This window comes from Paenisporosarcina sp., assembly GCF_049671445.1.
In the GTDB taxonomy this organism is placed as follows: Bacteria; Bacillota; Bacilli; order Bacillales_A; family Planococcaceae; genus Paenisporosarcina.
The window spans coordinates 1-57671 of sequence record NZ_JBATUX010000098.1 but is presented as its reverse complement, the minus strand read 5'-3'; the positions used below and the strand labels follow the sequence as shown (position 1 = coordinate 57671).

Below are 57671 nucleotides of genomic sequence, written 5' to 3'. Positions count from 1 at the left end.
TGATGTCGCAGCAATATATTTAGTGGCGAACGAATGATTGCATACTATATATAGTTTTCCTTGTGGATATGTGTATAACTTCTGTGGATAGCGTGTTTGTAAATAAAGTGTAAAGGTGGATAACCTGTGAATATCGCAATAATTTCCGTTGGGAAGTTAAAAGAAAAATATTTAAAAATGGGCATTGAAGAATACACAAAAAGATTGGGGAGTTACGCAAAGATAGATTTGATTGAAGTGGCAGATGAAAAAGCACCAGAAAATTTAAGTGACGCTGACATGGAAATCGTCAAGAAAAAAGAAGGCGAACGCATTTTGGCTAAAATCGGTGTAGACACGTATGTCATCGCATTAGCTATCGAAGGAAAAATGAAATCGTCTGAACAACTGGCAGATGATTTACAGTCACTAATGACATATGGTCGCAGCAAAGTTGCGTTTGTCATTGGTGGGTCACTGGGTCTACATGAAGACGTAATGAAACGTTCGGATGAAAAGCTGTCATTCTCAAAAATGACATTGCCACACCAGTTGATGAAATTGGTATTGATAGAGCAAGTGTATCGTGCGTTTCGGATTATCAAAAATGAACCTTATCATAAGTAAATGAGTTTTTTTTATCATTGGGGAAAAGCTCATGTTTATAAGAGTAATATCTCAAGAAAAAACAATTTTTTTTATTAAAACACATTTCTTATATAGCCAAATACAAATCAGTTCAATGTAAAACGGAGTGCCAAAGAATTGGCGCTCCGTTTTTCCTGTTATATATTTACGTTTTAGTAAGGAGAGTGTGGAATGTTGTAATTTGGATATTGTGAGTATGGTATGGAACTATCTCTTTCGTTAATTGAATCAAAATAGACGATACCTTATTTAAGCATCGCAATTGTTAGTTAAATTATGATCATTGTGTAATATTTGGCACATTTCATAGCTATAAAATACTTACTTACCCTTATGGTGTCATATAAGTATTGATCTACATATGGTACACCAAGTAATTGCCAAGTGATTATAAAGGCGAAGTCCTTTTTTCTAATGGATGAAATCGAATTGTTACGAATCAAAAAGATATGAGTTATGGAACCGTAGCATACATTTATGGAGCCTAACTTTTTTCAACACATAACAATAATTTTATAGGGAGTGGTTTGGACTGGTATGCTCATTGTGGTAGGGCCAAATACAACAAGTAAATTTCGGTTTACGGGATTTAAGGTGAAGGTTTGATTTAAAACTCCCATTAAATTCCTCATCTGCACCTACTGAATAATCTTAACCGTACCATAAATAGAACTTAATTTTTTTCATTTAATCCCCTCCATTTTGGTGAATAATTAACGAAATTGATTTCTTTAGAAACTGGAGCTGAGGAGTTATGAAATGTCTTGAAAGAAATTTCTGTTAGCCTTACAAATTTTATGTTTCTAACGAATAGATATTACTTAATAAATACTAATAAACAGTACCTAGAATTCTTTTAGAACGTAGGAAAATGATGATTATAGGTATTATGTAAAGGAGCATGTTATGTATAATTATTACGCTAGGACGAATATGAATCCTCCGAATGTAGTTTCGTTTGCACGTGGAGATGTAACTGGGGATAGAGTACCTGATAATGTCTATTTAACTGGCATAATGACTCCAGCTAGTCCATTTATTCAAAGTATCACCCTGCTCGTTCAAGATGGAAGATCTGGCGAGTTAACAAGTGTCCCACTTCGTGAAAATGCAGGCTACAATCCTACTGTATTCTTGGGGGATTTTACTGGGAATGGAGTAGATGATATTTTCATAAGTATTGCTACAGGTGGTAGTGGTGGAATTATGTACCATTATATTTATTCCATTGTGGATAATACAGCACAATTATTATTTGATTTTAATGTATATAATGAGCAGTACCAATATGAGGTTACTTATCAAGATTATTACAAAGTGGAAGTTGTTAGCATGATAAATAATAAAAAGTACATTATAGACATCTCAACAAAAGGCATCGAGTATTTAAATGAAATATATGATGAAAATGGCAAACTGAAGAGTCCTATTACTGGATTTGTAAATCCTCTTAGTGGTTTATATCCTGTAGATTTTGATTCAAATAAACGGTATGAGCTATTGGCCTATCAGAAAATTGCTGGGAGATATAATGCTGATTCTTTAGGGTTTGTTTTGAATACTTTAGCATGGTTGGATAATAGGTTTGTTTTGCAAAATCAGTATGTTGCTATTTTGGGATATTAGGATATCAAGTTTATAAAAACCTCAGTTAGATACATCACGGGGAACCTTATCATAAGTAAGTGAGGTTTTATAGAAATAAAAAATAACAAGCCAAGAATATCAAGTAATATATAAAAATTTGCATATTTTTGGCTTGTGTAGATTCATGATTAAAAGAGAAAAAATTCCGTTACATAAACAGAGCTTTTCTAATTAAAAATTATAGGAAAAGTAAATGTAACGACAGCCGCCCAAATTCCGTAGACCGGCAAATACTTAGTAACGGCATCTTGGATAGTTGAAGGTCCGGTTTTGTTTTGTAGAAAACGCATATAGGAAAGCATAATCCAAATTAGATTGGCCCAAATAAGTATGTTTACGCCTAAAACAGCAAGCCTGTTGGGTGTAATCCCATAAGAAGAAAGTCTGAACAATATGGCTGACAAAGCCACACTGTCAATGATAAGAGCAAGAAAAATTAAGGCGAAATTTATATAATCAGAAATGTTCTTTTTCTCGTCTGAGCCGCTTTCGGTAATGGAAAATATGGTGACGACCAACACACCAAGGAGTATTCCGTTGAAGGCTATTAGGAAATTGCGGTCCAAGAATGGATTTTTTTCGAGCCAAATAACCGTTATAAGATAGACTAACAATGTTACCAGGACTAGTGGACTAAAAATTTTAGCTATATACGGTGCAATATTTTTAGCAAGTTTAAGATTTCTTGATACCAGGTATGCAGTCACGATAGCGATAGCAGCAGCACCAAATAAAACGATATTTCTAAAATAGAATTCTTCTATATCTAATCCGACAAAGCTAAATAACTGCATGGTAACTGCTGCTAGCAGCATTCCACTAATTGCCATGCTGGCGTAGAGTATGAAGAAATTCAAATTAAATTTAAGATAGGCTAATCTTGTGCTGCCTTTGCCATATTCATTTCCTGTAAATGCAAGACCAACCAATCCCCATAAGAAAATGGGAAGGTGTAAATAAGCAAGTATAATACTGTCTTTATAATTTAAAGGCAGCATATTAAGATAAAACCCAGAGATTAGGAACAACACTGCAAGGCAGTAAAGAACACTTTTTTTGGGCGGGTTTTTATATACAAAATAGGCTGCAATAAAGGGAAGTACCCCAAAAGCAAGGTTAATTGGGGCAATTGCCTGCAGTTCGACAAAATGAAATATAATCCTTGTGGTTATACCGGCCAGAATTGCTAAAATGCCCATGAATAAGAAATCTTTTTGAAGCAAGAAATCTTTTTCTGTATTTGCCGTCTCCTTGTAATGCAATCTTTCATACCAAACGGCAAGAACCGGTGAATCAGGGTTTTGTTCCAAAGCGTGAGAAAATGCCTTTTTAAAAGCTTTTGGGTCTTCTCTAAACAATCTTTCCAGCTCATTGTGATCTGCGATATTTTTAATAATCATATTGTTAATGTCCAAGGTTTTTCCCTCCTCTAATAATTGTCATATTAAGTCCTGCTTTTCTCCAAGAGGTTTATTAACCAAACTTTATTATTTTTATTATCTTTGACTGTTTCTTCACTTTTGACTTTCCATATTTCAATACAGTGTTTCTGGTTTCATGAAAAGCACCTCCCATATATATTGTTTATATGATGTTAACTGTTTATTTATTGATTAACAATAAATATTTATTTATTATCACTATATTTTTGTTGTTAAATTTTTATTTAGAGAAAATAAAAAGCCTATTGCAGCGATGCAAAGCTTTTCCGTGTCTCGAAGCTAGTGCCACAATGCAAAGACAGAAACAGTCGAACGTTTTCCACGAGCAATCTAGGAGTCTCCTCAGGCCAACAGGATGTTGGTCACTCAATCCAAAATTGACTATGTTCCTTTCTTCATCTTAAATATTGTTATAATCAAGAAGTGTCAAAAGCTAAAATGTAGCTTTTGATGCTCTTTTTTTGTAGACAACACCGATCATAACAGCCAGGGAGTTGAAATTAGAGATGAATAAGAAAGATATAGCAGAGATTCGCAAACACTTTAAGGTGGATGGTGATTTATTGAAAATCGCTGATATTTACAACGTATACATCCAGCAGGAAAGCAGTGAGATCTTTCATGAGGAGAGCCGCTCATTTTCCTTGTTGGACAGGGAGCAGCAAGAGCTGTTTCTTGCCAATTTTAAAAAGGTTTTAGGTGGGAAACTGGATGTGAAGCTGTTTGAGGTGAAGTTTCAGCGTCAGGCAGAAGAGCAAACGGACCATACGCAACGACTATTATATGAAGGACTTCAGACAGAAGATATAGGTGAATGGAAAGCGCATATGCAGCAGATCGCCTTGAAAATGGTTCAGGACAAACATTATGAAAAGGACATGGTCGTCACATTCATTCGCGGAAATTATAATAAAACGACGAAACGCAATCCCGATGAAACAGAAATAGACGTTCGGGATGAAGTATATACCACTCCTTTTATTCTTTGCAGCATGAATCAAACCGAATTGCCGAAGAGTTCACTGGTGTTTGATTTTGTCGAGAAGGAGTATAAGTCGAGCTTGGTGACAGACCCTGTCATTAAACTGGCCTCTCCAATTGGTGGATTTCTGTTCCCTAGCTTCACGGACAACGCCGCAGACATCCATCACATCCTATATGCAGCGAGCAAAGCGAATAAACCTGATTTCCAGTTTATCGAGAATGTTTTGAACGGCAATGAAATCATGACGGCCGAGGAAGACAAAGCGGTATTTGAAGAAATTGTAAAAGCAGTTATCGGGGATGAAGTAAATTCGAAAACCCTCGCTAATGTATATGATGAAATCAATAGTATGTTAGTAGTGGATGAAGAGTATGAGGACGAAGAAGAGAGTATGCCTACTCTGAATGCGAAAGAAGTTGAACGTGTGCTGAAGGCGAGCGGCATAAAAGATGTGAGTACGGAAAAAGTGGAGCGGGCCTTTCAACAGGTGGTTGATGACAGAACGTATGAAATGAAAGCAAGTCATATCATTCCGAGTTACGCGTCCAAGTCCATCAAGATCAGCACGAAAGTAGCGAATATTTCAATCAGCCCTCAAGACTTGAGGTATGTCAAAGAAGTCAATTACAATGGCAAACGCTTTCTGATGATCGAGGTGGAAGAAGACACGATGATTGAAGGATTTAAGTTGCTTCCAGAAGAGCTGTTGGAGTAAGAGAGAGATCTGTGGTCATCCTTCATCTATTTGACGCATTCATTAAAAAAGCTATTGAACATATTAGCCAAACAGAATTAGGTATGGTACGTTTTGTGACTAAATTTCATTTTGTCGACCATTTACTAAATGCTCATCATAATAGCATTACAAGCTACAAATGGAACAAGTATGGAATTTGTAAGTTATGTTTATCAAAATGATGAAGTGGATGATATAAGCCATATCTATACGGCTTTATGGAAAAGTACTTTCCGAATGCGAAGTTGGAGTATTTTACTTGAGTAATCAAAAATAGAGTAAGGATCCAGTGGAAACTGGGGCTTTACTCTTTTTGTTTCCTTTCTATTATCTTCTTTAAATTGTAGGAGGCAGCCACAAAAAAAATACGAAAAATAAGTCAAAAACGGCTGTGAAATTAACCATGATTGTTTGAGACCAGTCTTCATACGATAAATGTGTATTAAATAGCGGTTTTGGCAAAAGATAAGTACGAATCAATATGCGTCGTACCTATTCAGTGTTTGAAACAACTGATGTAAAGTAGCGGTTCAAAACTGCTGACGGTAATTACAGATTCAACTATTTTAATCGAAGGAGGAGTTCATGTATGAGTGTGCTCTCACGAATCGCGCTAACTCTAGTTATTATCGGTGCACTTAACTGGGGGTTGATTGGATTATTTCAATTTGATTTAGTTGCAACGTTATTTGGTGGTCAAGATGCATTTTTGTCTAGGGTGGTCTATGGTCTTGTAGGGATTGGTGGTCTGATATGTCTCGGTCTATTATTTAAGCCAAATGAAGAGGTCGACACGGTTACCGACCGACCTTCAAATTTCGCCAGTTCTAATTTAAGGACAGAATTCGGCGAGGAACCGGATTTTAAAAAAGAGCAGGACGTTAAATTGAAAAAGACGAACCGTAGTATGGATCATGTAGATTAATTGCAACAAGAAAACAGCCGCCAGTCTCTGGTGGCTGTTTACTAGTATTGAACGGTTTTTATAAAGTTTTGAGTGCAACTTTGTCAAACTGTATGCTTTGGTAAATTTGGGTACCACCACTTATAAACGAAATGACACCGAATGCCATTATTATTATTTCCTCAGTACCACTTACATAAAAATGCCCCTCACTTTGGAAGGAAAAGGGAACCTTATCATAAGTAGTGAGATGGAAAAATAACCACCTAAAACATTAAGTTGACATGTTTTAAGTGGTTATTCTAATAGATTCATTATTACCTTCGAATTCTTTTAAAATCATCAATATATTTATACAAAATCGCCTCTAATATATCGAAATCTAACGCTTAATAATCGTGCTCGGCGATATTTTTAAACCCAACCATATTCCCTTAAAAGTTCAATTGAATAAATGAAATCACTAAGGAGATATTTAAAGTCAGTTTGTTTTGAACTGATTTTATTTTAGAGTGCATTTAGGTTAATCTAGTAAGATAAAGATAATTTCTAAAGGATGATTACCGTGCATTCATTACTATCAAAAATCAGCTATAATCAAGAGCATAAAGCTACTGCATGCACTTAAGAATCATGTTGATTGTGCCTATTGTCAGAACTACATCTCGAATATTCCTGCGCTTCCTCATGAGTTAGTCACATTGATAGAAACAATAGAAATAGATGTAAAAAAACTAAGTGAAATTCTGTAATTAAATAAGATAGAAGCAGGGCATCTTACCTTGGCCCTTTATCACTTTATAGGAAGTTGTCCGGGACGTGCAGTAGAACCGCTAATCCACAAACGGAAAACTCCACGCTGTATCTTACAACGGAGGAAATGGATTTTGTACCTGAGACGTTTCCAGACGAGGTAGTACAAATAATGGTAGAGATTATGTTGCCAGGGGAGATTAAAGATAAGGAGTGAGATGATGAGAAATTCCGTTACTGATGAACAAAAGCTAGAACTATTCGCGACGTTGAAGCACCGATTCGAAAAACACATGGACCGCCATAAAGGCCTCTTATGGGACGAGGTAGAGAAGAAGCTACAACAGAACCCAAATGCAGTCTGGTCGCTATCGGAAATGGAGCGCACCGGTGGGGAACCGGACGTAGTGGCGTATGATGAGGACACAGATACGTATCATTTTTACGATTGCGTCAAAGAAAGTCCGAAAGAGCGCAGAAGTGTCTGTTACGACCGGGAAGCTCGAGAAGGACGCAAGAAATTTCCTCCAGAAAATTCAGCTCATGAAATGGCAATAGAGATGGGTATCGAGATTTTGGATGAGGAGCAATACCGTTATTTGCAGACCTTTGGAGAATTTGATCTCAAGACGTCGACCTGGATTGCGACTCCTGATCGAATCCGTAAACTTAACGGTGCGTTATTTTGCGACCGCCGCTACAATACGATTTTCACGTACCATAATGGAGCAGACTCCTACTATGGGGCAAGAGGGTTCAGAGGAGTTTTAAAAGTATAATTTCCCGCAAAAGAACAGTTTTAATTTGATTCGATTTAAACAAAGACAGCATCACCTGATAGTTCATCAGATGGTGCTGTTTGTAATTGAGAGTCGAAGGAATAGTTGAGAAGAAATATCCCAAGGACATTTCTATCTCCATATGTACAAATCAACGTCTTGAATCTTCATTTAGTCCCAGTTTCATAGAAAACTCAGCTAGCATCTGCTGATAACGTACATAATCCTCTTCACTAAACCCAAGAATTTCAACTATTTGCTCAGGAATATGTTGCGCTACGAATTCTAACGTAAGTGCCCTAGCAGTTAACTGAATCACAAGATGACGTTCATCATCTGGATTACGAAATGTTGCCAAGGGTAATTAGTTTATTAATGAGTGGTGTGAGCGTTCCTGAATCTAATTGTAGCCGACTCACAATTGCTTTCATCGGAATTTGATCCTGTTCCCACAAAATGAGCATCACTAAATAATGAGGATAGGTTAATTGAAGCGGTTCAAGAAGCAGCCGATAACACTTTGTAATCTCTTTTGAAATCGAATAAAACGGGAAGCAGAGCTGGTTAGATAAGTGTAATGCATTCATCGCGAGTACCTCCCCACAATTACAAGTATCGTGCATTTATGAATCGATTGAATTCGGAAGGATAAGACGTCTTTCCGTTCACTAGAATCAGCAATCCACCATATAAACCTGCAAAAGATATGGTAAGTTAGTGGTTTTTGCGTGTCCTCAGGACTTGTGGAAAGACTTCTCACTATTAACCTGCTTTTAAAAGACTTATAATTATTAGGTACTAGAAGATATGTTATTCTTTAAATAATTGTATTACACTATATATGGATATTATTGAAACAGAAAAGGTTTGTGACTGGGTCTCGCCTTAGCTTATTGTCAATTCTAAGCAAGAGCGCCTATATCCTTTCTGCAATTTTAGGGACTAAGGATGGTAAAAATGGACATTAGAGAAACTAAAACAGACGTCATCTTAATTGGTGCTGGAATTATGAGTGCGACATTGGGAACACTTTTGAAAGAATTAGTACCTGAATGGAACATCAAAGTGTTTGAGAAGCTCGACAGTGCAGGTGAGGAAAGCTCGAATGAGTGGAATAATGCAGGAACAGGGCATGCGGCACTGTGTGAGCTTAATTACACAACTGAAAAACCAGACGGATCGATAGATATTAGCAAAGCGATAAAAATTAATGAACAGTTTCGGCTGTCAACGCAGTTTTGGGCACATCTAGTAAAAAACGGGCTGATAAATAATCCGGAAGACTTTATCATGCCATTACCTCATATGAGTATGGTGCAAGGCGAACAAAATGTGGAGTTCTTAAAGAAACGTTTTGAATCGCTATCAAAAAATCCTCTATTCCAAGGGATGGAGTTTTCTGATGATCCAGCGAAACTGATGGAATGGATTCCGCTTATTATGCAAGACCGTCCAACAAATGAAGCGATAGCAGCAACGAAAATCGACTCTGGTACGGATGTCAATTTTGGTGCGTTAACACGCATGTTGTTTGACCACTTACAAAATAAAAACGTCAGTATCAAATATAATCAAAATGTTGATAATTTGTACCAAAATGGCGACGGCTCATGGGAGTTAAAAGTGCGTAATATCTTCAGTGGTATTGTGGAACGCCATCGTGCACAATTCGTCTTTATCGGAGGCGGAGGCGGAAGTGTACATTTACTTCAAAAATCTGGTATTCCTGAAGGGAAACAAATCGGCGGATTCCCAGTCAGCGGGATTTTCATGGTGTGTAATAATCCAACTGTTATTGCTCAAAATAATGCAAAAGTATACGGAAAAGCTAAAGTTGGTGCTCCACCAATGTCTGTTCCGCATCTTGATACTCGCTATATCGACAATAAGAGAGCGTTGTTATTTGGACCTTTTGCCGGCTTCTCACCGAAGTTCTTAAAAACAGGATCAAATATGGATTTAGTGACTTCTGTAAAACCGAATAACATCTTAACCATGTTGGCGGCAGGAGCAAAAGAGATGTCATTGACAAAATACCTGATTCAGCAAGTACTATTATCGAAAGAACAACGTATGGATGAATTACGAGAGTTTATCCCGAACGCTAAGAGCGAGGATTGGGATTTAGTAGTAGCTGGCCAACGTGTACAAGTCATCAAAGATACTCCTGAAGGCAAAGGAACTCTTCAATTTGGTACCGAAGTTGTTAGTGCCGCAGATGGCTCGATTGCTGCCTTACTAGGAGCTTCTCCAGGTGCTTCAACTGCTGTACACGTCATGCTTGAGGTACTTAACAAATGCTTCCCGCAACATATGGAAGAGTGGGAACCAAAAATTAAAAAAATGATTCCGTCTTATGGCGTGTCACTAATGGAAAATCCTGAGCTTCTGCAAGAAACTAATACTTCATCAAATGAAATTCTTGGTTTAAGCGAAAAAGAAACGATTAATATTGATTCTCTGAATTATTCTGACATAGATCCAGCGAGTTCAGCGGAAATTAATAAAGATGATGAGATAGACAAGACAAAGACTGAATAAAAGGTAAGCGGGACTGTCCTAAAAGTCATAATAATATATGACTAAGGACAGTTCCCTTTTTTTATTTGGCTCAGTTAAAGCAAAACAGTGAAGACTCCAGCGGGAACAGCGAAGTGCAGAAATCCACTCGGACATTAAGTCCGAGTTAGTTCGGCGCAAGCCCGCGGAAAGCGTAACTGTTTTGCGGAATATCAACAGCAACATTTAACATAGCCTTTTATTTAGTAGAGGTTGATTTACGTTCCAGCGCACTCCCTTAGAGATTCCGTTTCCACACTTATATAAAGAACATAATAAAAAAACGTTCACTAATGGTAGGATGTTTATAAACTGTGCTAATGAGAAAGTCTGGGTATAAGCAAGTAGAGAGGAAGTACATATGAAAATAAATCGATTAATTGCCAACAATATTAACCAATTAGATGCTGTTCTACCTGTAAATAAATCGCTAGGTATTGCAGGTTTGTCCGGTTCTGGTAAAACTACTTTTTCGCAAACCATTGGTGAAGAGTCTAAAAAGCGTCTCGTTTCTTTGTTGCCTAAAGCTGAATATCAGTACTTATTTTCTAATATTATGGAAACGAATTTTAGTGCCATCAAGATGGAAGACATGCCTTTAGTGCTTTTTCTCGGAAAAGCTTCGATTTCTTCTAATCCACGGTCGACTATTGGCACCCATACGGGCATTTTTAAAGAGATTCGTGTTCGTCTCGCTGAAAAATTTGATATATCTCCAGAAGTTTTTTCTTTTAATAATGCATTAGGATGGTGTCCAGATTGTAAAGGGCGAGGTACAACGAAAAACGTGGAATGTAAAAAGTGTAAGGGTCATCGCTATAATGAAGAGGTTGAGCAATACACAATTGAATTATTTGAAAAACCATATAGTATTTCTGATATTAACGACTTAAGCATTGAATCCATTTTGTCTTTAGCTGAAACATTACATATTAGTGAAGAAAAGCAACATATGCTCCAAAATATTATCGATATGAACATTGGTTATTTATCGATAAATCGAATTATGGGAACTTTATCAGGCGGAGAATTAACTCGGCTTTTTTTGGCGGAATTCATGGCTGCGAGTGAGAATACCGTTATTATTATTGATGAAATCTCCGTTGGTCTTGATCATGAAACACTATTAAAAATTTTAGATCAGATTAAACAACTAGGGTATAAGAATCAAATTTGGCTCATTGATCATTCTGACACGGTGCTTGATACAACTGATGAGCAATTGTTCTTTGGACCTGGAAGTGGTAAGTATGGCGGGAAAATCGTGGAAGAATCACCACGTCCAAAACCAATCATATGGGAACGAAATCAAGCAGTGCCAACAGAATACTATCAATTTAAAGAACTATACTGTCGTAATATTCAAATGCCAAAAATTAAGATTCCTAAAAATAGACTAGTCACTTTTACCGGTGAGTCTGGTTGCGGTAAGTCTACTCTTGTAAGTGAGTGTATGACCAAAGATTTTTTGAAACGATATCCAAAAGATAAATTAGTTATGGTTGGGCAAGATCGAAACCATTCGATAACCAGCCGGTCGACCGTTGCTACGTTTCTTGATATTAAAAAGAAACTGACTAAATATAGTGAGGAGATCGATGATATTTTTCAACGCTCGATTGAAGATATCATTGTTGAACTTCCAAACGAAGATATCGCTCATAAACGCTTGAGTTTGTTAATTAAACTTGGACTTGGTTATTTGACATTAGAAAGAAAAACACAAACCTTATCAACGGGTGAATTTCAATGTGTTCACTTAGTTTCTGAGTTGTTTTCGAACGCCAAAAATCCACATACGTTATTTATTTTTGACGAGCCTTCAAAAGGGCTGTCACAAAATATTTTAAACCAATTTATTGATAGTGTGAGGGTTATTCTAGAGGATGACTCTGTCTCTATCTTGATGATTGAACATAATGACTATATGTTGAAAAGCTCTGATTTCATCGTTGATTTTGGAAAAAGACAACTTGCACCTGTTCAACATCTTGATGTTGTCGGTCATGAAGATTATTATCGTCAAAAAAGTAGCGGAGATAAAGTTGCTTCCATGCACATTTCTTCAACACTAAAGCAACAAAAAGGTATTCACTACTTAGAAGAAAATCATCTGGACTATTTTAAAAAGGCAGAAAACATTTATAAAGGCGGCATATTAAAAAGTTTATCACCAATGGCACGTGTCATTTATGGTGAATACGAGTCTGACACCATCGCACCAGTTATCGCCATTGATCTCGAAAGACACTTGTATAGTCAATTTACATTTCTCTATGAAATTGGAGGGGTAATCAACCATATTGTGGCTGCTCATCCGATAAATAAAGATACAAGAAGCTTCGATTTCTATTATCAAGAAAATCATTGTCCATGCTGTTCTGGGCGTCGTGTCGTTGAAAAATTTGATATTGATGTTGTTATTCAAGACAAAACTGTGCCATTTTGGGATGGCTTGCTACACCCAGACGTAATGGAGGTACTAAAATATTATCAATATCCAAAATTACAATTCTTATTTGATGAGATAAAGAATGAACTTGGCCAAGATATTAGTAAAAGCTATACCGAGATGACAGAAGCAGAAAAGCAGACCTTTTTATATGGGTATTGGGAAAAGTCATTTTACGATAAAGCAGGCAAGGCTAGGAGAACATGGGAAGGCTTTAATTTAATCATTGGGCGTTATATGTTTATTTCGAAATCAATCATTAAAGATCATATGAAAGCATCAAAAATTATGATTAGCTGTCCAGTGTGTGAAGGTACCGTGCTAAAGCATCGTAAAAAACTCCTATTTGGTGACGCAGACATTCGTGAAATCATTCAGCAACCGATAGATCATGTAATAAAAGCAGTTGGTAAGCTAGAGGGTCTTGAAAAGCTAAAAGCGATTGTAGGCGGTGATATGGCGCTTACAGAAGATGTTTCCTTGCTTCCTAGGGAAACACAAGTAGCACTAAAAATACTTGAACTTGAACAAGCAAGCTTTGTGGACTATGAACTGGTATTACAAAATGTTTACCCATTCTGGGACAGTATTCAAGGCAAAATCGAAGCAATAAGCAGCAAAAATCAGATCACAATCTGTGATTTTGCAAATATTACCGAGACGAGAGAAACCATTATTGAAAAGTATTTTACCCATGGAAAATACAAAAAGCTAACTTATGTTTATGAAGCATTTGGTTACAAAAAAATTGTGACCCACATAAATAAAGTGAAAGCAAAGCATCCTTGTCCATTCTGTAAAGGGAAGAAAGTCATTTCTGAAGATGGTCTTCATGACGGCGTTCAAAAATTATCGGTACCTTGTGTGAGTTGCTATGCCAGTGGCATCAATGATGAAGGGCGTAATGAAATTGTCGAGTGCGTCGACGTACAAACTTGGTTAACTGGCAGAGTAGTCGATGTTGTTGATGAAAGCTTCCAGACGGAGTTCGTTGCAGAAATCCCTATTTTTAAGCGGATTCGTGAGTTGGATAAACGAGATATGATGTCCGTTTATCATTGCCTTGAGGATAATAATTAATTTCGAATGATGATTTTGTGCGGATGCGAATGTTTTAAAATGATACTTTTACATTCATTAGGTAAGGTGACCCGTCCCATAGTAAATGAGATCAGTCATTAAAATCTAAAGTTTATTAAAAAATAATAAAAGGAGAAGGCTTAGATCACTAAGCTTTCTCCTTTTTTAGGGAAATTGTATGGTTCCTTTTTATCCTTACTTAAAAAAAGAAACTTTTTTCAGCGCAATACAAACAGGAATTGCTACAAGGATTCCGACAACATTTTGAACGATGTTTCCAGGAATAGAGGCAACTGGTGCAATCCAGTTACTATATAAAATCCCTTCACAAAGGTAATAAACAGCTAACATGACAGGAACAGAAACGATCGCACCGAGTAGATTGAATGCAACACTATTACCATTTCGACCGTTCGACCAAGCAATTTTCCCAACTATATAACCTTGTAATCCGCGAGCCACAATGGTGAATGGCGCCCACAAGGTCCAACCAGAGACTAAGTCGAATAACCCCATCCCAACAGCACCAGCAATAGCTGCCTTTTTTGGACCAAATAAGAAGGCGGCGATGAAGAGCATAGCTGTTCCTAGATGAACTAAACCGCCATTCGCTGTAATCGGTAGTTTGATATTTAATAAGAGAGTAGCAACAAATACGAGTGCAATTAGCATGGATGTTAAAATTAAATTAAACGTTTGTTTACGTGAACTTGAATAACTTTGTGTTTGTGTTTTTTGCATAGTAAAAACCTTCCTCACTTTATGAATTCATTGATAACAGTAGCAAAGCACTGGCATATTTAAAAGTATCAGTTTAGTGCAATATGTAGGGGTCAGTTTGTATGTAGATAGAGAGAAGTCCAGATTCTAAAGTTCTTGAAGATTCCGAGCAACAAGATACTCGGGGATCTGAGTAAAATTTATAAAATGTAGTATTTACAAAAATAAATTGCTAAATCGATTATCGATAATAAAATGACTACAAGAGGGTAAAATCATGTTGAGCATTCTCATTTTTTTATTAAGTGAGTTTGGTTTTAAAGTGCTTTCATATATAGTTAAAATAGGAAATTATGCATAATGGAAAGTTGAGTAATAGGCTTGCCAGCAATCAGCTGAAAGATACAAAAATGAATGATTATTATTTAGTGGTTTTGGTAGTTATCGATAACATATTAACGAGAAGCGTGTATAAATATGCATGACAAAAGCTCCAGTGAATATTCACTGGAGCTTTTCTATTTCCTTCAAAAAACTTGAATGCAGTATATTTTTGCATCCCACCAGCCAAAAGCGATTCTTCCTGAAGTAACTACATCGGGTGATTCAGGGTTGGATAAAAACACAAGAAATAATCCACCTGGTGGGAAAATAAACTTTCCATTTTCAACGTCAACTAAGGTAGTTTCAGGCTCAGCTCTACGTTCAAAAGCCTTAATTCCTCCTGTTGGTTCATTTAAGAAGTTAGTGGCGTACTGTAGTTTTATTTTTGGCTGTGGAAGAGGAGATATTGCTGTATTTGATGGTGTGACAAATTCTGATTTAATTGGAGTCTCTGAAGGATTGGAATTAAATCAAAATTGGGCTAAAAAAGAGGAATTTGAAACATCTGTTATTGTCCATACATTGACATGAAGATTTACCCCGGAATTTGGGGGATTGTATAGTCGTGCCCACACGCTAGTCCCTCTACCAAAATTTAATTCATCTGCTTAGCCTACAAAATATTTCCCTTTTAAAGACTGATAAAGTTCTTGTGGAATTTCTACAGCCTGTATGAATCGGTTGCTTTTTGATTTGAATTCAATAAAATATCCTTCTTTCTGAAAAATTTATCTTGCCCATTATTAAATGTTGTTTAACGAAAATTTTTAGCTTCTATTACAATATGAATTAATAAAATGATTAATTCTTTAAGAGATCCTATAATAACTTGATATAAAGTGTCATAGCGAAACAGTTAATCAGTTTTAATCTACCAGTATGAATTGAATTTGTGTCTTATTCATACCTAATTTCTTCATAAAGTAATTACAATCAAACTGTCAACTGTCTTCTTCACTAATTCAACAATTCGAAATATATACAAATAAATAAGTTTTGAAGTTGATATAATTCAAATATTTATGAAGTTTACAATTATGTATACATGTAAACAATATGAAAACAAATTGTTTACAAAAGAGTATACATGTAAACAAACTCGTACACATGCTTTATTTTAGGTATGTGTACATTATTGTTTGCATGTATACGATAATAGGAAAAATGTATACTTTACGAATACAACTTTAGGTGGATTGACTCCTTTATTAACCTTCTGTAACCTTTTAATGGAATAGAAACATATAAATGAGAGGAATGGTATTATGAATACTTCTAGAATTTGTGCAATTGATGTAGGGAACGACTCGGTAAAGGCTTTATTTGGAAAGTCGGAATATGAATTATACATACCAAACGTAATAGCGCTTGCAACAGAAGATAGACCTGTAATAGGAATTGAAGATTTAAACGAGAAAGATCCAATTGAGGGAATTCATATTAAAGTTCACTCCCCTGCCTTGAAAGAGAATAATGTAATTTATCGTGTAGGTAGTTTAGCGACAAAAAGTGACAATGCAAGTGAATTAGATCCTGGTAGCAGTAAATCAGAGGAAGATCAGACATTAATCATGCTTTTTGCTAGTTTGGCATTAGACGCAGTGAGAGAAGAAAATTCGGAAATTTTCAAAAAAAATAACAATGTAATTGATGCTAACTATACATTAGGTACAGGATTGCCCCTTCGTGAAGTTAAAGAAGGAAAAGATGTTGGCTACCGCTCACAGTTATTAGGTTCAGTTCATCAAGTTGAATTCTTAGTTACTCCTAAATACCAGGGGTTAAAGGTGAATATTAAATTTGATGAAGTTAAGATTTATCCTGAGGGCTTTGCAGCTTATATTAACTTAGTAATGGACAGTGATTTAAACATTATTAATAGAGATTTAATTGACAAAAGTATCTTGATTCAAGATATCGGGGGATTATCAACTGATGTTGCTGTCATCAAAAATCGTAATGTAGACGATGACAAGGCACAAGGATTTAATCTGGGTGTATCGGAAGCTTTAGAGTCAATTCGAGAAGAAATTCGACTAAAACATGGTGTGGAATTAGATAGCCGCAGAGATGTTGTCGATATCATTACTAGAAAAAATGATCGAAATCACATTATGGTAAAAGGAAGCCGCACAAGCGTCCATGATATTACTGATCGAATCCTTTTAGACTTAGCTAAGAAAGAATATCGCCATTTACGTAATGTTTGGTCGAAGAATTCTCAAACAGAAATCTGCTATTTTGTTGGCGGCGGAGCAATCGTGTTAAAAGAATATATCAAAACGATCAATAATAGCTTAAACGGCTACAATATTGAATTCTTTGAAGATGAAAAAGAAAGTATTTGGATGATGGCAAATGCGTATCATAAATTGATCTCTGATTTTGTTAGAAAGAATACAAAAGAAACAAAAAATAAAGAAGTAACGAAACAAAAAGTAGAAAAATAGGGTGATCTCATGACTGGTATTCAGAGGGGGCAGGCGATTACATTTCGTCTGCCTGCTAACACTCCAGAACACATCGTAAAGCAAATGCAAAAGTTAAAAGAAACTGAGAGAAGAAACTTTTCAAGCAAAATGGCAGAGTTTATTTTGGAGGGGGTCAGTAACTCTCTATCCAAGGATAGAGAGTTGGTAACGATTCCTCTGCCGAAACAATTAAGCAAGGAACAGCGCAATTGGCTCAAACACGAGCATTCAGAAGCATTGTTGGGAAATATTGTCTATCAATTATTAACTGATCCTGTTCGTGCGATGTCTGTTCTTGCATCTCTTAATAGCAATGCTTTAGATATTGACCAAGCCCTGTATTTACAAGACCAATACTCTGGGAAAAATGAAGACGCCTTAAGTGCTAAGAATCATATTTCAACTGATTTGGATGTTCATCATGATGAATTTCTTCATGATGAACTGGAAGATGATTTGATGAATTTTGATTGGGATAAGGCTAAACAAGAGCACGCCGCTACTGAGGACGACTCCGAAGTGGATGTTGAGGAAGAGGACGTAGAGGATTTACTTGGAAGCTTCCTTTCGAAGATGAATAAGTAAGTACACGCAAACGGTCTTTTCTACTTACCTATCCCTAAATGATTCATTATTTCTTTAACCGTGAATTAAAATATGAAAGCCCATCAATGTTCAACATTGATGGGCTTTTTTGAATATATTTCGCTGATAATATCGATTGTTAATGGTCATTCACCTTTTTTCATGATAAAACTTAGATGTCTACCGCTTTGTTTGTCTTGGCGATAAGAAAAACCATCGGGGCTTATATACGTACAAGTTGGGTCAATAGTAATTTGCTCAGTCGGAATGCCAGCCAGCTCACATTGTTTTTTTACTGTTTGTTGATTGTCGATGTGGTACTTGTGGGTTTGGTCATTGTAATACATAAAATCATCCGCATAACCAAGCTCTTTGAATTTAACATACACATCTTCATCGACTTCGAATTTTTCCTGGCTTAGGGCTGCACCAATTTGGACCTGCAAATCATTAGGGTTGCATTGTTCCACTTGTTTTAAATGCTCAATGAGTTTCAAGGTAATCTCTTTTACTGTCCCTTGCCACCCCGAGTGAATGACACCTAAGAGGCCAGTTACTTCGTTGTGAAAAATTACAGGGACACAGTCTGCAGTGAAGCTACTTAATAATAGGTTCGACTCGTACGTGTACATCGCGTCTGTATCGATAATTGCATTATCTGTTCGATTTGCTCCACGACCTTTATCATCAAGTGTAACCTTATGAAAGTTCGAGCTATGTGTTTGATTGGCACAAACGAAATCATACAGTCCACAATTCAAGTAAGTGGCTAAATTTTTTCTGTTTTCCAACACATCATCAGTACTATTACAGGTATGGAGTGCCATATTGCTGTTTTCTGGTTCTTTATCATCCTTCATGGTCATACCTGCTATAAATTTTTCATTGTTTACGTATATGTTTGTTTTCATATTATCACCTGTTTATAATATATAGCAGTGAATCAGCAATGTATAGAATTACAAGAATCAGCGAAAGGAAAATATAAGTCCCATCAAAAAAACAGACTTCGTTTGCAAGAGTCTGTCTTTCTTCTTTTCAAAATAATTCAGGAGAATATTTTATTATATAATAAAGTACATAAAACCAACTAAAAAAACCATGTAAAATGGCCCAACCTATTGACTGATAAGCTGTGTACGAGATAACCATTGAAAGGCAAGTTCCAAAACCTATTCCTTTCTTTATGACTTCAGCAGTTTTATGTTCTTTCGTACGATCTATTTGTACTCCCCCCATACATTTTCTAAACACCACTATGTTATGACAAAATACTCGAAATTATGCTAAATGGATGGGGAATGAAGTCCCGATACAAAATGAAAATAGTGTTCTATCTTAAATAAATAAGATATATTTATAGATTAAATGATTTATATGTATTTTAATCTTGCTAGGTATCAATTGAGCGTCAATAATTCTTGTGAAATTGAACTTTGAATGAGACTGTTACGACAAGAATGTTGAAGAAATAATATTAACAAAAGGTGTGTACTCGTGAAGCAAAAACAATATTATTTAATAACATTGATTTCTATCGCCCTGATGGCAACGGGATTGTTTGTCGTTATTCCCCGTTATGATGGTCTAGAAGTAGGATTGATAATTCATTTTATATTAATTATTTTACTGTCATCAAGTTTGTTAATATACCCGAAGTATGAAAGATATCTTTTTAGAATCATCATTATTATTATAGGTGCAGCTTATTTTTATATGCTCTTCTTTTTATATCCTGAAACATGGTCGACGTTTATCTTTCTCTGCTTTATTCCTGGGTTTTCTATTTTGTTTTTCGATTCAAAGCTTTTTTATTTCTCTTTAGTGTTTAACGGCTTATTAATAACTTTAACGTTTAGTTATGTTGGGTTAATTAATCAAGGCAGTGATTATTCACATATCAAAATGGATTTAATCGGAAATATTATCAACTTTATCGGTAGCCAAGTTATTTTATATTTGATATTTCATCAATCTGCTAATCGAATCAAAAACCAGCAATTGTATTATGAGGAATTGCAGAAATCGGAGAGATTAAAAACAACGGGTCAATTGGCAGCCGCTGTCGCTCATGAGATCAGAAATCCACTGACAGTGGTAAAAGGATTTTTACAGTTCTATGAAAATGAAAATTCATTTAGCAAAGAAGACAAAAGTAATTTTTCTTTAATGGTTGATGAGTTAAATACAGCGGAACATGTCATATCACAGCTTTTAAATACATCGAAACCAGATTTAGATCAAAAAATGGAAACGTTAGATGTTCGAAAAGGACTTCAAAGTGTAACGGACTTACTAATGTCTTACGGTGTTGTTAATCAAAATAAAATAGACTTAAGTGTTCAAGGAAACTTATATATAACTATAAATATCATCGAATTTAAGCAATTATTTATCAACTTAGTGAAAAATGCAATTGAGGTTTCCAATAAAGGTGATTCTGTCGTTATCAGCGCTGAGCAAAAAAAGAAAGAAATCGAATTTAAAGTGATCGATACAGCTATTGGCATGTCAGAAGAAGAAATGAATTCCTTAGGTACACCATTTTACTCGTTGAAAAGTAAAGGGACTGGATTAGGACTCATGATTTGCTTTAACATTGTTGAAAAGTATAATGGCACAATTCAATTCCAAAGTATAGTGAATCAAGGAACAACAGTGATTGTCCGTTTTCCAGTTGCTGAAGATCCACTAACAGACAAAAAGGAGTAGGGCGTTTTATTATTAGCGAACACAGGACAAATTCTAATCTTCCAAAACAAAAACACACAAATTCATTATGAATTTGTGTGTTTTTTCATGGGATTATTTAAAAAATATCGTCTATTCAACTACGTGCAATATGATGTGTGCTTTTCCAACATATATTACATTTCGTCTTCCAGCTAACACTCCAGCACACATCATAAAGCAAATCCAAAAGTTAAAAGAAGCTGAAATAGAAACTTTTTCTAGCAAAATGACAGAGTTTACATCAATAATAAAAATAGTAATAGTAATAGTAATAGTAATAGTAATAGTAATAGTAATCTTTAAGCCTTAATGTAAATCTTCCTGCGATGCAGTATTATGGCAACAATGGTCCAGCAACCTAATAAGAATAGTGCATATATAATCTTAGGATGCGAAGACCAAGTTGAAAATATATCGACTAAGAATTGACGTAAAGATATTCTTCCATTTGCAGTCGGGACTTGGATTTGAATTGTAAGTTTTGATATAAGATCCTTACCAAAGTAAATAATTAAGCTATTCCTCCCAAAGGCTTCTATAATATACATTCCAGGGAAACTCGGAGGTTTTTCTCGTGCTTTTCGATCGATTAATGTATAAAATATTGCTAATATAAAAATGGTTATTGCAGCTGTAACCGCTGCAAAAGAAGGAGTCCAAATTCTTTTGCCGATAGGAGCAAAATTTATAAGAATAGGAACTAAACATGCTATACCAATAGCCAAGAACAATAGCGGCTTAGTAGCTTCTTTTTCTCGATTGGCCAGCAAGATACGACCAGCTGCAAAGCCTAGCATAACGTTAGCAATAGAACTGAACATTGTTAAAATACCTTCAGGGTCATAGCCTCTAGTTCCTTCTGCATATAAGTGATTTTCACCGTAAACCCAATAATCAAGTTGCCCCAGAGGGAAGCATTCAGGTGATAGCAGTCCACCAGGACAGGATGTACTAGAGACAGAAAGTAATAATCCATAACTAAAAAGCACTACCAGACTTACAGAAACAGCAAAAACCCACGTTCGGTTAATCCATATCAAAAAAACAACGATTAATCCAACAATGGCAAAAAGCTGAAGAACTCCAGTCAAGCGCCATGTACCTAAATCATAATCTAATCCAACGATTCCGTTATAGATTAAACCAACAACAAATAATACAATCGTTCTACGTAGGACTTTATTCCACTTTATTTTTTTCTGATATGCAATAGCTAACCCAACTCCAAATAATGTTAGGAATGCAGGAAAAATGGCGTCAATAATAGGGAATCCAAACCATTGAGCATGTCTCGCCCACTCATAGCCGCCGGGAGGAATATTACTTAAAAATACAGCAAATGCAACAAGTAAACCACGAGTGATATCTACAGAATAAATTCTGCCCTTATTATTAGTAGATAAATTTTTTGTCATATATTTTTCATTCCTTTTTATCCTCGTAAATTAGAATATTCTTTTCACAGTTTATTGGCCTATCAAATTCCGCTAATAATAGTACTTAAAGTTTACTAAACCTATTTAAGATGATCTTGAACAATAAAATCATATTTAAGGAAAAACTTTAAATCTTAAATATGATTCATTATAACTTACTTTCACTGTTATTCATTGTATTTATCTAATAGTCTTATAGTGTTGTCACATATATGAGCAGAGATATTGATGCTCCTTGATTAAAATATCCAGCAAAAGACTTAAAATTTCGTTAATAGTTTAAGCAATAATTAATAATAGATAATGAAAACGCTACATACCAGTACCTGCTTTAAGCTTCAAAGAATCCAGTTTTTTTGAAGTGTCTCTAACTTTTCTTATTACTTTTAAGAAAGGATAAAAAAAGTAGCTGCATTTGGGATCGTTGGCTTACAGTACTTCTGGCATTCACATTTTTAAGGTCAATTCTTTATCAAAAATAAGGCAATAGAAATAAACTGATTTCCTCACTTTAAAGAGCCAGACTTCAATTGCAGAAGTCTGGCTTTCTTTTTTAAAAATAATTTAGGTGCATATTTATGGTAACGTTTCTTTCTATCATTTAGCGAGGATATCTATTTTGGCTCTGTTATTTTCTTGATTCTGTTTATGGCCTTCCTCGTATTCAAAAAAGAAGTCCTAACACCAAACCACTATTTTATAGGGTGTCGTTTGGGCAGGAATACTTCTTGTGGTTGGGCCATAGATCACAATTAGATTTCGATTTGCCGGATTGCGTGTAAAAGCTTGCCCATTTGTCAATAAGATAGGCGTAAATGGTGAAAGATTCAACTTTAATTGGCCATCGCTACTCACTAATTGACTATCGAAATAATCTACTTTCACGTTTTGGTAGGGGCTGTCTTTTACCATAACGAGTGCACGATACTGAGGTGGGTAAATGAGGGGGACCGGGGCATTTCCATCATAATATCCAGATACCTGATCCCCTATAGCCACCATTTCCTGGTCCACAAAGTAAGTGCTAGGTGATACCACGAAATTTACCGAATCCCCCATCCCGTTATCTACGGACATTAAGGTATAACAACCTTCGCTTTCCCCATTAGCTCCTATCATGAAATCACTAATCATGGTGACCGTACCACGAAAAGCTTGAAAATTAACCATCCACATACCTCCTAATAAAATAGAACTCTTTATATGCTATGCCATTCTTTCATTTTAACTTGGTTCATTAGAAGTCCTTACGACGCAAAAATTATAGGTAATTCACAGACATCATCCCCGGGATAGCATTTTTTACTGTTACTTGGTAAGATAACTTAATTGTTTATCTCGGGAAGAAGGTTTTTAAATGGCTTCATTGAATGCGAATTCTGGTCCGAAAGAGAAGTTGAAATTATTCAGCTTAACGTGGCCAATTTTTTTAGAAGTATTTTTATTTATGTTAATGGGGATTGTCGATACGTTTATGCTGAGTGCACTTTCGGATGATGCTGTGTCTGGCGTTGGGGCAGCGAATCAGTATATACATATCGCAATTTTGGTCCTTGAAGTTGTTGGAACTGGAGCGGCTATTGTTGTTTCTCAGTATTTGGGCTCTAAGCGGTATATCGAAGCCTCTAAAATATCGGCGACTGCGGTGACGTTAAATTTAGCTGTTGGCTTACTGATGAGTGCAGGCTATTTTATATTCGCCCGTAGCATGATGGCAGCAATGAATTTACAAGGGGACGTACTCGCGTACGCTGAACAATATTTATCAATTGTCGGCGGAGCAATTTTCCTTCAAGCCCTCATTAACTCATTAGCCGCTATTATTCGTGTGCATGGCTGGACAAAGCAAACAATGTACGTTTCGTTAGGGATGAATATTATTCATGTAATCGGAAACTATGTGCTGATTTTTGGGAAGTTTGGATTCCCTGAAATGGGCGTGCAAGGTGCAGCGATATCTTCCATTGTCAGCCGATTTATTGCGTTACTGGTTTTCTTCTGGCTATTTTATCAAGTGGTTGAATACCGCATAAAATTCAATTACTATTTAAAGCTTTCTAAAGAATATATAGGAAAAATCCTACACATTGGTATTCCAGCTGCTTTTGAGCAAGTGATGTATCAGGCGTGTCAGATTGTTTTCTTATATTATGCAACATATTTGGGAGCGGAAGCTTTGGCTGCAAGACAGTATGCAACAAACATTTCGATGTTCACATTTTTATTTGCGATAGCAATTGGAATGGGGACGGCGATTATTGTCGGACGATTAGTTGGGGCTAATGAACAAGATGAGGCTTACACCCGATTATGGAAAAGTTTAAAATTTGCACTAATTTTCACATTAAGCGCCGTGTTTCTGGTGATTGTCTTCCGAAATCAGCTAATCGGCTTGTTCACTGATAACCCAGAGGTAATTAAGATAGCGTCATCCGTTCTCTTACTTAGTATATTTTTAGAAACGGGACGGACGATGAATATCGTCATTATTAATTCCTTACGTGCAGCTGGGGATGCAAAGTTCCCTGTCATGATTGGGGTATTTTCAATGGTTTTAATGAGCCTACCTTTAGGATACTTTTTAGTATTTTATTTAAATATGGGACTCCCGGGAATATGGATAGCCATTGCTGTCGATGAATGGACTCGAGCTACCATTATGTATTTTCGTTGGAAGAGTAGAGCTTGGGAAAAATACGCCCTCGTACATCCAGAAGAATCAGATGATAAAGTTACGTCTTAGGTTTAACTAATCTTAAATGGATTAGAATTTTCTTATATCTTATTATCCGAGCAATGAGGTATACCTCATTGCTTTTTTAGCAAGAATCGTCAAGTGTATATTCGATCACTATGGTATGTTATTGATTGTGAGAATTATTTGACTTCCTTTGATTGAAATTTTTCGGACTACACAAATTAATCGGGAAATGAGGTAAATCAAACGGATATCTAAACGCCAATCCAAATTGAAAAAGGAGAGGAAATATAATGGCTTTTATTAAAGAAGTTTATATCGACGCATCTGTTGAAACAGTATTTAAGGCAGCATCTGATTTCAACAATTCTGTATTCATCATGGATAATGTAGTAGGAATTGAAATGTTAACGGAAGGACCGGTTCAAAAGGGAACAAAAGTAAAAGAAGTAAGAGAAGTTAGAGGAAGAACGATAGAATCGATATTAGTTTTTACAGAATACGTTGCTAACCAAAAATATTCAGTGACAAGTGAGAATAATGGTATTTTTATTGAATATCACTATTCCTTTCATCCACAGGATAGTGGAACATTAGTTAATTTTGAAGGGTTCATTCGCACAAAAGGTTTCAAGAATACCTTGCTGAAACCTTTTGTGACAGCATTCATCAAAAAGGAAGATGGAGATCATCTTAATAAACTTAAAGAGTTTATTGAGCAAAAGTAAGAAGGTGTTTTCATGGAAATTTTTATATTTATATTTATTATATTAGTTGCTTCAATCCTTCAAACGAGTACAGGGTTTGGTTTTTCGATTTTAGCAACACCATTCCTTCTTCTTTTATTTAAACCGATGGAAGCGATCCAAATCAATTTAATTTTATCTCTATTTATCTCTATGGCCTTACTTACCAAAATTAAAGAAGATATAGACTATGGGATTTTAAAACGATTTATTATAGGGAGTATTGCTGGATTACCAATAGGTATTATGGTTTTTTTAGTTTTGGATTTAAAGAATTTGATGTTGGGAATTAGCCTTATCATATTAGGTTTAACTCTTTTGTTAATACTAAAGTTCCGTATCACTCAAACAAAAGAAAAAGACATAACAGTTGGTGGACTATCAGGTATGTTGACAAGTAGTATTGGCATGCCTGGACCGCCTTTATTGCTTTATTTTTCAGGAACCGATACTAAAAAAGCAAAGTTGCGAGGTACTACTCTAGCCTTTTATTTATTCATCTATTTAATGAGTTTAATCATTCAAGTAATCTTTACGGGAACGAATAAAACCATTTGGCATTCAAGTTTGTTTGCTTTACCTGTGGTATTTATAGGTTTGTTTTTAGGTCAACTTTTATTCAAAGTGATCAACCAGAATTTCTTTCGGGTATTCACATATATCATCTTGTTATTTACAGGCATTTATATGTTAATCGAGGGTTGGAAATGATTAAATCAATAATAGAGAATCGGAATATAACCCATTGCTCGATATTGCATGGAAATGTTCAGAGCCAAGTGTATTATTTTAGCGGCAATGTATGTATTCAGGAGAATCTTTCTGATTTTTACAGACCTTCTTAATGGGAGATGAAATCGTGATACAACCAAAAATCGGTATAAAGGAAAATCTTTTTCCATTCCTTTTGCTCGTTCTTACCAACTTCTTTGTTGGTTCAATGGTAGGAATTGAACGAACTGTATTACCTATATTAGGTGAAGAACAGTTTGGATTAGCCTCAACAAGCGCTGCACTTTCATTTATTATTAGCTTTGGTTTCTCTAAGGCAATTGTCAATTATTTTGCAGGACAAATTTCAGATCGGTTTGGACGAAAAAGGGTTCTCGTAATTGGTTGGATAATCGGCTTATTCGTACCTATCCTTATTATTTTTGCACAAGCGTGGTGGGTAATCGTTTTTGCGAATATTTTATTGGGTATTAACCAAGGATTGACTTGGTCGATGACGGTTAATATGAAGATTGATATTTCCAAAGCAAATCAAAGAGGAACAGCAATCGGTTTAAATGAATTCGCGGGATATTCTGGTGTGGCCGTAATGGCTATCGTTTCAGGTTATATTGCTACTTCCTATACATTGAGACCTGAACCTTTCTATTTGGGAATTGGAATCGTCATTATCGGAATTTTATTATCATTAATCGTAAAAGATACCGGTGAGCATTTAAAGGTTCAAATCCAAAACAATGCCAACAATAAGAAGAACATAAATAACCTTTCCTCTAAAGAAATATTTACCTTAACAACTTGGAAAGATAAAAACCTTTCCAGCATAAGTTTTTCAGGTTTATCGACGAACTTAAAAGATGGAATGGCCTGGGGACTCTTTCCCATATTTTTTACAACAGTAGGTTTAAGCATTAGTCAAATTGGTACAATTGTAGCCTTATATCCTGCTGCATGGGGATTCTTTCAGTTGTTCACGGGAGTATTAAGTGATAAAATCGGCAGGAAAAAATTAATTACCTATGGAATGTGGACACAAGCATTTGCTCTTTGGTTTATTCTATTTGTCCATAGTTTTTCATTATGGATGTTAGGGGCTATTGTGCTCGGTTTGGGTACGGCAATGGTTTATCCAACCTTACAAGCAGCTATTAGTGATGTGGCAGCACCTCATTGGCGTGCTTCTTCAATGGGAGTATACCGTTTTTGGAGAGACAGTGGTTATGCATTTGGAGCTTTACTTGCGGGTATCATTGCAGATTTGCTAGGTGTTAGGTGGGCAATTGGATTAGTAGCCTTATTACCCTTCATTGCAGGAATTGTTTCAAGTATTCGAATGACTGAAACGTTGAAAATAAATGATCAATAGCCATAGAATCTTTAACGACCATAGGCAATGTAACGATTGGGTTCAACCTCGCAAATTTGTGGTTGAGCCCTTTTTGCATGTTTCAGAAGGTAATGTAAATCTTTGTCAGCAGGATATTCTGAGAATGTGTTGAACCTTTAACAAGGAAGAGAAAATAGTGAGTGCCTATTAAAAGAAATGTTGAGAAAGAAAGGTGACGATTACATGAAGCAAGTTACAGACGGTTTTATTTCGGTAACAGGAGGAAATGTTTATTATCGAAAGACGGGGGATGGTCCTGGTACTCCGCTGTTAGTGTTGCATGGTGGACCAGGTGGGATGAGCAGGGAATCGGATCCACTTAGAATGCTGGGAGACGACCGACCGGTAATTCACTATGACCAACTTGGATGTGGGAATTCAGATCGTCCTGAAGATTTATCATTGTGGACCGTTGAACGATACGTCGAGGAATTGGCGCAAGTAAGAGAGGCATTAGGTTTAGAGGAAGTACATATTCTCGGACATTCATGGGGCACAATGCTTGCAGCCGCATACCTTCTTGAACGACCAACAGGTGTCAAAAGTGTAACGTTTTCTAGTCCATGCTTAAGCTCACGAATGTGGGAGCGGGATCAAAGAGAATATTTGAAGGATTTACCGCAAGAGTCACAGGATATTATTGAACGTTGTGAACGAGACAAGACAACTGATTCGGACGAGTACCACCAAGCCATGATTCAATTTTATGAACGTCACGTGTGCCGCTTACTTCCTTGGCCACAAGAACTACTGGACAATATGAAAAAATCCAACAAAGCCATTTATGGGTTTATGTGGGGAGCGTCTGAGTTTACTGTCACTGGTACTTTACAAGATTTTGATGTGACGGATCGATTAAACGAAATCGCCATCCCTAGTCTTTTTACATGCGGACATTTTGATGAAGCAACGCCTAGAACGACCGAATACTACGCGAGCCTTGTTCCAGGATCTGAGTTTCATGTATTCAAGAACAGTTCACATATGCCTGGGGTTGAGGAACCTCAAGCATATGCAGATAGAGTTCGGGAGTTTTTAAACAGTCATAATATTTGAAGGTAACACCCCCTATATAAGGACTAGTAACCCTCGGTGCTCTATTATCGGGGGATTTTAGTCCTTACCATAGCTATGTAAATAAAAGCTATAAATATTGCTAATTATTTTCTGTATTTTCTATTTATTGTTGGTTGTTGATTAAGTAAAATGTTAACTAAATAGTAAACTAGTCGATAAATAAAGGAAGTACATGAAATGAGGTCGCAACATGGAACTATATAGCTTGATTAAAAAAGACGGTGAGTACTGGCTAGTCGACCAGGTTAAACATAACGAAGTTGAAAACGAGCGATATGTGCAAGCGTTCGCAAAACTGCTATCCGAATGGTACAAAACTCAGTGCAAATACCTGTCCCTTTTGATGGATCAGAAAAATGAACAGTGGTTACTTGGCCAAGGCTTTCATAAAGTATCATCCATTGTGGAATATGCCTGTTCGTTAGATGCAGACTTTAAAGGGGAACCGGGTATAGATATTGAATTACTTTCGCAAAGCAATATGGATGATGCGGATTTTGCTAAGCTTTACGAAAGGTGTAGAAGCGGCTCTGCGAATAAAAATAATTTATTTACCATGAAACAAATCATGGAATCACTTGAAAATGAGCTCGGAAATAATTGGCGTTCTAACTGCCACATCTTCAAAAAAGATGGGCAACCAATTGGGATTAGTATTCCAGTGATTGAAAATGGCACAGTTGACGAAGGACGATTATTTTACTTTGGTGTCATTCCAGAAATGCGTGGTAAAGGCTTTGGCACCATATTGCATCGACTATCGCTCGGATTACTAAAAAACATGAATGCTACATATTACGTTGGAAGTACAGATGAAAATAATGTGCATATGTTCCGCATTTTTGAAAGAAACGGTTGCGTATTGCGCGATAAAAAAGGGATTTACCGTATCAATCAAGAATGAATTTGTACAGTCGAAAGGAGCGAGTGTTATGCCCACACAATTCAAACTTGCCACATTCGCAGGTGGATGCTTTTGGTGTATGGTCTCTCCGTTTGATGAGCAACCTGGCATTCATCAAGTGGTTTCAGGTTACACAGGTGGACACACCGTAAATCCCACATACGAAGAAGTTCGTACACACACAACAGGACATTATGAAGCCGTCCAAATTACATACGATCCATTCGTTTTCTCTTATAACAAATTGCTGGATTTATATTGGCAACAAATCGATCCAACCGATACGACAGGTCAATTTAACGACAGAGGTGATGCTTATCGCACGGCGATTTTTGTCCATGACCAGGAACAAAAACAACTTGCTGAATCTTCTAAAGAAGCTTTAGCAAACAGTGGTCAGTTTACAAAGCCGATTGTCACTGAGATTATTTCTGCGCAACCTTTTTACCAAGCGGAGGAAAAGCATCAACAATACTACAAAAAGGTTCCGTTTCATTACAATCTCTACAAGGAAGGGTCGGGTCGCGCTTCCTTTATCCGTAAGCATTGGAAGAACACGAAAAGTGACAGCGAATTGAAAGAGGAACTAACCCCTCTTCAGTACTATGTGATGAAAGAAAACGGTACCGAAGAACCTTATGAAAACGAATATTGGAACAATAACGATGATGGGATTTATGTCGACCGTATTTCAGGCGAAGCGTTGTTTAGTACCTTGGACCAATACGATGCAGGATGTGGTTGGCCAAGTTTTACGAAGCCACTTCGTCGCAGTGAACTTACTGAAAAACTCGATACATCTTTAGGTATGCGCCGAATTGAGGTGCGGACCAAAACATCTGATTCGCACCTCGGACATGTCTTTGACGATGGACCAGGTCTAGATAAAGCTCGTTATTGCATGAATTCAGCTGCACTTAAATTCATTCCAAAACAACAGCTAGAAGCAGAAGGCTATAGCGAATTCCTCTCTTTGTTTCAAGAAGTTAACTAGGACGCGAGATGTGTTTGAGCGATAAATCTCCAGAATGAGCGATAACCCCCTGAAAATGATTGATAAATCTCTAGATTGAGCGATAAACCTTTCAATTTGAGCGATAAATTATTCACGAACGAAAGTAACACGCAAAGCTATCTCATTGGCCAAGTTAACTTGCTAGTGAAACAGTAACTTTTTCAGACAGGGACGTAGCCAAAAACGCAAAGGATGATAACCAAGTGAATGAATTAATCAAAAATAAATTAATAGAAATTGAAGAACAATATCAAGTGAAGGTCTTATATGCAGTCGAGTCAGGTAGTCGGGCTTGGGGTTTTCCTTCAAAAGACAGTGACTATGATGTGCGATTTATTTATATACATCAATCAGATTGGTATTTATCGATTGATCCACAAGGCATTGGGAAGAAAAGAGATGTTATCGAAGTGCCGATAAATGATTTGTTAGATATTAGTGGATGGGAAATCACGAAGGCTTTACGACTTTTTCGAAAGAGCAATCCACCACTTTTAGAATGGATGAAGAGTGAGATTGTTTATTACCAAGCCTATTCATTTATTGATCAGATGCGGGCGTTAGAGCCACAGGTGTTTTATTCGAATGCAACACTATATCACTACTTAAATATGGCAAAAAAGAATTATCAGGAATTTCTACAGGGATCAGAAGTGAAAATTAAAAAATACTTTTACGTACTGCGTCCAATTTTGGCATGTAAGTGGATTGAAGAGAAGCAAACAGTTCCACCAATCGGCTTTCACGAACTTGTGGATGCAATGGTAACCGATAGTAATTTAAAACGTGAAATCGAAATTCTTTTACAGCGTAAAATGGCTGGGGATGAAATGGATTTAGAGCCAAGGGTTCAACTAATCAATGATTTCCTAGAAAGTGAAATGATACGCTTGGAAGCTTATATCAAAAACATTTCAATCGAAATTGACGACCCTACTGAAAAATTAAATGTATTATTCAGAAATACGTTGAAGGAAGTTTGGGAATAAGAGTCGTTTGTGATAAATCATAAAGGAAAAACAAAGGGGAAAAATCATGGAACAATGGGTGGAGAAACTATTTACGGAGAATGTCCTAATAGAAGCGGCCGCTCGCTACGGAGCGAATGCTTCTAATGCCAAAAAGCTAGGTGACTTTGAAAATTATGTTTATGAAGTGGAACGAGCTGGTACACCGTTTATTTTGAGGTTGACGCACTCTTCGCATCGCAAGAAGAAGGAAGTAGAAGGTGAACTGAAGTGGATTAACTTCCTCCATGCGCACGACATTCATGTGTCACTCGTACATACTTCCGAAAACGGAGAGCTTGTAGAAGTTTTGCCAGTCGCCGATTCATTCTTTTACGTTTGCTTGTTCGACAAAGCGCCGGGTACCTCAGTCAAAATGAACAGTCCACAATTTGCACCGGAACTGTTTGAAAAATGGGGTGCTATCACTGCAAAAATGCACTTAGCAACTGAACAATACAAAGACTCTGAAACGCCACGTTTGCAATGGGATGAAGATGATTTGATTGAGCTTGAAAAATTTATCGATTCTAGTAAAGACAAAGCGATTATCAAAGGTAACCAACTGCTTGTCTCAAGCATTCAACAGCTATCTCAAACAAACGAAACATTTGGGTTAATTCATTCAGATATACATATGGGTAATTTCTTTTACCACGAAGGGAATATCCACGTGTTTGATTTCGATGACGCTATGTATTTCTATTTCATCAGCGATATTGCGATTCCTCTCTATTACTCGACGTGGTGGAAGTATCGAGAAGAGACACTTGAAACGCGTTCAGCGTTCGGGACAGAATTTCTAGTACATTTTCTTAAAGGCTATATGAGTGTTCGACCAATGCCACTGGAATGGCTAGAGCGCATTCCGCTATTCTTGAAGTTGCGCGACTATACGCTTTACGGAGTGTTTCATAAGAAAATGGATCTCGCAAATGGGCATGAGCAGGAGAATAAGCTTGTTGCTGGCATCCGAGAACGGCTAATAAAAAACGAACCTATGGTGGATTTAAATTATCGTGAGATTTTAGGGAAAGTGTAGGTTTAACAGGTTTTTTTGTTAAATGAATAATATTAGACAGAATAATACAAATAAATGTGTATTTAAGTCGTCTCTTCTTATATAATTAAAAAGAGTGAAGTGTCAAATGTAATTTTATTGAAAGGATGTGAACACTTAACTAAAAGGCTACAGTAAGAATAGGCTTCGCCATTTAGTTATTAAAATAACCCTACTACTTAATAGATTTACATTATCAAGATGCACTTTTATTTATAAAATTCATTATTGGGGGTTATTTTGTGAAGAAAATTTTTTCAATTCTATTAACTGCATCATTATTTATGGGGTTAAGCACAACTGTTAGTGCTACCACTGATGACGACCAAGCTGATGGACTTCAATTAGTTGTACATGCTAATGTGGAAATTGACAATCAGATTGAAAAAGCTGTTGAAGATGCAGATAAATTACAGGAAAACTTTCTTTTAGAAGTTGGGAATTTAGAAGCTGAGGAAGAAATCGCAGCATTAACTAACACATATAATGTGCAACTTGATAAAATCATCGCGGAAGTTTATGATGTGACTCTTCAAACGTCAAATGACGCAATAGCTGAAGCTGCTGAATATGGTATCGAAGCTGAATGTAGCTGGGTGCTAGTAGAATTTGCTGACAGATCTGTATGGATCGATCCTATTAGAGTTATCGGGAGAAATTAATAAATTAATATAATTATGCATGATGATAAAAAGAGTTCTAGCAAAGAACTCTTTTTAAATCTGTATTTGGGGTGGAAAAGTTGGAAGGATTTAAGGTGGGTAAAAAAGGTGAATCACTCAAAAGGGTTAATTATGATACAAATGATATCAGTCTACTAACCCGTGGTGACGGAGCGGAAGTATTATTACAATCAATCGAAAAAGATAGATTGTTTTATATTTATCCTTCTGATAACCCGGAAGTTTTGGAATTTTTTCTAATCTTATCCGGCGAGGTCGTTTGTGAAGTTGATAATGAAAAGGTAGTTTTGGGTCCTCAAGATTATTTCTCGGCTAAAGGACTTATTGAGCATATACACTTTACTGCATTGTCAAATGTAACTTTGCTATGGGTTACTACGGAACCTATTTTTGATTCGTTGAGTAATGAAATATCCTCACTTATGGAAGTTGTAAAACAAGTAGAGTTAAAAGACCGTTATACATATATGCACAGTGATCGCGTGGCTAATAACGCAGTAAAAATTGCCAAAAAAATGAATTTGAATACTGACCAAATTTATAATATAAATACCGCATCATTTTTACATGATATTGGGAAAATTAATATTCCTGAGGATATTTTAAATAAACCAACTTTCCTTAGTGAAGAAGAATTTTCTATTGTAAAGAAGCATCCGGTTGATGGTGTTGAAATGATTAAAGGAGATCAATACGAAGAAATACTTCCCATTATTGAACAACATCATGAGCGTTTGAATGGAAGTGGCTATCCATACGGGTTAGTAGGTGAACAAATCCTTTTAGAATCCCGAATTCTTGCTGTTAGTGATTCGTTTGATGCCATGACAGAAGATCGACCTTACCGTAAAGCTTTTGAACCCCAATTTGCATTAGATGAAATAAAAAGGCTTGTGGGTACTCATTATGATAAGCAAGTCGTAGAAGCATTTGAAGAGGTCTTAAAAGATGAGGGGAAAATTCCTTTCACGAGTAATTGAGATGGATTACGTCATAATTGTTTAAGAAGCATTTAAGGAATGGGTTACTTTCTTGGATGCTTCTTTTATTTGTGAAAAACACTTATTAACTTGGAACGTTTCATTTCCTTAATCAATAATAAAGATTATTAAATATTCTATAATAACTTATAGAGAAAATTAGAAGTGAAAAAATTACCCAGTTCTTGCCATAAAGGTGAGGGCTTTTTTATTTTGCATAAAACATGATTTTTTATAATATATTTAATGTTAAGAAATTTTAAAGATAATGAGTTTAAAAGCTTGATTTTCCTAGTTATTAAAGGGGGTTTATGAGGTCTTTACTAAATAAATGGTAGCGTTTTCATTCATAAATATCGATAAAAATACAATAAATTTTTGTCAGAATTTTATGTTAAAGTCGTTTTTATGATATAATTATTCAAAATTGATAGTGAACTGTGAAGAATCCCTTCATGAAAAGCGAACAACTTTCAACAGATTACTAGAGAGGGGACGTTGTCATGTCAAAGAATGGATATCCTGTTTCACAAGGCTTATATAGTCCTGAGCAAGAGCACGAAGCCTGTGGGATTGGAATGATTGCAAATATCAATGGTAAGCAAACACATAGCATCGTTCAACATGCGATTACCATCTTATGCAATATGGAGCATCGAGGTGGTCAATCATCGGATACAAGTACCGGTGATGGAGCTGGTATTTTAACGCAAATTCCACACCGTTTTTTCCAAAAACAATGCGAGAAAGAAAACATCTATTTGCCGAGAGAAGGCGAGTATGGTGTTGGAATGGTATTTTTACCGAAAGACCACGACACTCGAATGAAAAGCAAAGATATTTTTGAACGAATCATTGCAGAAGAGGGCCAAACATTCCTTGGATGGCGTCCAGTACCAATAAATGATTCATTTGTTGGAAAAGTGGCTGCAAAAACAAAACCCACGATTAGACAACTATTTATAAAAGTAAGCGAAGATATAAAAAACCCGTTGGATTTTGAACGAAAGCTATACATTATTCGTAAACGTATTGAAACTGAAATGGCAAGCAAGAAAGGGTATGAAGATGTGTACATCAGTAGTCTATCTACTCGTACCATTGTCTACAAAGGGATGCTAATTCCCGAGCAACTCGATTCGTTTTACATCGATCTAAATCATCCTGACTTTAAATCCGCTCTAGCACTCGTGCATTCGCGTTTTAGTACCAACACCTTCCCAAGTTGGAAGCGAGCACATCCAAACCGCTACACCATTCACAATGGAGAATTTAATACACTACGAGGCAACGTCAACTGGATGCGAGCTCGTGAACAAATGTGTGAATCGGAATTCTTCAATTCTGAAGATTTGCAAAAAGTGTTACCTGTTATTGATTCAGACGGCAGTGACTCTTCTATGTTTGATAACTGTTTTGAGTTCTTACATCTTTCAGGACGTTCACTTGCGCACACTGCAATGATGATGGTTCCTGAGCCTTGGGCAAATGATAAGAATATCAAAGAGGAAAAACGTGATTTTTATGAGTATCATAGTACGTTAATGGAACCATGGGATGGGCCTGCTGCACTCGTATTCACGGATGGAAATCAAATTGCAGCGTGTCTAGATCGTAATGGATTAAGACCGGCTCGTTATTATGTAACTAAAAGTGGCATGATCGTTCTAGGTTCAGAAGTAGGGGCATTAGATATTTTTGCAGATGATATTGAATATAAGGAAAGGTTAGCACCGGGTAAAATTCTTCTAGTTGATTTGGAAAAAGGCACGATTATTCCAGATGAAGAAGTTAAACTTCAAATTGCGTCAGAACAGCCTTATAGAGAGTGGCTAACAAATATGACGGATTTAGAAGATATTCCAGAGGCGCTTGAGCAACAACCAGTTCATGTGGGAGATCAGTTGTTAAAGCAACAACTGGCTTTTGGCTACACACGAGAAGAACTAAATAAGATCATTAAACCCCTTGTTATTGAAGGGAAAGATCCAGTAGGCTCAATGGGTTATGATTCTCCGCTTGCTGTGTTATCGAAAAAACCACAATTGCTTTACAACTACTTTAAACAGTTATTTGCACAAGTAACGAATCCACCGATTGATGCGATTCGCGAGAAAATTATTACGATGACTGATACCACCATAGGGGCTGAAGGAAACTTAGTAAGTCCAAATAAAGAAAGCTGTAAGCATATTCGATTAAAGACACCCGTATTAACAAATAGTCAATTACAAAAAATACGCATGCAACATCTTGATGGATTTAAAACGGTAACGTTCTCTACGCTGTTTGAAGCAAAAGATGGCGAAAATAATATGGAAAAAGCTCTCGATATGTTGTTTGATAAAGCTGATAAAGCAGTAGAAGAAGGAACTACGCTGTTGATTTTGTCTGATCGAAGTGTGACAGAAAAATATGCAGCCATTCCAGCACTGCTCGCTGTTTCTGGGTTGCATCATCATTTGATTCGTCAAGGAACTCGTACAAAAGTGAGTATTTTACTAGAGTCGGCTGAAGTGAGAGAAGTACATCACTTTGCGACACTCCTTGGTTATGGTGCAGAAGGAATCAACCCTTATTTAGCGTTTGATTCGATTCGCGATTTGATTGAGAAAGGCGAAATCAACATCGATTCATTCGATGAAGCAGTTGATAAGTATATTTACTCAGTAACTGATGGCGTCATTAAAATTCTATCTAAAATAGGGATTTCAACGATTCAAAGTTATCGAGGAGCTCAAATTTTTGAAGCAGTAGGTATTCATTTGGATGTGATTGATAAATATTTCACACGGACATCTTCACGTTTAGGTGGAATTGGTATCAATATGATTGAAAAAGAAGTGCTTATGCGTCATGAAGAGGCGTTTGGTGAAAATCGAGGAAGCAATCAAACGTTAGACTCGGGTGACGAATTCCAGTACCGTGCAAACGGCGAAGATCATCAATACAACCCAAGTACAATCCATACACTTCAACATGCTTGTCGTACAAATAACTATGAAGTCTTTAAGAAGTACACGAAAATGTTGACGGATGAAACAACAAACTTACAATCGTTGCGAGGACTTTTGAAATTTAAAAAGCAACCTTCCGTGCCGATTGAAGAGGTAGAATCGATTGAGGCTATTTGTCGACGCTTTAAAACCGGTGCCATGTCATATGGTTCTATTTCTAAAGAAGCACATGAAGCTCTAGCTGTTGCTATGAATCGTGTCGGAGGAAGAAGCAACACGGGTGAAGGTGGAGAAGATATCGATCGTTTTACACCAGACCCAAATGGAGATTCGAGACGTAGTTCAATAAAGCAGGTAGCATCTGGTCGCTTTGGTGTGACAAGTCATTACCTGGTCAATGCAGATGAGATTCAAATTAAGGTGGCGCAAGGCGCTAAACCTGGTGAAGGTGGACATCTTCCTGGGAAAAAAGTGTATCCATGGATTGCAGAAGTGCGTGGATCAACTCCTGGTGTGGAACTAATTTCTCCACCACCACATCACGATATTTATTCAATTGAAGACTTAGCTGAGTTAATTTATAACCTGAAAAATGCTAATCCAAGAGCGCGTATTAGTGTCAAATTAGTATCTGCAGTAGGTGTTGGAACGATTGCGGCGGGTGTTGCAAAAGGAAGAGCTGACCTTGTACTAATCAGTGGTTACGACGGCGGAACAGGTGCTGCACCTCGAACGAGCTTAAAGCATACGGGGTTACCGTGGGAAATCGGTTTGGCTGAGACTCACCAAACACTCTTGTTAAATGGGCTTCGTGATCGCATTGTTATTGAAACGGATGGCAAAATGATGACAGGAAGAGATGTTGTTTTAGCGACGTTACTCGGAGCAGAAGAGTATGGATTCTCAACAGCACCGCTTGTCGTTCTTGGCTGTGTGATGATGCGCGTTTGTCATTTAGATACATGTCCAGTTGGTATTGCGACTCAGAATCCTGAGTTACGGAAGAAATTCACAGGAGATGCGGAGCATGTTGCTAACTTCATGCGTTTTATTGCGACTGAAACAAGAGAGCTCATGGCTGAACTTGGTTTTAGAACGATCAACGAAATGGTTGGACGTACAGATGCCCTTGAAGTAAACGAAGCAATTGATCATTGGAAAGCGAAAGACATCGATCTTTCAGCACTTCTTTATTCACCAAATCTGCCAGCTAAAGTTGGACGTTATCATACTGTCGATCAAGATCATGAATTAGAGAAAACGCTAGACTTCCAAGAATTGATTCCAATTTGTAAAAATGCAATCGAGAAACAGGAACCTATAGAGTTTACAACAGCTATTCGAAATATTAACCGTGTGACCGGAACAATGCTTGGTAGTGAAATCACGAGACGTTACGGTGAAAAAGGGTTGCCTGAAGATACGATTCGATTAACACTTAAAGGATCAGCTGGTCAAAGTTTTGGTGCATTTATTCCCCGGGGAATAACGCTCAGATTAGTTGGGGATTCAAATGACTTTGTTGGAAAAGGGTTATCTGGAGGGAAAATAATCGTTCATCCAGATCCAGTGGTCACTTTCCAGCCTGAGAAAAACATCATCATTGGGAACGTTGCTTTCTACGGGGCATCGGCCGGAGAAGCCTACATTCAAGGTATTGCTGGAGAGCGTTTCTGCGTACGTAATAGTGGAGCCAATGTGGTAGTCGAAGGCGTAGGTGACCATGGTTGTGAATATATGACGGGTGGGAAAGTTGTCGTCCTTGGTTCAACTGGGCGTAACTTTGCTGCTGGGATGTCAGGTGGTATCGCGTATGTCTTTGACGAAGACGGCACATTTAACTCGAAATGTAATGCAGAACTTGTTCATATTCAACCGATAGAAAATCCAGAAGAATTGAAAGACGTATACAACATGATTGAACAGCATGTTGCCTATACAAATAGCGGGCACGGCAAGCGCATTTTAACTTACTGGGAAAAGTATTCTTCCCAATTCGTGCGTGTCATACCGAAATCTTACTTGAAAATTAATGATCGAATTAAAGCGCTTCAAGATAGTGGGTTAACAAAATTTGATGCACAAATGACAGCGTTTGATGAGAGCAACAAAGAAGCTACAACAGTAAAATAGACACGACAAAAGGAGGGATGTAATGGGAAAGCCGACTGGATTTATGGAGTACGAACGTCAATCACAACGTGAACGTGATCCACGTAAGCGATTAAAGGATTGGAAAGACTACACGGCGCCAATGTCGGAAACAGAAATTAGACAACAAGGCGCACGTTGTATGGATTGTGGAGTCCCTACTTGTCATACAGGAACTGAAATTAATGGTGTGACAACAGGTTGTCCAGTGTATCACTTGATACCAGAGTGGAATGACCTCGTGTATCAAGGACAATGGAAAGAAGCATTACAGCGTGAGCATGAGATGAACAACTTCCCAGAATTCACAGGTGCAGCTTGTCCAGCACCGTGTGAAGGCGCGTGTGTGCTTGGTATTAACGAGCCTCCTGTTGCCATCCGTACAGTTGAACGTGCCATTATTGAAAAAGGCTTTGAAGAAGGTTGGGTCGTTCCTGAGCCACCTGAAAGTCGAACTGGCAAAAAAGTGGCGGTTATCGGGTCTGGACCTGCTGGACTAGCAGCGGCAGCACAGCTCAATAAAGCAGGACACTGGGTTACTGTTTTTGAACGCAACGACCGTGTAGGAGGATTATTAACTTACGGGATTCCTGAGATGAAATTGCCATACGAAATGGTGAAACGTCGTGTTCAGTTGCTCGAGCAAGAAGGAATCACGTTTGTTACCAATACAGAAGTGGGGAAAAACTACCCTGTTGAAAAGCTCAATCAAGAATTTGATTCAACCATTTTATGTGGGGGCGCAACGATTCATCGTGATGTTCAAGTCGAAGGTCGTGATTTAAAAGGAATTCATTACGCAATGGATTTCCTTCATGCCAACACGAAAAGCTTGCTTGACTCAAATCTTAAAGATGGTATGTATCTGTCAGCTAAAGGCAAAAACGTCATTGTCATTGGTGGCGGAGACACGGGTACGGATTGTTTAGCAACTGCAGTCAGACATAATTGCCAAAGTTTAACGCAGTTTGATATTTATGATCAAAAAGGATCAATCCGTGATGAACTTGGAAACCCATGGCCACAATACCCGGTGATTCACCGTATTGAGTACGGCCAAAAAGAAGCGGCTAGTAAATTTGGTGAAGATCCACGTGCCTATGCTGTTCAAACTACTAAATTTGTTGGCGATGACAAGGGTCATGTAAAAGAAGTACACACGGTCAATGTGAAACTTCGCATCGACCAAGAAGGCAATCGTATCCGTGAAGAAATTCCGGGTACAGAAAAAATATGGCCAGCAGACATGGTCTTGCTCGCAATTGGCTTTAGTGGTCCAGAACAAGGGCTCTTACAACAGTTAAACATTGAAACAAACCCTAACTCTACTGTTAAAGCAGAGTATGGAAAGTATATGACAAATGTTGAAGGCGTCTTTTCAGCAGGTGACATGCGTCGTGGACAAAGCCTGATCGTATGGGCGATTAACGAAGGACGCGAAGTAGCGAGAGAATGCGATCGCTACTTGATGGGTGCTACGGTACTACCTTAAATAGAATTAGAATTATTAAGAAAAAGCATGTCAAAGAAGGAAATCGTTATTTAAGACCACTCGCAAATATACGATAAACGACAGAATAACTTAACAGAGTTTATATCAAAAAAAGTAGTGTACTTCATTTTTAGAAGTATACTACTTTTTTTGTTGATAATGGAATTATTGAGCAGTGTATCCACCATCTAGTACTACTGCTTGTCCTGTTACACCTTTAGCTTTATCACTTGAAAGGAAAACAGCATAGTCGGCAATTTCTTCAACTGCTAACAAACGCTTTTGAGGAACAAGTGGATAAATTACTTCTTCTAACACTTTTTCAAGTTCTACATTACGAGTTTTCGCTAAGTCTGCCATTTGATTTCTTACTAGTGGAGTATCGACATAACCAGGACATAATGCATTAACCGTGATTCCATGAGCTGCTCCTTCTAAAGCTGCAACTTTTGTCAAACCGATAACACCATGCTTAGCGCTGTTATATGCTGCTTTTCCTGCAAATCCAATAACTCCATTAATAGAAGCCATGTTGATAATGCGACCATAATTTTGTTTTTTCATATGAGGGAATGCATGTTTAATTGCGATAAATGGTGCTGTTAGCATTATTTTGATCAGTAATTCGAATTTTTCTGTTGGGAATTCTTCGATTGGTGAAACATGTTGTAAACCTGCATTATTGATTAAAATATGAAGTTCACCGAAGTGAGCTATCGTTTGGTCTATCGCTGCTTTTATTTCTGCTTCATTTGTTACGTCACATTTTATCCCAAGTGTCTCATAGCCTTTATTAGCTAAATCTTGAGCTGCTTTTTTAACGCCTTCTTCATTTAAATCCGAAAGAACTACCTTTGCTCCATTTTCAGCAAAATGTTCACCAACTTCATACCCAATACCTTGGGCAGCTCCAGTAATAAATACAACTTTATCTTTTAACATAATCAAATCTCCTTTTTAAAATTGGTTTTGTTATATATTGCTGTTGATATTTCGCAAAACAGTTTCGCTTTCCGCGGGCTTGCGCCGAACTAACTCGGACTTAACGTCCGAGTGGATTTCTGCACTTCACTATTCCCGCTGGAGTCTTCACTGTTTTGCTCCATATAAAATTAATAAATTCCTAAGCTAGCTAAAATAATTGCCGCAATAACTGCGATCGTCGGAATGATAAATCCTACAACTGCTACATCTAAATAAGAATCGCGATGTTTTAATCCTGTTACCGCTAATAAGGTAAGCAGTGCCCCGTTATGAGGCAAGATGGAAGCTCCTGATGCAACAGACGCAATACGGTGGAAGGCTTCTGGTGAAATGCCAGTTGTTTGCGACAGTTCATAATATTTACTACCCAGAGCTTCCAATGCGATCCCCATTCCGCCTGAAGCTGACCCTGTGATACTTGCTAGTAATTGAACAGCAACAGCTTCTGAAATTAACGGATTTCCTTTAATTCCGAGGATCAAATCAGTTAATTGTTTAAAACTTGGTACTGCGGTTACAACAGCACCGAATCCAACAGCAGCACTCGTGTTTAAGATAGCCATTGCAGATCCTGCTGCCCCTCCATTAATTGACCCAATAAATATTTTAAATTTCTTGAAACTGATAATCATGATGGAAAGAATACCAATTAATAACGAAGGGAGAATATCAAGCTTTAACACATTTAATATGAAAACGACTAGTATCAACGGCAAAATAGATAGATACGGATTTGGTAATGTCGTAACATCAATATCTTTTACTTCATTGCCATCTTTAGGTTCCGTAAATCCTTCTCCTTTACTTTGCAGTTTTTTTCCTCTCCATGCTAAATATAAATATCCGCCGACTGCCATAATGAGTCCGGCAACAACCCCCATAATTGGACCAGCAGTAGGAGCCGTTTGAAAGTACTCAGTTGGAATAATATTTTGAATCTGTGGTGTACCAGGAAGGGCTGTCATGGTGAATGTGAAGGCACCAAGCGTAATAGTAGCCGGTATTAATTTCCTTGAAACATCAGCAGTTCTAAATAAGGCGATGGATAGAGGGTAAATAGCAAAAACAACTACAAATAAACTAACTCCACCGTAAGTTAAAACTGCTGCTCCAACTAAAACGCCCAGGATTGCTCTCTTTTTCCCAATAAGCTGAGTAATTTTAAAAGCTACTGATTGCGCCATGCCGGTTTCTTCCATCAGTTTCCCGAAAATAGCACCAAGCAAAAATACAGGGAACCATTTTTTCGCAAAATCTACAAAGCCTGTCATATAGATTTCTGTATACGCAGGTAATAAATCAAGTCCCTCTAAGCCGGCAACTAAAAGGGCAACAAGTGGTGCTATCCAAATAATGGACCAACCTAAATAGGCGAGAGCCATTAATAAAACTAAACCGATAATAATATTAATCATGATTACTTTCTCCTTTATTAAAAATCCCAACTTTGTAGTAATACCCAAGGAGTAAGCCATTAAACATAATAGTGATTTCTTAAGGCAACTCACGCTTAAAAGTTGCTCTATTTCATTAACAGCTCTCGTTCATCAAATTCGTATCTTGTGTTTTATTAATATAACCAGGATGAATAAGCTTATTCGGAAGTGGGATGGATAGGTTAACTTAAAAGAGGCAAGAATAGTTCTGTAGTGTTTACTTATTTGATACATGTAAGGTATTCATACGAAAGATGTGAATGAGGAGGAATGTAAATGAAAGAACTATTTACGGCTACAGTAACGGCAATTGGAGGACGTGAAGGACGCATTCGTTCTGAGGATGGCGTACTTGATATTGCGCTAGCGATGCCTGGTGTCAAAAAAGAAACAACAAATCCGGAACAATTATTTGCGGCTGGCTATGCTGCTTGTTTTGATTCTGCTTTGAATTTGGTGGCACAACAAGAAAAAATAAAGCACGGTGGATCCGAGGTCACTGCCCATGTTACATTGCACCAAGGTACAGAAGGCTATTCACTTTCCGTCAAACTTGATGTTCTTGTCCGTGATGTAGAAATGGAAGTCGCTCAAAAGCTTGTAGAAGCTGCACACAAAGTATGCCCATATTCACGCGCTATAAAAGATAACATCACTGTAGATGTTGAAAGTCGAATTGCTTGAGCTAATTGATGACGTTTTTACGGTTCATCCCTTTCCAATTACATCGTTAATCTTAAATTGACCCCACTTCAAATATAGAAGTGGGGTCAATTTTTTTATTTTGCCTATTAATAGTTAGCTTTAAGATGGTGTACCAAATTTTCGGCACTTTCCTGAATTTGTTCTTTTTCTAAAAAACGTACTCCTTGTGTCTTAAAAGTTGGCAAGAAACGCATACCTGTTAAGTTAGCGGTTGCTTGGAACGGTTTAGTTAATTCACTCATGCTGTATTGATTAAAACCACCAGCCTGATAAGCTGTTTCTGGTCCACCAGTAGATATAGCCAACATAAATTCTTTTCCGCGAAGGTAAGTTCCTTCAGCTCCATAAGCCCACCCGTAAGACAGTACAACATCCTGCCATTCTTTCAGTAAAGATGGACTGCTATACCAGTAAAAAGGGAATTGAAACACGATTCGATCGTGTTCCAACAGAAGTTGCTGTTCACGCTCCATGTCTATACGACCTTCTGGATATTCCGCATATAAATTATGGACGGTCATTTCTTCTTCTTTCTGCAATCTTTCCATCCACGTTTTATTGACGACGGAATTCGATAAGTTTGGGTGAGCTACTAGTACTAATGTTTTCATAAATATCATCCTTTTCAAGTTTGTATATACAAATGTAATAATAAAAAAATTTACTTTTCTTCAAAAATAATTTCTGCTTCTTTTTGTTCTTCATACATACGATAAAAAGCATTGGCAATATTTTCAGCTGAAAAATAGGTTCCCTCTTGAACGAAACCTTTGATGGTTAAGGTGCCAACATAAATACCCTTTGGACTTAGTTCTTGGTGGAGACTGTTTGCGAAACTTCGTATGCCTGCTTTTCCGATCGATAATGAAGCAAAATCAGCGTATGGAGTTAGCGCCAACCCGCCACCTGTCATAAGAATAGCGCCGTTTTCCATATATGGGAGAGAGGCTTTAACAGTTGTGAGTGCACCAACTACACTAATGTTGAAATCGTTAATTAAATCTTCGGCATTTAAATTTGTTGGTTTTCCCGGTTTTCCGGCTGCCGCATTGTATAAAAGGACATCAATTTTACCGTAAGTTTTCAAAACGGATTTAATCGCAGATTTCAATGAGTCTTCCCCAGAAATATCTCCAACAAATCCTTTTGCCTTAATGCCTAAATGAAGCAGTTCTTCTTCGTATTGTTGTAATGCTTCTAACCGCCGCGAAATAAGAGCCACTTGAAAGCCTTCTCTACCGAATTTCTTGGCAGTACTCAAGCTGATTCCTGGTCCGGCACCTACTACTAGCAAAAGTTTTTGCGTCATATCAGAACCTCCATTTTTAATATTTGTATATGCAAATGAATAACAAAAAATTATTTTTCTTTTTCTAATTTATTGCTGGCTTCGTGAAGCATTTTACTTAAATCCATGCTGAATTCGCGACCCAAAACATCAGAATAGTCATCAAATAATTCTTTTAGTGAGACCCGAAACTGAGCATAAACTTTTTCACCATCTTCAGTCAAAGAGATGAATGTTTCTTTACCACTTGATTTTCTGACTACAAGTTTTTGTTTCTCAAGCTTATCAATAAACCTTGTGCTAGTCGAAGGAGCAATTGATAACTTATGACAAAGCTCTTTTTGAGTGATCCCAGGGTGGAACTTTACAGTCATGATCATGTATAAATAAGAGGGAGCTAGTTCACCGATATTGAATGTGCTTTCGGCCATTTTTGTCATGTTACGCGCAAAACGGTTTGCCGTAAAATATAAACAATGAATTAAAACTTGTTCTTCTTCATTCATTTCATTCAGCTCCGTTTCAATTGCATATACAAATTAACACAATTTTTCGATTCGGTCAACTCTTGTTTATTATAGTATTGGTATCGATTTTGTACTATCTAGGAAAAGGCATTTTATTGTCCGAAAAAGTCAGTATAGTTAAAAAATAAAGATTGAAATAGTTTTTTTAGAATTGTATATTTGTATATACAAACGACAGAGATCTTCAGAGAGAGTCAAGCGTCATATTCAAAAAAAGGGGTGCCTAATGAAAAACAAAGTTTGTTTAATTACTGGAGGAAATTCAGGAATTGGTAAAGCAACAGCTCATGAATTAGCCAAAATGGGAGCGACTGTTGTCATTCTTTGCCGTAGTAAGGAAAAAGGTCAGGATGCAGTAAAGGAAATTATTGAACAGAGTGGGAATCAAGATATTCACCTACTTATTGCTGATCTTTCTAACCAAAGAATGGTTCGTCAAGCAGCGGACGAATTTAAAGAAAAGTTCAATAAGTTGGATGTATTGATTAACAATGCGGCTGTTTTCTTACCAAAAAGGTCTGAGACGGAAGATGGGATTGAAACAACCTTTGCCACCAACTATTTATCTCACTTTTTGTTAACACACCTTTTACTAGATTTATTAGAAGCGAGTGGAGAAGGCCGAGTAATTAATGTAGCTTCTAAGCATAATGGAATAAAAATGAATTTTGATGATTTAATGGTGAAAAACAATTATTCGTTCTTTAGAGCTGTTGGACCAACAAAGCTTGGCTTGATTCTATTTACAAAAGAACTAGCTAAAAGGCTTGAAGGAAAACCGGTGACAGTAAATAGTCTTCACCCCGGAATTATTAAAACGAATCTTATGCACCGGTTGCCTTGGATACTTCGGAGTTTGTTTAGTCTCATGTCTGCAAAAACAGAAAAAGGAGCTAAGACACCTGTTTATCTTGCTACTTCTGAAGATGTAAAAGGAATCAACGGTCAGTTTTTCGTCAATTGTAAACAAGAGAAAACAACTGAAGCAGCAAATGATTCAATCGCAGCTAAACAGTTGTGGGATATAAGTATGAGTTTATTAAGACCTGATATTTTAAAGTAGGCTACATCTTATGGTAGGTCATTTAAGTGTATAAGCAATTTTAAAAACGTTAAAGGAGAATAATATGCGATATAAATTACTTGGGAAAAGTGGATTAAGAGTGTCAGAACTAGCCTTAGGAACGATGACATTTGGAGAAGATTGGGGTTTTGGGGCCTCAAAAGAAGAAAGTACAAAGATTTTTAACCTATTTGTAGAAGCTGGTGGGAATTTTATTGATACGGCAAACAATTATACAAATGGGTCGAGTGAAACCTTTCTTGGTGAGTTAATAAAACCAAACAGAGAACAATTTGTTATTGCTACTAAATATTCTCTATCAACTCGTAGTCACGATCCCAATGGTGGAGGAAATCATCGGAAAAATATGATTCAGTCGGTTGAAGCAAGCTTAAAAAGATTACAAACTGATTATATTGATGTTCTTTGGTTGCATGCATGGGATTTCCTCACACCTGTGGAAGAAGTTATGCGGGGATTAGATGATTTAGTTCGGGCGGGGAAAGTATTATATATTGGAATATCTGATACACCTGCTTGGATTGTTTCACAAGCCAACACCATAGCTGCTTTACGTGGGTGGACTCCGTTTATCGGACTACAAATTGAATACAGTTTGTTACAACGAACGCCAGAACGAGATCTTTTACCAATGGCTCGAGCACTTGATATCGGAGTAACTGCATGGGGACCCATGGCAGGTGGGGCACTTACCGGCAAGTACAGTAGTCAATTGGAGTCTGCAAATATAGAACCCAAAAGGCTTTCACCAAACAGTGCGCGATTAAATGCAAAAAACACAGAAATTGCACAGATGGTTGTAGAAATCGCAAAAGAAATCAGTAAATCACCAGCTCAAGTGGCACTTAATTGGGTGCGTCAACAATCTGGAGTGATTATTCCTATCGTGGGTGCGAGAAAAGAGTCTCAACTAAAAGACAATTTGGCTAGTTTGGGTTTTATCCTAGATGACAATCATTTAAATAAACTGCATGAAGTCAGCAAAATTGAACTAGGGTTTCCTCATGACTTCCTTTCGTCTGACCCTGTGCTTAATGTTCTTCATGGTGATACTCGATTATTAATTGATAATCATCGAAAATAGTAAGAACAAAAGTGAAAGTCTTACTCCTAGTAAGGCTTTTTCTATGGAATAAAATAATGTATTGTAATCACAAATAATTAAAGTGACAAAAATCATAATTTGTCACTTGATTATTGATATCGCTATTTGGTAGAATAAAATCAAATTAATTTGGAGGGATATAAACTTATGATGAATAGAAGACTTGGTCAAAATGGACCTACTGTTTCTGCTTTAGGTCTAGGATGTATGGGAATGTCTGATCTTTATGGTACAACTGATCGAAAAGAGAGTATTGCAACCATTCACGAAGCAATTGAAGGTGGAGTTACGTTGTTCGATACCGGAGATTTTTATGGGGTTGGTCACAACGAACTTCTTTTACAAGAAGCCCTTAAAGGAACAAAACGCGACAATGCGTTTATTGCGGTTAAATTCGGTGCCATGCGATCTCCAGATGGTGGATGGGTTGGAATAGATGGTCGTCCCCAAGCGGTGAAAAATTCTCTATCCTACACTTTACAAAGGTTAGGTGTCGATTACATTGATCTTTATCAACCAGCACGTGTCGATCCAACGGTACCAATTGAAGAGACCGTTGGTGCAATCGCAGATATGGTGAAAGCTGGATATGTTCGTCAAATCGGTTTATCTGAAGCAGGTGAAGAAACAATTCGTCGCGCTCATGCCATTCACCCAATTAGTTGGCTACAAATTGAATACTCTCTATTCAGTCGTGGGATTGAAGCAAACATTCTCCCAACTATTCGTGAGTTAGGCATCTCACTTTCGGCTTACGGTGTTCTTTCACGTGGTTTATTAGGTGGGGCTTGGACAAAAAATCGTAAAACGGATGCACGTGATTTCCGTAGTTATGTTCCTCGTTTTTCTGGTGAAAACCTCGACAATAACTTGGCGCTAGTTGAGTCTTTACGGGCTCTTGCTGATGATAAGGATGCCACTGTTGCACAAATGGCTCTTGCCTGGGTTCTTTCTCGTGGGGAAGACGTAATCCCGCTCATAGGTGCTCGACGTGTGTCACACTTGCAGGATGCTTTAGGTGCAATTGAGTTACAACTGAGTCCTACTGACTTGGAACGAATAGAAGCGGCTGTTCCTGCTGAAGCAGTAGCGGGTACTCGTTATCGCGAAGCTGATATGGGCATGTTGGATAGTGAACGCTAATGGCTGATCAAGCTCTAACCAAAGAAGAAATTTTAGACACCACAGTGCAGGTACTTCGTCGATTTGGGCCTGAGAAAACAACTGTGGTTGATGTTGCAAGAGCTTTGAATGTAAGTCATGGCACAATCTATCGTCATTTCCCAAGCAAAGCGTCATTACGAGAAGCAGTTGCAAAAAGATGGCTCCATGGAATCATCAAGCCATTGGAAGTTGTTCAGAAACAGGAAGGTTCACCTACCGAACTGTTGCGGTTATGGGTAGAAACGTTGATTCAAATTAAACATTCAAAGGTTCAGGAAGACCCTGAATTATTTACGATGTATACAACGCTCGTAGAAGAATCTGTTGAAGTCGTCAGTTCTCATATAGCTGAATTAATCGGACAGATCACCCCGATTATTGAAAAGGGAATCGCTGAAAAAGAATTTAAATCTAGTAATGCTGCAAATACAGCGAGTGGGGTATTTATGGCAACTGCTCGATTTCATCATCCACTCCATGCTAAAGAGTGGGCATCACCCACCATTAATCAAGAATTTGATATTGTTTGGAACTTGATCCTTTCAGGAATTGTAAAATAAAATTTATAAAGTAAACCTAATTCAGCTAATAAATGATTGTGGGATTTGGCGAGCAAAAGAGAAGAAACGACCACGAAGAAAATAATTTCTTTGTGGTCGTTTCTTTTATTTTCATAAGCTTTAGATTGGCTCAAATAAGTTAATTTTTTATAAGTAATCATTGCGAATAGCTTCTTCTTGTTCGGCGAGGGAAATTTCTTTGTTATCGCCTCCAATACTAGTTATATGCAATGAATCCACGTCTTCGTCCATACCTTTTTCGTCCTCGTCATCATATAATTCATTGAAGTCAGCGTGGTCACCTTCAAAATCGGATGGTGTTTCAGATGTACCATACTGTGCGACTTCTTGAAAACTGTCTTCATAATCTCTGACTCCATCTCGTTTATGACGTTCGGCGAAGGAGTTATCGTTTGCTGGATGCAAAATTTGCTCTTCGGCAGGTCGATCTTGAGCAATGGTTTTATCTGCATGTTCAATGCAGCAAGTGGTATACGGAACGGCTTCTAAACGCTCAAACGGAATGTCTTCGCCACAATCATCACAAACTCCATACGTTCCATTTTTCATAGCCAAAAGGGCATTATTCACTTTTTCTAATTCAGAGTGTTCATGGACATGAATCGCCATATCTTTCTCACGTTCATATAACTCTGTACCTAAATCAGCGGGATGGTTATCAACTGTTGATAATTCGGCTGTGGTATCACGGAGACTGCCTTGCTCTACGAACGCATTGTTCTCATGTTTCTCCAACTGAACTTTTTGTTCCAAAAGTAATTTCTTTAACGTTGAGTTTTGTTTTTCTGTAAGCATAAAAGATCACTTCCTTCAAATATAGTCAATCCTGTTTTGTGATAAACAAGAGCTACATATAGCTTTGACCAAATGAACGAATCTTAAAGGGGAAATGATAAAAAAGATAGGAAGGAGTAAATAACGTAAACAAACAAAAAAGGCCATATAAAAACTTGGCCTTTTAAGTGTTTAAATTTGTTACTAAATGAATGAATGAATGATTTTCAACTAATAAAATAATCTTTATATATATAAAATGTTGTTAAAAGGGCGAGTGAAAAATAAACAATGGATCCGATAAAGACAAAAGATTGGTTAGCTACACGATTGGAAAAGTCCATTCTTATACCAGTTTCACCTTGAATTTGCATATCCATTTGTCTACTTACTGTATTACCTTTATTTGTGAAAATATACGTAATAAATATGGCAACAATTCCAAATGGGATAGAAACGTCAACAAAAGGCCAATTAAACACAAAAGCAGTTAGCCAATGAGCTATACCTAAAATTAATACCGTTACCATCATAATGACGAATTTGTTCATAAAATCCCCCTGTTCAGTAATAAGTCCTGATACTCAAATAATAAATATATTATTTACAATATTAACATTATTTACCTCATGAAGCAATTTGCCATAAAAAATAAGCACAAGAATCCCAGTACAATCATTAGTAAATTTTTACGTTAGTGAACAAGGTTTTCTCCCACATATGAATGCCCACTTGAAAGTGAGTTGCATAAGATAAGACAAAGAATGCCAGAAAGGGGGCTAACTAACGATGGGTTTATTTATTAATTCGGATAAGCACCCAGATGTTTTTAAAAACAATGGACAAATTATTGATTCAAATCAAACATTTTTCAGAAAAGACCACACAGCTGATTTGATAGAAGAACAACAAAAAGCCAATGAAACGTTACAAAAATCATTAAGTGAACTGAAAAACTTATATCACAAGCAGGCAAATAGACAAACTAGGCAGTTCAAGCATCTTAACAACGGAATTAGTGAGCAAAAGAAATTAAATTTCCAACATGAAAAAATTGATAATCAAGTATTGTCATGGTTAGAAAAATTAGATAAAAATAATTCGACACTTCAAATGACGCTAAAAGATGAAGTGGTATTTAAACAAGAAATGATGAATTATATGGACACCTTGAACCATTCAAATTCAGAGGTAGTTAAAAAGTTAGATAAATACGGATTAGCAAACGAGCAACTTGAATTGAAAGTAAATGAGCAACTCGATATGCAAAATCAGCTATCGCAGCAAATATCAAAACAAGCTGATACTCAACTAGAGGTGTTAAATCGACTGGAAAACCAAGAAGCATTAACTGAGAAGATATTAAGACAAATCGATTATTTTAGAGCTACTCTTTTTGAACGAACCAATTATTTAGCAGAGAAAATTGATACAGGCTATAACTACGCTGTTTCGTATGTTTCCAAATTAATGACAGGAACGGATCAATCTCCCATGAAATTAGTAATTACTAAAGAAAAAGATAATAAGAAGAAACTGCAATAAATGCAGGACAAAGAGAGACGTTACTTAGAAAAAGGTAACGTCTTTTTTACACGGTCTCTTAAGATGAAATACGAAAGAAACCATGCATCAATTTTAGACGAAAAGAATCAAAAGATTGACAGTTGACGGGATAATGATTAAAATCCATAATGGCTCACCTGTTTATCAGGCAGAGCGGGTTGGGAGAGGGCTAATTTTATAGAAGGTTGAAGAAATGTTGAATTTGATTGACCGAATTTTCGGTCTTAAAGCGAACGGAACGACTGTAAAGCGAGAATTTATGGCGGGACTCATTGGATTTTTTACGGTGGTATATATCATCGCTGTAAATGCACTCATCCTGTCTGAAGCTGGAATGCCACTTGAAGCGGCAATTGTCGCAACGATTGCTGCATCCGTTTTTGGCTGTCTCATCATGGGCTTTTGGGGTAACGTACCCATTCTGCTTGTTCCAGGCATGGGAATCAATGCACTGTTTTCTTATACGATGGTCCAATCGATGGGCTTGTCTTGGCAGGAAGCATTAGCAGTCGTATTCGTATCAGGTGTTATTTTTATGTTTATCGCGTTTACGCCTTTCTCGAAAATGCTGAGCGCAGCTGTACCGCAATCTTTGAAAGAGGCAATTACAGTAGGTCTTGGCTTGTTTTTGATGCTAATTGGTCTTGAAAAAGGCGGGATCGTCGAAAAAGGAGCAAGTTCTATCTTGGCTCTTGGTTCTTTGGGTGATCCTCAGGTACTGGCAACGATTTTAACTTTTCTCGTTGCAATTGTGCTTTTTATTCGCAATGTTCCTGGAAACTTCCTCATTACCATTGTGGTTGGAACGGTCATTGCATCATTTTTTGGATTGATTGATTTCAATCAATCCGAAAGTGCATCTTTCGGAGTAAGTGAAGCATTTCAAGCATTCGGCGCACTATCGTTCGGGAATTTCTGGTCCATGACGTTTTGGATAGCCGTGTTCTCACTCACGATGGTTATCGTGTTTGAAAACATCGGTCTTGTGCATGGCCAAGTTTCGTTTATCAATCGTCCAGATCGATTTAGTCGTGCGTTTCAAGCGAACTCGGTTTCGGCCATGACATCCGGAATTTTCGGCACAAGTCCAACTGTAGCAGCTGTAGAAAGTGCTGCAGGTATGGCTGCGGGTGGGCGTACTGGACTGACAACGGTAATTGCAGGTCTGCTATTTTTGGTAGCTGCATTTTTCATTCCAGTAATCAAGTTGATCCCGGACAGTGCAATTGCTCCGATTCTCATCATCATTGGTAGTTTGATGCTGCAGAACATTCGAAACTTAGAGTTGAAAGACTTGAGTGAAAGTTTTCCTGCACTCTTTATAGTTGCCATGATTCCATTTACGTACAGTATTGCTGATGGCATTGCTATCGGGTTTATCTTGTACCCAATCTTAAAGATTGCGATTGGAAAATGGCGAGAGGTTTCACCGACTCTCTACGTAATTGCAGGGTTATTCCTGATGAATTTCGTATTTCACGTGGTAGCCTAAATACAAAAACGCACCTGCGAAACCGGGTGCGTTTTTGTGTAGATATTTATCAATTAAGGACTTTGTAATCGTGCAATGCTTCTTGTTCCACTCTGTCTAAAAAATCATAAATCACTTGATTTCCGTTGACTTTACTGCCGAGCTTTAGCATAGCTCGACCAAGAAAATTGATTCCTTTATTGGAACCAGCATAAATAAACTTAGTTTGCTGTTCACTAACTTTCTCCATTGTGAAAGTAAGATTCATTTCAAATGCACGCGCAAGTTGAAATTGAATGCTCTTGTGTTTAAGATGATCGGTGTTTTTATATTCCACGATTTCCACTACATATGTTTCATTTCGTTTTCCTTCTTGATAGGTTTGTTCATAAGTTGAACCCTTCACTTCCGGTTTTTTCTCAAGCCAACGATTTTCCACTACTTTGGGCATGATGCGCTTAGCTTGTTCTTCTTCAAATAAACTCCACACCACTTCAATGGGTGCATCAATAAGACGTTCTTCTGTCCACTTCATGTTTCATTCCTCCTGCCCAGTTTGGATAAATTCTTCAATCTCACGGATTGTTTGTTGTTTTTGAGTTATCTCCATGTATAGACGATCTTTCTTTTGATGGAGCAGTACTTCCAAATTGGCAAATGACTCATCTCTCATGACATCCTTCATTTCCTGAATGGTACAGCCAAAACTTCGAAGTTTTTGTAAAAGGATGGCCAAGAAATACGACCCGTCATCATAGTAGCGATAATTGTTTGCAGGGTCTACAGATGCAGGTTCCAGTAATTGTTGTTGTTCATAGTATCGAAGAGTTTCTTTACTGAGTCCAGTTAATTCACTAAACTCCCTGATTTTATACATACGAGTTCCTCCTCTTCCTTCATCATAAAGGATGGGGTGCACAACAGAGTCAAACAGTATGAAGTCGAATTATCTCAAATTTGGACCCAATTGACTTATGGTAATGATGGGTTCGGTATATGACACAATATTAACTACGTGTTCTATGCACATCATGGCATAAACTGTGCAGGTCTTGCCATTATACTCGCGTTGTAAATTGCTCGTTTTTTGAAGAAAGTCGAAATACTTGGACTTGCTATAAACTCGAAAAGCATTCCCTTCGTATCGTTCTGATTTATCCAAAGCGGTATAGTCTTCAAATGTCACAGAGTATGAAACATACGAAGGAAAATCAAGTTGATAGCGCTTCACAGTACTATCAGGAAAAATGAGTAAGTCAGTTTCATTTTCACTGCCATGCACAATAATGCGAAGGGCTACACCATTTATACGTTGCTCAGAAATAGATTCGAATGAAAGGTATTCTTTTATATTGTCCAATAAATTAGTAAAATTTGTCATGATCATGCACCATTTTTATTTACTCTCTTTTAAATAAGTTTCCAATTTATCAAAAGTCCCGATAAAACCTTGTTTGATTCCTTCATGAGAAGCACGGAAGAGAGTATGTTCTTCTGCATTTGCTGAGATAGGTATCCCTTGTATCGAAAGAGTGGTTTTCCCGTCTGACTCTGTAAAAGTCATCGTATTGAGTATCTCGAGTGGCCAACTTGAATGGAAGGGAGCCCGAACAATCTGTGCTTTTTCATCAGAAAAGGAACTTACATAGACGAGTCGATCTGGTTTTTCGATTTCACGATAGACAAATTTACCCCACTGAGTTTGATCATCTGTTGATGTTTGGCTGTAATGAAAAATCCCTCCTGGCTTTAGCTCAATACTTGCAACGTTTACAGTAAAGCCTGCTGGTGCCCACCAGTGTTTCAAATGATGGGGGTTTGTCCACATATCAAAAAGAGTTTCTTTCGTAACGTCAAATGTATGAGTGATTTGTAATTCTTGATTTGCTGTCAAAGTTATTCCTCCTTACGATAATTTTACGAATTTATCGTTCACACTTCGTTATCGACTACATAAAACCCTTTAAATTGTTAAGTTATGTTAAAGAATCGTTTTTCCGCCGGAGTGTCACAGATTCCTTTACTTTTTACACATCGATTAATAGATTTTGAAGCTATATTAAAGAGTTGCTGATATTGAAGAACAAACAAATGAGTACATTTGTGGATAGCGAGGGAAATATTAATTGAATTTTTCCATATATATAACCTGAAATAAGATATAATACCCTAAAATACTCAAGTGCTTGTAGGAAATTATGAAAAAGGGGGCAAGTCACTTGGATAAGCATATTGCTACTTTATTAAATTTCATTTCAACCAGTGACGCTAATCAACGATTAGTAATCGGACTGGATGGTTTAAGTCGTTCTGGTAAAACAACTTTTTCCAATAAGCTTTGTGAAATTTTAAAAGAAAAAAATATTCTTCATCAACTAATTCATATAGATGACCATATTGTCGAGCGTGAAAAACGATACCATACAGGTCATGAAGAATGGTTTGAATATTATCAATTACAATGGGATGTTGAATGGTTAACCCATCATTTATTTGAAAAACTAAAACTATCGAATGAATTGAACTTACCATTTTATGATTTAGAGTCTGACACAGCTATGTTGAAAACTATTCAACTTCCTATACATGGTGTGATTGTAATTGAAGGAGTTTTTCTTCAGCGAAAAGAATGGAGACGTTTCTTTGATAGAGTCGTGTACTTGGATTGCCCAAGAAGTAAAAGATTTGTTCGTGAAAGTGAAGAGGCCCAAGAAAATCTTTCGAAGTTTACAAACCGCTACTGGAAAGCTGAAGACTATTATTTATGCACCGTGAGTCCAAAAGAACAGGCTGATTTGGTCATAAAAGAAGGGAAGTAGGGAGGGATGGAAAGAAAAATCCCAGTAGCGATTACGCTACTGGGATTCATACTTATTTGTAAATGACGATTGATCCTACAGACTTATCTGCAGCTTGACCATTTACAGTAGTTTTCAGACCATATGACTGCAAATTACGACCTGCATCCGGCATAAACGAATTGCTGTATGACTTCGAATCATCAAACAAACGAACGCCTCTTTGGCTCGCATACTCCAATGTTTGTGTTGGATATACCAAATTTAATCCAGAAGTTTTATCTAACCCAAACGCTGCGTCTGCTAAATGATAGCGAGTGCTTGCTTGAGCTGGGTTAGCATCGAAGATATTCCATTGCAAATCAGTATCTGCGTGTGCATCAACAACTCCTAAGAAACCATCACCTGGGTGAGCACCAGTCCAGTTATCGGTATAGCTATCATCCGCATACCACACAACTAAACCACCGTCATAGCTCATCAAGGATTCCCCACGAGCGATATGACCTAAACCTGCATCTACACCTTCATGATTTCTCCATTCTAGCAAATAGTAATGGTTCATCAATTTGTTACCATTAAAACGCTCAAAACCATTCAAAGTGAAAGAAGTAGGTTCTGTTTCAGCACCATCTTCAACAATTGTTTGTCCATCAGCTACTACTTTTACATTATCAGCAAAGAATCCAAGCTCAGAAGTACCCCAATCCGTTGCGTAACGTAAACGAAGTTTAATGTTTTGTCCTGCATACTCACTCAAATCGAATGATTGTTCTGTCCAACCATTAGAATGACCTGTTAGACCAGGCATTGAATTTAAGATAGTTGGATAAGCTTCAGGCACTGCGTCACTTGTTGTGTTTTCATTACCAAGTGAAGTCCAAGTTGAACCATCATCTGTGGAAACTTGAACGAACGCATAATCCCATTGTTGTTCAATTTGATACCATGAATCGAAAGTTAATTCAGCAGAAGATTTTCCAGTCAAATCAACATTTGTTACCAT

Annotated in this window: 50 protein-coding genes and 3 pseudogenes (1 of these 53 running past the window's edge); 33 read left to right on the top strand and 20 right to left on the bottom strand. The window is 37.1% G+C overall.

Annotated features, from left to right (window positions below; all coding sequences use genetic code 11):
• From WBG45_RS12335 to WBG45_RS12325, 3 genes are all read left to right on the top strand, one after another.
• Nucleotides 1–37, top strand: the 3' portion of a protein-coding gene (locus WBG45_RS12335) for a CxxH/CxxC protein (RefSeq protein ID WP_424414969.1). 128 nt of this gene lie to the left of the window's left edge; 37 of the gene's 165 nt are visible here — the last part of the coding sequence; the start codon falls outside the window, past its left edge; its stop codon occupies nt 35–37.
• 89 nt (nt 38–126) lie between these two features.
• Complete coding sequence (rlmH, locus tag WBG45_RS12330; RefSeq protein WP_424414967.1) at nt 127–606, top strand: 23S rRNA (pseudouridine(1915)-N(3))-methyltransferase RlmH; 480 nt, start codon at nt 127–129, stop codon at nt 604–606.
• Between the two features lie 927 nt (nt 607–1533).
• The gene (locus WBG45_RS12325; RefSeq protein WP_424414966.1) at nt 1534–2253 is read left to right on the top strand and encodes a VCBS repeat-containing protein; all 720 of its coding nucleotides are present in this window, start codon (nt 1534–1536) and stop codon (nt 2251–2253) included.
• Nucleotides 2254–2441: 188 nt separating this feature from the next.
• Here the strand turns inward: WBG45_RS12325 and WBG45_RS12320 are convergent, their stop codons facing one another.
• A complete protein-coding gene (locus WBG45_RS12320) occupies nt 2442–3689 on the bottom strand; it encodes a DUF4153 domain-containing protein (protein ID WP_424414964.1) in 1248 nt (415 codons plus the stop codon).
• A gap of 533 nt (nt 3690–4222) precedes the next feature.
• Here WBG45_RS12320 and WBG45_RS12315 point away from each other — a divergent pair.
• The 4 genes and pseudogenes from WBG45_RS12315 to WBG45_RS12300 all read left to right on the top strand — a co-directional run bounded on the left by WBG45_RS12315 (nt 4223) and on the right by WBG45_RS12300 (nt 7873).
• Nucleotides 4223–5416, top strand: a complete 1194-nt coding sequence (locus WBG45_RS12315) for a DUF4317 domain-containing protein (protein WP_424414962.1) — start codon at nt 4223–4225, stop codon at nt 5414–5416.
• Nucleotides 5417–5457: 41 nt separating this feature from the next.
• A pseudogene (locus WBG45_RS12310) lies at nt 5458–5700 on the top strand (spore photoproduct lyase family protein); the annotation flags it as partial.
• Nucleotides 5701–6026: 326 nt separating this feature from the next.
• On the top strand, nt 6027–6362 hold the full coding sequence (locus tag WBG45_RS12305; RefSeq protein ID WP_424414960.1) for a DUF378 domain-containing protein: 336 nt from the start codon (nt 6027–6029) through the stop codon (nt 6360–6362).
• Between the two features lie 950 nt (nt 6363–7312).
• Nucleotides 7313–7873: a DUF4256 domain-containing protein gene (locus tag WBG45_RS12300; protein WP_424414958.1), complete on the top strand. Its 561-nt coding sequence runs from the start codon at nt 7313–7315 to the stop codon at nt 7871–7873.
• 151 nt (nt 7874–8024) lie between these two features.
• Here WBG45_RS12300 and WBG45_RS12295 read toward each other — a convergent pair whose 3' ends face one another.
• A complete protein-coding gene (locus WBG45_RS12295; protein ID WP_424414956.1) occupies nt 8025–8231 on the bottom strand; it encodes a hypothetical protein in 207 nt (68 codons plus the stop codon).
• Nucleotides 8215–8460, bottom strand: coding sequence for a MarR family winged helix-turn-helix transcriptional regulator (locus tag WBG45_RS12290; RefSeq protein ID WP_424414954.1), 246 nt, complete (start codon nt 8458–8460; stop codon nt 8215–8217). Before WBG45_RS12290 ends, WBG45_RS12295 begins: the two co-directional genes overlap by 17 nt.
• Nucleotides 8461–8830: 370 nt before the next feature.
• On the opposite strand from WBG45_RS12290, the gene WBG45_RS12285 reads away from it, so the two are divergent.
• Both WBG45_RS12285 and WBG45_RS12280 read left to right on the top strand, forming a co-directional pair.
• The gene (locus WBG45_RS12285; protein WP_424414952.1) at nt 8831–10414 is read left to right on the top strand and encodes a malate:quinone oxidoreductase; all 1584 of its coding nucleotides are present in this window, start codon (nt 8831–8833) and stop codon (nt 10412–10414) included.
• 379 nt (nt 10415–10793) lie between these two features.
• Nucleotides 10794–13964 carry an ATP-binding cassette domain-containing protein gene (locus tag WBG45_RS12280; protein ID WP_424414950.1) on the top strand — a complete coding sequence of 1057 codons (3171 nt, stop codon included), beginning with the start codon at nt 10794–10796 and terminating at the stop codon, nt 13962–13964.
• Nucleotides 13965–14159: 195 nt separating this feature from the next.
• On the opposite strand, the gene WBG45_RS12275 is transcribed toward WBG45_RS12280, so the two are convergent.
• On the bottom strand, nt 14160–14705 hold the full coding sequence (locus tag WBG45_RS12275; protein ID WP_424414948.1) for an ECF transporter S component: 546 nt from the start codon (nt 14703–14705) through the stop codon (nt 14160–14162).
• Nucleotides 14706–15211: 506 nt separating this feature from the next.
• A pseudogene (locus tag WBG45_RS12270) lies at nt 15212–15643 on the bottom strand (DUF6143 family protein).
• A gap of 690 nt (nt 15644–16333) precedes the next feature.
• On the opposite strand from WBG45_RS12270, the gene WBG45_RS12265 reads away from it, so the two are divergent.
• Complete coding sequence (locus tag WBG45_RS12265; RefSeq protein WP_424414946.1) at nt 16334–17518, top strand: ParM/StbA family protein; 1185 nt, start codon at nt 16334–16336, stop codon at nt 17516–17518.
• 9 nt (nt 17519–17527) lie between these two features.
• Nucleotides 17528–18124, top strand: a complete 597-nt coding sequence (locus tag WBG45_RS12260) for a hypothetical protein (RefSeq protein WP_424414944.1) — start codon at nt 17528–17530, stop codon at nt 18122–18124.
• Nucleotides 18125–18270: 146 nt separating this feature from the next.
• On the opposite strand, the gene pgeF is transcribed toward WBG45_RS12260, so the two are convergent.
• A complete protein-coding gene (gene pgeF / locus WBG45_RS12255) occupies nt 18271–19035 on the bottom strand; it encodes a peptidoglycan editing factor PgeF (RefSeq protein WP_424414942.1) in 765 nt (254 codons plus the stop codon).
• 586 nt (nt 19036–19621) lie between these two features.
• Between pgeF and WBG45_RS12250 the strand changes: the two genes are divergently transcribed.
• Nucleotides 19622–20836: an ATP-binding protein gene (locus tag WBG45_RS12250; protein WP_424414941.1), complete on the top strand. Its 1215-nt coding sequence runs from the start codon at nt 19622–19624 to the stop codon at nt 20834–20836.
• Between the two features lie 320 nt (nt 20837–21156).
• Here WBG45_RS12250 and WBG45_RS12245 read toward each other — a convergent pair whose 3' ends face one another.
• Nucleotides 21157–22272 carry an acyltransferase family protein gene (locus WBG45_RS12245; protein WP_424414939.1) on the bottom strand — a complete coding sequence of 372 codons (1116 nt, stop codon included), beginning with the start codon at nt 22270–22272 and terminating at the stop codon, nt 21157–21159.
• 699 nt (nt 22273–22971) lie between these two features.
• The gene (locus WBG45_RS12240) at nt 22972–23463 is read right to left on the bottom strand and encodes a hypothetical protein (RefSeq protein ID WP_424414937.1); all 492 of its coding nucleotides are present in this window, start codon (nt 23461–23463) and stop codon (nt 22972–22974) included.
• 187 nt (nt 23464–23650) lie between these two features.
• Between WBG45_RS12240 and WBG45_RS12235 the strand changes: the two genes are divergently transcribed.
• The 13 genes from WBG45_RS12235 (at nt 23651) to WBG45_RS12175 (ending at nt 41182) form a co-directional block, all read left to right on the top strand.
• Nucleotides 23651–25036, top strand: a complete 1386-nt coding sequence (locus tag WBG45_RS12235; RefSeq protein WP_424414935.1) for an MATE family efflux transporter — start codon at nt 23651–23653, stop codon at nt 25034–25036.
• A gap of 248 nt (nt 25037–25284) precedes the next feature.
• Entirely contained in the window at nt 25285–25719 is a 435-nt protein-coding gene (locus WBG45_RS12230; RefSeq protein WP_424414933.1) for an SRPBCC family protein, read from the top strand.
• Nucleotides 25720–25731: 12 nt separating this feature from the next.
• Nucleotides 25732–26448: a sulfite exporter TauE/SafE family protein gene (locus tag WBG45_RS12225; protein ID WP_424414931.1), complete on the top strand. Its 717-nt coding sequence runs from the start codon at nt 25732–25734 to the stop codon at nt 26446–26448.
• Nucleotides 26449–26599: 151 nt separating this feature from the next.
• Entirely contained in the window at nt 26600–27835 is a 1236-nt protein-coding gene (locus WBG45_RS12220) for an MFS transporter (RefSeq protein WP_424414984.1), read from the top strand.
• A gap of 204 nt (nt 27836–28039) precedes the next feature.
• On the top strand, nt 28040–28912 hold the full coding sequence (locus tag WBG45_RS12215) for a proline iminopeptidase-family hydrolase (protein WP_424414929.1): 873 nt from the start codon (nt 28040–28042) through the stop codon (nt 28910–28912).
• A gap of 211 nt (nt 28913–29123) precedes the next feature.
• Nucleotides 29124–29837 carry a GNAT family N-acetyltransferase gene (locus tag WBG45_RS12210; RefSeq protein WP_424414927.1) on the top strand — a complete coding sequence of 238 codons (714 nt, stop codon included), beginning with the start codon at nt 29124–29126 and terminating at the stop codon, nt 29835–29837.
• Between the two features lie 28 nt (nt 29838–29865).
• Nucleotides 29866–30831, top strand: a complete 966-nt coding sequence (gene msrA, locus WBG45_RS12205; RefSeq protein WP_424414926.1) for a peptide-methionine (S)-S-oxide reductase MsrA — start codon at nt 29866–29868, stop codon at nt 30829–30831.
• A 224-nt stretch (nt 30832–31055) separates the two neighbouring features.
• Nucleotides 31056–31841: a nucleotidyltransferase domain-containing protein gene (locus WBG45_RS12200; RefSeq protein WP_424414924.1), complete on the top strand. Its 786-nt coding sequence runs from the start codon at nt 31056–31058 to the stop codon at nt 31839–31841.
• 46 nt (nt 31842–31887) lie between these two features.
• Complete coding sequence (locus WBG45_RS12195; RefSeq protein WP_424414922.1) at nt 31888–32901, top strand: phosphotransferase enzyme family protein; 1014 nt, start codon at nt 31888–31890, stop codon at nt 32899–32901.
• A gap of 260 nt (nt 32902–33161) precedes the next feature.
• Nucleotides 33162–33581 (top strand): hypothetical protein, encoded by a 420-nt coding sequence (locus WBG45_RS12190; protein ID WP_424414920.1) that lies wholly within the window; start codon nt 33162–33164, stop codon nt 33579–33581.
• A 71-nt stretch (nt 33582–33652) separates the two neighbouring features.
• Nucleotides 33653–34582, top strand: a complete 930-nt coding sequence (locus WBG45_RS12185; protein ID WP_424414918.1) for an HD domain-containing phosphohydrolase — start codon at nt 33653–33655, stop codon at nt 34580–34582.
• A 503-nt stretch (nt 34583–35085) separates the two neighbouring features.
• Nucleotides 35086–39672 (top strand): glutamate synthase large subunit, encoded by a 4587-nt coding sequence (gene gltB, locus WBG45_RS12180; RefSeq protein WP_424414916.1) that lies wholly within the window; start codon nt 35086–35088, stop codon nt 39670–39672.
• A gap of 22 nt (nt 39673–39694) precedes the next feature.
• A complete protein-coding gene (locus WBG45_RS12175) occupies nt 39695–41182 on the top strand; it encodes a glutamate synthase subunit beta (protein ID WP_424414915.1) in 1488 nt (495 codons plus the stop codon).
• A gap of 165 nt (nt 41183–41347) precedes the next feature.
• On the opposite strand, the gene WBG45_RS12170 is transcribed toward WBG45_RS12175, so the two are convergent.
• Both WBG45_RS12170 and WBG45_RS12165 read right to left on the bottom strand, forming a co-directional pair.
• Entirely contained in the window at nt 41348–42124 is a 777-nt protein-coding gene (locus WBG45_RS12170; RefSeq protein ID WP_424414913.1) for a 3-hydroxybutyrate dehydrogenase, read from the bottom strand.
• A gap of 170 nt (nt 42125–42294) precedes the next feature.
• Nucleotides 42295–43581: a GntP family permease gene (locus WBG45_RS12165; protein ID WP_424414911.1), complete on the bottom strand. Its 1287-nt coding sequence runs from the start codon at nt 43579–43581 to the stop codon at nt 42295–42297.
• A 297-nt stretch (nt 43582–43878) separates the two neighbouring features.
• Here WBG45_RS12165 and WBG45_RS12160 point away from each other — a divergent pair, with 297 nt between their 5' ends.
• Nucleotides 43879–44286: an organic hydroperoxide resistance protein gene (locus WBG45_RS12160; protein WP_424414909.1), complete on the top strand. Its 408-nt coding sequence runs from the start codon at nt 43879–43881 to the stop codon at nt 44284–44286.
• A 107-nt stretch (nt 44287–44393) separates the two neighbouring features.
• On the opposite strand, the gene WBG45_RS12155 is transcribed toward WBG45_RS12160, so the two are convergent.
• Genes WBG45_RS12155 through WBG45_RS12145 form a run of 3 tightly spaced genes read right to left on the bottom strand, consistent with a single transcriptional unit; the run spans nt 44394 to nt 46101 of the window.
• On the bottom strand, nt 44394–44918 hold the full coding sequence (locus tag WBG45_RS12155; RefSeq protein ID WP_424414907.1) for an NAD(P)H-dependent oxidoreductase: 525 nt from the start codon (nt 44916–44918) through the stop codon (nt 44394–44396).
• A 50-nt stretch (nt 44919–44968) separates the two neighbouring features.
• Entirely contained in the window at nt 44969–45616 is a 648-nt protein-coding gene (locus tag WBG45_RS12150; RefSeq protein ID WP_424414905.1) for an SDR family NAD(P)-dependent oxidoreductase, read from the bottom strand.
• Between the two features lie 50 nt (nt 45617–45666).
• Complete coding sequence (locus WBG45_RS12145; protein WP_424414903.1) at nt 45667–46101, bottom strand: MarR family winged helix-turn-helix transcriptional regulator; 435 nt, start codon at nt 46099–46101, stop codon at nt 45667–45669.
• A gap of 247 nt (nt 46102–46348) precedes the next feature.
• Between WBG45_RS12145 and WBG45_RS12140 the strand changes: the two genes are divergently transcribed.
• The 4 genes from WBG45_RS12140 (at nt 46349) to WBG45_RS12125 (ending at nt 50035) form a co-directional block, all read left to right on the top strand.
• Nucleotides 46349–47185 (top strand): SDR family oxidoreductase, encoded by an 837-nt coding sequence (locus WBG45_RS12140; protein WP_424414901.1) that lies wholly within the window; start codon nt 46349–46351, stop codon nt 47183–47185.
• 64 nt (nt 47186–47249) lie between these two features.
• Nucleotides 47250–48290, top strand: a complete 1041-nt coding sequence (locus tag WBG45_RS12135; protein WP_424414899.1) for an aldo/keto reductase — start codon at nt 47250–47252, stop codon at nt 48288–48290.
• A gap of 168 nt (nt 48291–48458) precedes the next feature.
• A complete protein-coding gene (locus tag WBG45_RS12130; RefSeq protein ID WP_424414897.1) occupies nt 48459–49454 on the top strand; it encodes an aldo/keto reductase in 996 nt (331 codons plus the stop codon).
• Nucleotides 49454–50035, top strand: a complete 582-nt coding sequence (locus tag WBG45_RS12125; protein ID WP_424414895.1) for a TetR family transcriptional regulator — start codon at nt 49454–49456, stop codon at nt 50033–50035. Before WBG45_RS12130 ends, WBG45_RS12125 begins: the two co-directional genes overlap by 1 nt.
• Nucleotides 50036–50182: 147 nt before the next feature.
• On the opposite strand, the gene WBG45_RS12120 is transcribed toward WBG45_RS12125, so the two are convergent.
• Both WBG45_RS12120 and WBG45_RS12115 read right to left on the bottom strand, forming a co-directional pair.
• Complete coding sequence (locus WBG45_RS12120; RefSeq protein WP_424414893.1) at nt 50183–50851, bottom strand: TraR/DksA C4-type zinc finger protein; 669 nt, start codon at nt 50849–50851, stop codon at nt 50183–50185.
• 206 nt (nt 50852–51057) lie between these two features.
• Nucleotides 51058–51381 carry a hypothetical protein gene (locus WBG45_RS12115; RefSeq protein ID WP_424414892.1) on the bottom strand — a complete coding sequence of 108 codons (324 nt, stop codon included), beginning with the start codon at nt 51379–51381 and terminating at the stop codon, nt 51058–51060.
• Between the two features lie 238 nt (nt 51382–51619).
• Between WBG45_RS12115 and WBG45_RS12110 the strand changes: the two genes are divergently transcribed.
• Both WBG45_RS12110 and WBG45_RS12105 read left to right on the top strand, forming a co-directional pair.
• Nucleotides 51620–52375 (top strand): hypothetical protein, encoded by a 756-nt coding sequence (locus WBG45_RS12110; RefSeq protein WP_424414890.1) that lies wholly within the window; start codon nt 51620–51622, stop codon nt 52373–52375.
• A gap of 214 nt (nt 52376–52589) precedes the next feature.
• Nucleotides 52590–53888 carry an NCS2 family permease gene (locus WBG45_RS12105; protein ID WP_424414888.1) on the top strand — a complete coding sequence of 433 codons (1299 nt, stop codon included), beginning with the start codon at nt 52590–52592 and terminating at the stop codon, nt 53886–53888.
• Nucleotides 53889–53937: 49 nt separating this feature from the next.
• Here WBG45_RS12105 and WBG45_RS12100 read toward each other — a convergent pair whose 3' ends face one another.
• The 4 genes from WBG45_RS12100 to WBG45_RS12085 all read right to left on the bottom strand — a co-directional run bounded on the left by WBG45_RS12100 (nt 53938) and on the right by WBG45_RS12085 (nt 55761).
• On the bottom strand, nt 53938–54402 hold the full coding sequence (locus tag WBG45_RS12100; RefSeq protein WP_424414886.1) for an SRPBCC family protein: 465 nt from the start codon (nt 54400–54402) through the stop codon (nt 53938–53940).
• 3 nt (nt 54403–54405) lie between these two features.
• Nucleotides 54406–54744 (bottom strand): MerR family transcriptional regulator, encoded by a 339-nt coding sequence (locus tag WBG45_RS12095; protein WP_424414885.1) that lies wholly within the window; start codon nt 54742–54744, stop codon nt 54406–54408.
• 69 nt (nt 54745–54813) lie between these two features.
• The gene (locus WBG45_RS12090; RefSeq protein ID WP_424414883.1) at nt 54814–55248 is read right to left on the bottom strand and encodes a hypothetical protein; all 435 of its coding nucleotides are present in this window, start codon (nt 55246–55248) and stop codon (nt 54814–54816) included.
• 15 nt (nt 55249–55263) lie between these two features.
• A complete protein-coding gene (locus tag WBG45_RS12085; protein WP_424414881.1) occupies nt 55264–55761 on the bottom strand; it encodes an SRPBCC family protein in 498 nt (165 codons plus the stop codon).
• A 304-nt stretch (nt 55762–56065) separates the two neighbouring features.
• Between WBG45_RS12085 and WBG45_RS12080 the strand changes: the two genes are divergently transcribed.
• The gene (locus WBG45_RS12080; protein ID WP_424414879.1) at nt 56066–56686 is read left to right on the top strand and encodes a kinase; all 621 of its coding nucleotides are present in this window, start codon (nt 56066–56068) and stop codon (nt 56684–56686) included.
• Between the two features lie 52 nt (nt 56687–56738).
• On the opposite strand, the pseudogene WBG45_RS12075 reads toward WBG45_RS12080, so the two are convergent.
• Nucleotides 56739–57671 (bottom strand): annotated as a pseudogene (locus WBG45_RS12075) (peptidase M6); the annotation flags it as partial.

Coding starts and splice junctions, on each gene's coding strand:
- WBG45_RS12325 (WP_424414966.1), top strand. CDS start 1,534: ATGTATAATTATTACGCTAGGACGAATATGAATCCTCCGAATGTAGTT.
- WBG45_RS12315 (WP_424414962.1), top strand. CDS start 4,223: ATGAATAAGAAAGATATAGCAGAGATTCGCAAACACTTTAAGGTGGAT.
- WBG45_RS12305 (WP_424414960.1), top strand. CDS start 6,027: ATGAGTGTGCTCTCACGAATCGCGCTAACTCTAGTTATTATCGGTGCA.
- WBG45_RS12300 (WP_424414958.1), top strand. CDS start 7,313: ATGATGAGAAATTCCGTTACTGATGAACAAAAGCTAGAACTATTCGCG.
- WBG45_RS12290 (WP_424414954.1), bottom strand. CDS start 8,460: ATGAATGCATTACACTTATCTAACCAGCTCTGCTTCCCGTTTTATTCG.
- WBG45_RS12285 (WP_424414952.1), top strand. CDS start 8,831: ATGGACATTAGAGAAACTAAAACAGACGTCATCTTAATTGGTGCTGGA.
- WBG45_RS12280 (WP_424414950.1), top strand. CDS start 10,794: ATGAAAATAAATCGATTAATTGCCAACAATATTAACCAATTAGATGCT.
- WBG45_RS12275 (WP_424414948.1), bottom strand. CDS start 14,705: ATGCAAAAAACACAAACACAAAGTTATTCAAGTTCACGTAAACAAACG.
- WBG45_RS12265 (WP_424414946.1), top strand. CDS start 16,334: ATGAATACTTCTAGAATTTGTGCAATTGATGTAGGGAACGACTCGGTA.
- WBG45_RS12260 (WP_424414944.1), top strand. CDS start 17,528: ATGACTGGTATTCAGAGGGGGCAGGCGATTACATTTCGTCTGCCTGCT.
- pgeF (WP_424414942.1), bottom strand. CDS start 19,035: ATGAAAACAAACATATACGTAAACAATGAAAAATTTATAGCAGGTATG.
- WBG45_RS12245 (WP_424414939.1), bottom strand. CDS start 22,272: ATGACAAAAAATTTATCTACTAATAATAAGGGCAGAATTTATTCTGTA.
- WBG45_RS12240 (WP_424414937.1), bottom strand. CDS start 23,463: ATGGTTAATTTTCAAGCTTTTCGTGGTACGGTCACCATGATTAGTGAT.
- WBG45_RS12235 (WP_424414935.1), top strand. CDS start 23,651: ATGGCTTCATTGAATGCGAATTCTGGTCCGAAAGAGAAGTTGAAATTA.
- WBG45_RS12230 (WP_424414933.1), top strand. CDS start 25,285: ATGGCTTTTATTAAAGAAGTTTATATCGACGCATCTGTTGAAACAGTA.
- WBG45_RS12225 (WP_424414931.1), top strand. CDS start 25,732: ATGGAAATTTTTATATTTATATTTATTATATTAGTTGCTTCAATCCTT.
- WBG45_RS12215 (WP_424414929.1), top strand. CDS start 28,040: ATGAAGCAAGTTACAGACGGTTTTATTTCGGTAACAGGAGGAAATGTT.
- WBG45_RS12210 (WP_424414927.1), top strand. CDS start 29,124: ATGGAACTATATAGCTTGATTAAAAAAGACGGTGAGTACTGGCTAGTC.
- msrA (WP_424414926.1), top strand. CDS start 29,866: ATGCCCACACAATTCAAACTTGCCACATTCGCAGGTGGATGCTTTTGG.
- WBG45_RS12195 (WP_424414922.1), top strand. CDS start 31,888: ATGGAACAATGGGTGGAGAAACTATTTACGGAGAATGTCCTAATAGAA.
- gltB (WP_424414916.1), top strand. CDS start 35,086: ATGTCAAAGAATGGATATCCTGTTTCACAAGGCTTATATAGTCCTGAG.
- WBG45_RS12175 (WP_424414915.1), top strand. CDS start 39,695: ATGGGAAAGCCGACTGGATTTATGGAGTACGAACGTCAATCACAACGT.
- WBG45_RS12170 (WP_424414913.1), bottom strand. CDS start 42,124: ATGTTAAAAGATAAAGTTGTATTTATTACTGGAGCTGCCCAAGGTATT.
- WBG45_RS12165 (WP_424414911.1), bottom strand. CDS start 43,581: ATGATTAATATTATTATCGGTTTAGTTTTATTAATGGCTCTCGCCTAT.
- WBG45_RS12160 (WP_424414909.1), top strand. CDS start 43,879: ATGAAAGAACTATTTACGGCTACAGTAACGGCAATTGGAGGACGTGAA.
- WBG45_RS12155 (WP_424414907.1), bottom strand. CDS start 44,918: ATGAAAACATTAGTACTAGTAGCTCACCCAAACTTATCGAATTCCGTC.
- WBG45_RS12150 (WP_424414905.1), bottom strand. CDS start 45,616: ATGACGCAAAAACTTTTGCTAGTAGTAGGTGCCGGACCAGGAATCAGC.
- WBG45_RS12145 (WP_424414903.1), bottom strand. CDS start 46,101: ATGAATGAAGAAGAACAAGTTTTAATTCATTGTTTATATTTTACGGCA.
- WBG45_RS12140 (WP_424414901.1), top strand. CDS start 46,349: ATGAAAAACAAAGTTTGTTTAATTACTGGAGGAAATTCAGGAATTGGT.
- WBG45_RS12135 (WP_424414899.1), top strand. CDS start 47,250: ATGCGATATAAATTACTTGGGAAAAGTGGATTAAGAGTGTCAGAACTA.
- WBG45_RS12130 (WP_424414897.1), top strand. CDS start 48,459: ATGATGAATAGAAGACTTGGTCAAAATGGACCTACTGTTTCTGCTTTA.
- WBG45_RS12125 (WP_424414895.1), top strand. CDS start 49,454: ATGGCTGATCAAGCTCTAACCAAAGAAGAAATTTTAGACACCACAGTG.
- WBG45_RS12120 (WP_424414893.1), bottom strand. CDS start 50,851: ATGCTTACAGAAAAACAAAACTCAACGTTAAAGAAATTACTTTTGGAA.
- WBG45_RS12115 (WP_424414892.1), bottom strand. CDS start 51,381: ATGAACAAATTCGTCATTATGATGGTAACGGTATTAATTTTAGGTATA.
- WBG45_RS12110 (WP_424414890.1), top strand. CDS start 51,620: ATGGGTTTATTTATTAATTCGGATAAGCACCCAGATGTTTTTAAAAAC.
- WBG45_RS12105 (WP_424414888.1), top strand. CDS start 52,590: ATGTTGAATTTGATTGACCGAATTTTCGGTCTTAAAGCGAACGGAACG.
- WBG45_RS12100 (WP_424414886.1), bottom strand. CDS start 54,402: ATGAAGTGGACAGAAGAACGTCTTATTGATGCACCCATTGAAGTGGTG.
- WBG45_RS12095 (WP_424414885.1), bottom strand. CDS start 54,744: ATGTATAAAATCAGGGAGTTTAGTGAATTAACTGGACTCAGTAAAGAA.
- WBG45_RS12090 (WP_424414883.1), bottom strand. CDS start 55,248: ATGACAAATTTTACTAATTTATTGGACAATATAAAAGAATACCTTTCA.
- WBG45_RS12080 (WP_424414879.1), top strand. CDS start 56,066: ATGAAAAAGGGGGCAAGTCACTTGGATAAGCATATTGCTACTTTATTA.